Source organism: Paramagnetospirillum kuznetsovii, from assembly GCF_003284725.1.
In the GTDB taxonomy this organism is placed as follows: domain Bacteria; phylum Pseudomonadota; class Alphaproteobacteria; order Rhodospirillales; family Magnetospirillaceae; genus Phaeospirillum; species Phaeospirillum kuznetsovii.
Genome location: NZ_PGTO01000012.1, coordinates 1 through 56,958 on the forward strand (window position 1 = coordinate 1; position 56,958 = coordinate 56,958).

Here is a 56,958-nt window from a genome sequence, read left to right on the forward strand (position 1 = left end):
CGCCAGCGTCAAACTCATCATGCGGCGATTGGCTCGGGGGTAATGCAATCAGACCGATTCAGATTCAGACTCTTAGATGAACCGTATGTTGCCCCGAGAGTCCGCGTAAGGAGTAGGGGCTTGTTGTATTCGTATTAGGTTAATACTTGAAAATATGCACTCTTGTCTTTCTGCTTATGCAATGCCAAAGGCGTTATGATCGGGGTTGTAGGGTGTTTCCTCTATTTGTCGTTTGGTTTTTGTTTTGGTTTGTCATCAATCGTCACAATGGATCTGGCGGCGTTGCCGGTTGTTCATAATATCCTTGCGTCGGGCACCTTCCGGCGATCCGAGCCTGTCTCTGCGATGAGGGCATTCCAGCTTCTCGCTTGGAGGGGTTCCACGCCGGTCCTCGGAAGTGCTATGGTCCGCGCCTTTCCGGAACCTCTGGCAGATCATGACCAACGCGTCCCTGGACCTTTCCAGCCTCCCCAAAGCCGAATTGACCGATGACGGCGGTAAGCCGCTGACGGCCAGCCTGTGCGTCACCTCCCATATCGCGGCGGCGGTGGCCGCGGCGGTCGGGCAGAACTGGGCGGTGATGCCGGCGGGGGGGTTGACCAGCGCGATTTCCTCCTACGACTACAAGCCGGAGGACGTGGCTGGGTTCGTCGGCGTCGTGGCCATCCGCCCCAAGGGCGCCCTGATGGCCGAGACGGTGGACGCGGCGACTCCGTTGGAGGATTTGAAGAGCCATCAGGTCGCCATCCAGGCCGACCAAGGACTGGTTTCCGCCGGAGCCGGACTGACTTTCACCCAGGTCAATGCCGCCCTGGCCGAGGCGGTGGGGCCGACGGCGCGGGTGCTGGTGGACCTGACCAGCATCGGCTCGGCTTTCGTCGGCGGCGTCGTCGCCACCGGCGGCATGGGGCCGTTGCGGCTGCTGCCCTCGGCCACTTTGGATGCCGTCTGCCTTGCCGATGGCGGCGCGCCCAAGATATTGCGCGGCGACGACATCGCCCAGGTCGAAGGCATGCAGGGCTGGACCGGCATGGTCTGCGCCGCCCGCTTCCGCTTCTATCTGGTGCCCGCCAGCGAATTCGGGCTGGTGCTGCCGGTGCAGGGTTCCGACGTGGATACGGTGGCGGGCTTGCTGAAATATCTTCGGCCGTGGACGCAGGTGGCATTGCCCGAGCCCGGTGCCCTGATCGCGGGCGAGGGTGGCGAGACGGTGCTGAACGGCATCGAACTGGTCAGCCGCGATTCGCTGGAAACCTTTATCGCCCATGCCGAGGAACCCGCCCGTTCCAAGGCCGAGGGGCTGCTGCAATCCTGCGAATATGCCGGTGCCGACATGCTGGCCTGCCTGACCGGCTGGTCGGAATTATCCATCGACGACGTGCTGATGAGCCTGCTGGACCCCGAGACCGAGACCATCGGCGGCGTCGGCATCGATTTCGGCGTCGGATTTTCATCGGGGGCCGAGATGGAGACCTTCCGGGCCATCCGCGAAGGGGCGCCCGATCTGGCCCGCACCAAGGCCCGCGTGGTGCCGCCGGGCAAGCTGAAGCCGTGGAGCACGTCCACCGATATCAATATGGTGCTGCCCGCCGACAGTTCCGCCATCGTCTCGGTGCTGGAGGCTTATGCCGATTACCGCGGCGCCATCCGGGCCCTGCGCAAGGAGCTGGCGGGAGCGGTCGAGGTGGAACTGTCCGCCTACGGCCATCTGTCGCCCGCCGGTATCGACCCCCATCACCGCGTCACCCTGTTCGCCCCCGAGGGAGCGGACGCCGCCCTGGCCGGGGCGCGCCAAGCGGTGGCGGCCAATAAGCGCACCCTGATTCACGACCTGCTGTTCGCGGCGCGCAGCCATGATTCCCAAGTGACGGGAGGCGAGAAGGGGGCTCCCTCGCTGGTTGAGATCGCCCGGGCGGCGGGCGGCGAATCGCGCCTGCCCGAGGCGCTGAAAGCGCGCTTCCAGGCGGCCCGCGCCGCCGTGATGGCGGCGCCCGCCCAATTCAGCTTCCGTGCTCCGGCGGAACTGAGGTCGGAATGAGCCTATCGCTCAATGTCATCGAGGCGGGGACCGCGTCGGATCGACCGGCCTTGCTGATCCTGCACGGCCTGCTGGGCTCGGCGCGCAATTGGGGCGCCGTGGTCAAGAGCCTGGGTGAGTCCCGCCAGGTGCTGGCGCTGGACCTGCCCAATCACGGCGCCAGTCCGTGGACCGAGGTGATGGACTATCCCTTCATGGCCCGCGAGGTGGCCAAGGTCATCGAGTCCCTGGGCGGTCGGGCCGCCGTCATGGGCCATTCCATGGGCGGCAAGGCCGCCATGACCCTGGCGCTGACCCGCCCCGAACTTGTGGAGCGCCTGGTGGTGGTCGATATCGCCCCGGTGGCCTATACCCACACCTTCGCGCCCTATGTGAAGGCCATGCGGGCGGTGCCATTGGGCGAGGTGACGTCGCGCGGCGAGGTGGAGGCCCACATCGCCGCCCAGATCCCCGACAAGGGCGTGCGGGCCTTCCTGATGCAGAATCTGGAAGGCGGCGCGGCCGGTTATCGCTGGCGGCCCAATCTGGCGGTTCTCCAGGCCCATATGGAAGACATCCTGGCCTTCCCGCGCTTCGGCGACGATGTCCGCTACGACGGTCCCACCCTGTTCATCGACGGCGAGACCTCGGACTATATCCGTCCCCAATACGAGGACGTCATGACCGCCCTGTTCCCCGCCCACCAAGTGGTGGAAATCGCCGGGGCGGGCCATTGGGTGCATGCCGACAAACCGGCGGAGTTTCTGGCGGCGGTTTCGGCGTTTCTTTAGAGTGCGTCCACCACGTCCGGCAGATGGCTCTTCACTAAATCGGCGAACAGGCGGAATTCCGGGGCGCGCACGCTGGTGCGGCGCCAGACCAGATCAATGCAGCGACCAGGAGCGGGGGACTGGAAGGGGCGCATGACGATCTGCTCGTCGACCAGGGCCTCGGCATCCACGTAAAGGGCGGGCAGACAACTGGCGCCCAGGCCGGTGGCGACCATTTGGCGCAAGGTGTCCAGACTGGTGGCGCGGAAATCGGGATGTTCACGGCAACCGGCGGCGTGGCACAGGGCCAGGGCCGGTTCGCGCAATCCGTCTCCCTGTTCCAGCAAGATCAAGGATTCGCCAGCCAGATCAGGCGGCGTCAGGGACGTCTTGGCCCTTAACCGATGCCCAAGCGGCAAGGCGGCCCATAGCGGCTCGCGGAACAGAGGGGTCACGCTCAGATGCCGGTCGTCGCGCGGCGCCGAGGCCATTAAAACCAAATCCAACTGACCGGCCGCCAATTCGCTCAGCAGGCGATCCTCCGGCTCCTCGCGCAGATATAGGCGGAGATCGGGATACATCCTGCGCATCTCGGGCAGGAAATGCGGCAGCAGATACGGCCCCAGGGTGCGCAGCACCCCCAACCGCAGCATGCCCGACAACGGCGTCTTGGCGCCCTGGGCCAGTTCCTCCAGATCGGCGACGCTGCGCAGGATGGCGTTGGCGCGCTCGGCCAGGTCGCGCCCCAGTGGAGTCAGCAAGACCCGCCTGCGGCTGCGTTCCAGCAGCAGCGCGCCGAGGATTTCTTCCAACTGGGCGATTTGGGCCGACAGGGCGGGCTGGCTGATATGGATGCGCTCGGCCGCCTTGCGAAAGTGCAGGGTCTCGGCGACGGCGGCGAAGCATTGCAGATGGCGCAGGGTGATCATGGCAAGGATGATAGGCAATTCCTATCACACCGACAATCCATGGCGGCTGGACCTTCGCTCCAAATCTTGTCACCTTGGCGGACGCAGTGTTTTTCACGCCATCGCGGTATGCCGCGCCGTAACGCCAGGGGCTGGGCCATGAGCACTTCCGATCTGCGCTATTTCAGGGCTTCGGCCGTGTTCACCGCGGCGTGCCTGCTGGCGGCCTGGGGGCTTGGATATTACACGGGACACAGCGCTTCCGCCGCCCTGTCGGCGGTATTCATCGTCTGCGTCCTGGCGGTCCTGGAAGTCTCGCTGTCCTTCGACAACGCGGTGGTCAACGCCAAGGTGCTGATGACCATGGAGCGGGTGTGGCAGCGCCGCTTCATCACCTGGGGCATTCTGATTGCGGTGTTCGGCATGCGCATCGTGTTTCCCCTGCTGATCGTCGGCGTGATGGCGGAGATCTCCCCCTGGCAGGCCTTGGTTCTTGCCGCCACAAGGCCGGACGAATATGCAAGGGTGATGGTCGATGCCCATGTGGCCATTGCCGCTTTTGGCGGCGCCTTTCTCGCCATGGTCGGGCTGAAATACTTTTTCGACGTGAAGAAAGACGTCCACTGGGTCCGCAGCATCGAGGAGCCGCTGACCAAGCTGGGCAAGATCGAGGCGGTGGAAATCGCCTTGGTCATCATCGCCTTGTATTGCGTCTCCAAGGCGCTTCCGGCGGATGTGGTGCTGGGCTTCTTGCTGTCGGGCCTGCTGGGCATCGTCACCTTCGTGGCGGTGGAAGGCGTCGCGGCCCTGATGGGGGTCGAGGAGTGCGGGACGCGGGCGGCGGCGAAATCCGGCCTGGCCTCCTTTCTGTATCTCGAGGTTCTCGACGCCAGCTTTTCCTTCGACGGCGTCATCGGCGCCTTCGCGCTGACCAACAACCTGTTCATCATCGCCCTGGGCCTGGGGGTGGGCGCCATGTTCGTGCGCTCGCTCACCATCATGCTGGTGGAGAAGGGGACTCTGACCGAATACCTTTATCTCGAGCACGGGGCCTTTTGGGCCATCCTGGCGCTGTCGGCGCTGATGCTGGGCGGGACCATCATCGACATTCCCGAAGTGGTCACCGGACTGATCGGCGCGGTGCTGATCGGCCTGTCCTTTCTCAGCTCGGTTCGCCACAACCGTAAGCTTGATAGGCAATAACTATCAATTCAAGAAAAATCATCGATTGGACCTATTGATTGCCCGGGCTTAGGGTCGTGGACATCGGAAACAGTTCACGGGTTCGCCATGACACTCCCCAAGACGCCGTCCAGGCTTCATCCGCCCCGCGCCGATGGAATGCTGGGCGTGGAGGACGAAATCGCCCTGATCCGCGCTTGGCGCCAGACGGGCGATGAAGCGGCCAAATCCCGCCTCATCACCGCCCATCTGCCGCTGGTCCTGAAGGCGGCGACGCGCTTTCGCTTCTACGGCCTGGCCGCCGACGACCTGATCGCCGAGGGCAATCTGGGGCTGCTGCGGGCGCTGGACGGTTTCGAGCCCGAGCGGGGCTTGCGCTTCGCCACCTATGCCCAATGGTGGGTGCGGGCCTGCATGTACGAGCATGTGCTGAAATTCTCCACCCCGGTCAGCTTCTCGGTGACCGCCGGGCGCAAGCGCATCTTCTTCAAGCTGAAGGCGCTGAAGGCCAAGCTGCTGGGCGTGCGCGGCGGTCAGTTGAGCCCGACCGAGGTGGCCGATATCGCCCGCGACCTCAAGGTCAGTGCCAAGGCGGTCAGCGAGATGGACCGGCTGATGAGCCATCCCGCCCGCTCGCTGGATGCGCCGTTGGTGGCGGGCAACCCCACCAGCCTGGGCGACCTGCTGCCCTCCGAGTCTCCCGATGCGGAAACCGCGCTCGGCGAGCGCCAGGAAATGGCCCTGCGCCGCGACGCCCTGGCCCGCAGTTGGCCGAGCCTGACCGAGCGCGAGCAGCAGATTCTCACCGAACGCGCCCTGCGTGAACGACCGCTGAAGCTTGAGGAATTGGCCAAGCGCTTCGGCATCTCGCGCGAGCGGGTGCGCCAGATCGAGGCCGAGGCCATGCGCAAGCTGCGTCGTCTTATGGTGCCGACGGAGGCGGGGATGGCGGGCGCTTAGCTACTGTCGCTTGGCCCCCGCCGCCAGGGCGCGCAGGATGTCGGCGTTGGTGCGCGCCATGTCGGCGGGCAGATCCTGGCGGACCAGTTTTTCCGCCTGGGCGGAATCGCCCTTGAGCGCCAGCAACAGCGCCAGATTCTGGCGGATCTGGGCGGTGGCGGCGGGCAGGTCGGCGGCCCGCGTCATGGTGGCCAGGGCCTCGTCCAGCTTGCCCGCCAGGGCCTGGGACAGGGCCAGATTGTTCAGCACCATGGGATTGTCGGGGGAAAGCTCCAGGGCGCGGCCATAGGCGGCCAACGCCTCGGCGCCGCGCCCCTGGGCGTCCAATGCCACCGCCAGCGCCGCATGGGCGTCCCAGCGATTGGGCGCGACGCCCAGCGCCTGTTCCAGGGATTTGACGGAAAGGCCCAGCCGGTCGGCGGCGAGATAGTCCTTGCCCAGTTCCACCAATGTATCGGCATCGCGGGGAAACCGGATCAATTGGCCCTGCATGACGTCGGCGGCCTGTTGGGCCTGGCCGCCATAGCGCAGGTTGCGGGCCAGCGCGACGCCGATGTCGCGGTCGTCGTCGCGGCGCTGATACAAGGTGGTCAGGTGCTGGACGGCGCCCTTGTAGTCACGGTTGGCCTCGGCGGCGGCGGCGGCGGCGCGCAGGGAAGGCTCCACCGCCTGGGCGACGCTGCGCTGCTCGTCGCCGATATTCATGCCGGAACAGGCCGTCAGCAAAAGAATGAGGAAAAGGGCGCTGCGATTCCACATGACCGATTCAAACCCCGCGAAATTGTATAAAATTATATTCTTAATCAATATTCACTTTGACCCAGCCAAGCAAAGCCAGGATTGATTGCGGCTTCATTTGGACGTATCATTGTAGCGTTAAAGCTTATCCAAGGGAATGCCCTGAAATGTCCCGCCTGCAATTGTCGTCATCGGTGTTTCTGATCGCGTTGTCCGCCGCTTCCGTGGCCTGGGCGGCGGAAAGTCTCGAAGTGCCGTTGGGCGGGGCGACGCAGATCAAACTGCGCGGCGCCGCCCATGAGGTCATCATCGGCAATCCAGCCGTCGCCGATGTGACCATGCAGAACACCCGCACACTCACCGTATTCGGAAAATATCCGGGCGGCACCACGCTTTCTGTGGTCGATAGCGGCGGTCGGGTGGTGCTGGACGCCTCGGTGTTGGTCACCGCCGGGGGGGCGGAATCGGTGACGATCCGCTACGGCACCGGCAAGACTTGGGTGCCGGGCGGGGTGACCACGGTGGTGGATTGCTCGCCGCAGCGCTGCGCGCCCGCTATGGCCGTCCCGTCGGAATCCCCCTTCAAGGCCGGCGCCGCCGCCAAATAGCACTATTCATCTAAGATATCGAATGAAGTTCGAGATCGGGGATAAAACGATCGATCTCAATGAGTTACTGGCTTATCCTCAGATTGCTGAGCGAGACCGCGATGGCGGTGAAGGCGTTCTTCAGGTCGGTCTGGCTGGGGGCGTCGAAGAACTTGCTGTCGTCGCTGGCGCAGGATTTGTACATGGCCTTGGTGGCGGCATCCTGGGTGCCGGTGAAGACGATGGTATAAACCACGATCTTCTTGGCCTTCATGGTTTCGCACAGGGCGGCCATGCGGCTGTCGACCACCGTTTGCGCTCCGGCGATGGTGGTCGAGCCCACCCGGCCCAACTCATCCAGTCGGCCATAGCCGGTGTAATCGGAGTGAACCGCGCTGTTGACCTTGTTGGCGCCGCTGGTGCTGGTCAGCTTGTAAACCTGATTGACGCCATCGGTCATCATGATCACCGCCTTGGTCAGGTTGGGAGTGCCCCAGGGCTGCCCCTCGGTGAAGGGCGATTCCGGCGACAGCACCCGCAATCCCCAAGCCATGCCGATATCGCCCAATGTACCGCCCCGGCTCCAGGCTTGCATGGCGGTGATGGCGGTGGTCAGGGTGCTTTTGACATTGGTCAGCGGCGTGATGGGCGTCGGGCAGCCCACATTGGGGCCGGTGCTGGAATTGCCGTTGCTGGGATCGGCCTTGATGGTCGAGGCGACACCGGCGGTGTAGCTGTTGTCGATGGCGGGTGCCCAGGAATATCGGGTCCACAACGCCGTGGCGGCGGGGGTGTCGGCCAGGGTGTTGGGCGAGGCGCGCTCGACCACGCAGCCTTTCCAGCCGGTGACGTTCACCGCGTCATAGGCGGCTCCGGCCCCCACCAGCGAGGCGGCGACCGCCCCTGGATTGACGGCGGCCGAATAGGGAACCAGCGCGATCTTCAATGTGGGGTGGGTGGTATAGCTGCCGAACAGGATGGTCACCAGTTCATTGGCGGCGTCGCGCAGGCTGGCGATATTGTTGTTGGTGGTCATGGAGCCGGTATTGTCCAGAACCATGGCCAGTTCCAGGCCGGTGATCTTGCGGATCACCTCGCTGCTGGCACTGACCGTCATCTGGGTCTTGCCCAGGACTTTCATGAAAACGGTGGACAGGGTGGCGCTGGCCGTGGCGGTGATGACGTCGCCATTGACGGTGATGTGAACCGTGGGGATCGCGCCCATGATGCCGGTCGGATAGTTGGCATTGAAGAAGTTCTGCGCCACTTGATTAAGCTGGGCGGTGGTGCCGGTGGACGATCCCACCGCCAGGGCGGCGGCGTCCAGCGCGTTGGCCATGCGACTCTTGACCGCATAGGCGCGTGCCACGTCCACGCCCAGGCCGATGCTACCGATGATGGGGATCAGACTGGCGGCGAACATGATGGCGATATTGCCCCGACTGCATCGGGCGAGGCGGCAACGGGCGAGGCGGCTGGCTGGGTTCTTGAACATGGCGTTACCCCGTCACTCCGTTATAGGCGATCTTGCGGACAAGGCGCGGGCGCGAATACGAGACTTCCTTGAAGACTTTCTGCGGCACGATGTCGTGGATCAGCGGCACGCATTTGTAGGAAAGCGTCACCATGACGACGCTTTCCCCCGCCACGCCAAGGCCTTGGGCGCCTGAAAGCGCGGTCGCCTGGGTCATCCCCCAGGCGTAATGCCATAGCTGGACGGGATGATTTCCCGCATCGAATCCGATGCTGACCACGTCGATGCCGAGGGTGGTGGCGTCGCTGATCAGCGGATCGAGCACCCGCTGGGCGGCGATGACGATGGAATTCAGGTCGGTGGTGGTCAAGGACTGCGACTGACTGGTGAGATCGGCCACCGTCTGCGAGGCCGACACTGTCTTGGAGTAGGAATTCACCAGATTGGAGATTTCCACCGTTCCCAACAGGGCGATCAGCATCATGGGCATGACCACCGCGAATTCGATGGCGGCAAGACCGTCGGTATGGCGTCCCAGGCTGGAGAGGCGGCGCATCATTGGTAGGGCTCCGTCTTGAGGACGGCGGTCGCCGTGATGGGAACGCTGTTGCCGGTTCCGCCGCCCATCATGCTTCCCACCAGCGGCGTCCCGAAGGCATGGCGATGGACCACCCGCACGGTGGTCACCGTCCCGGCACCACCGGGTTGGAACACCACGTTGCTGGGAGTGCCGTTGGCGTCGTACTGCACCGCCGGAAGGGAAATGGCGGCGAAGCTGGCGAAGCTGCGGACGTCGTAGCTGAAAGTGGCGCAGTCGTAGATCTTGAAGAGGTTGGCGCAGAAGATTTGCTTGAAGGTGCCCAGCGGATCGGCGCTGGTCTGCACCGAGCCGGTACGAATCTTGCGGGCGGCTTCACGGGTGGCGCCCTCGACCACCGAGCGGTCCAGGGTCATCAATCCGATCTCGATCATCCCCAGCATCAGCATGAAGGCGGGAATGGCCACCAAGGCGAACTCGATCATGGTCGCGCCTTTGGTGTCTTTGGCCAATCTGCGGATGCGGGACATGAACATGACCTGGACCTAGGTTCGTGGGTTATTGACCCTATCCTAGGCGCTGGACCTCCCCCTTGTCGGTGGTCTAGGTCACAGATGGCGGAAGACTTACGGTGGCGGTGGTTCCTTGCCCCGGCTGCGACGCGATGGCGATGGAGCCGCCCAGCAATCCGACGATCCTGCGGCAGATGGCAAGACCGAGACCGACGCCCCTGGCCGGGTCGGCCCGCAGCGGATCGACGCGCTGGAATGGTTCGAACACATGGTCGAGCTTTTCCGGCGGAATGCCGCAGCCGCTGTCGGACACGGTCATGGTACCGCCACCCTCGGGCGATGGCGCCATGACGACGGTGATTTTGCCGCCATTCGGCGTGTATTTAACGGCATTCCCCAGCAGATTGACGGCAATCTGCCGCAGTGCCTTTTCGTCGCAGCGCAGCCGAAGCGGACCGGAATCCATCAAGGTGATGGCGATGTCCTTGGCCGCGCATTGCGGCCGTATCATGGCGACGCAATCACTGGCGACGGCGGTCATGTCCAGGTCGGCCGCAACGATACGGTAGCTGCCCAATTCGATACGGCTGATATCGAGCACCTCGTCGATGATGGACAGCAGATGACGGCCGCTGGTGGAGATGCTGTCTACATAGTCGGCATAGAGGGGGAGCAGCGGCCCGGCCACCTCGGAGCGCAGCATTTCGGCATAGCCGAGCACGGCGGTAAGCGGCGTGCGCAGCTCGTGGCTCATATGGGACAAAAAGACGGTCTTGGCGCGGTTGGCTTCCTCGGCCGCCTGCCATGCCGCGTGGATGTCGGTGTCGGCCTGCTTGCGGGCGGTGACATCCTCCTTGACCGCCAGGAAATGGATGACCTCGCCCTCGGGCGAGCGGATGGGCGAGATTGTGGCGCGTTCCCAAAACAGCTCGCCACTCTTCTTGCGGTTCTGCAATTCGCCTTCCCAGGTGCCGCCGGACGTGATGGTCCGCCACAAAGCGTCATAGGTGTCCGTCTGGACCAGACCCGATTTGAGGATGCGGGGGTTTTGCCCGCGGACCTCGTCCAGGCTGTAGCCGGTCACCTCCATGAACTTTGGATTGGCGTATTGGATGTCGCCCCGCGGGTCGGTGATCACCACCGAGACAGGGCTCTGCTCCACCGCCCGCGACAGGGTGCGCAAGGCCTCCTCGGCGCGTTTGGCCTCGGTGATGTCCGTATGGGTGGTCACGAAGCCCCCGCCCGGCAGCGGGGTTCCGACCACTTCCAGGACGCGGCCGTCGGCGCGGATGCGCTGGAAGCTGTGGGGGAGGAAGTTGCGCGCCAGGTCCAGGCGTTCAGCGACGAAGCTTTCAGGGTCGCACGGGCCATATTCGCCTCGGTCGGCATTGAAGCGGAGATAGGTTTCCAAAGAGGTTCCCGGCTGGGCCAGCCCTTCGGGCAGATCAAGCATTTCGGCGAAGCGCCGGTTGCAGGCGACCAGCCGCAGATCCCTGTCATACAGGCTGATGCCGTGATTGATATTTTCCAGGATGGTTTCCAGGGTGCTCGACTTGAATTCCAGCTCGCGGCGGCTGGCGTCCAGGTCGGCGGTGCGGTGCCGGACCCGATCCTCCAATTCGTCATGGGCGGCGGCCAGCGCCCGCTGTGATTGTTCCCAGCGGCCGGTGACGTGGTTGGCGATGGAAAAGCCAATCACGCCCATGGCCAGGAGCAAGGCGCCCACCACCAGCGAAATGCGGGTCAGTTCCGGCTTGACCTGCTCGACGAAGGTGGAACGGCCACGGGCCAGGGCCAGCGCCCAGCCGGATCGCAGTACCACGAAGGTCGCGACCACGTCGTCGTTGTTGCTCGAATCCTTGAAGATTTGCGTCGAGGTTTGATCCGCGGTCGGGTTGCCGCGTTGAAACTCATGCAGCGCGGCGGCCAGCGCCGTCAGGCTAAGTCCCGACTTTGCCGCCTGTCCGGAACTGGCGATCAATTCGCCCTGGCGATCGACCAGCAGACCGAAGTCGTAGGGATCCGAGATGGTCATGGTGAACAATTCGGTCAGGCGCGGCAGATGAATGACGCCGCCCAGATGCATGACGATGTCGCCGGAATCGCTCAGGCGGGGCACGTCGATGGCCACGGCGGGAACACCGTCGGCGCCGATGAAGGAGTCCGACAGGGTCGCTTCGCCGGTTTTGGCCGCCCGCTGGATATAGGTTCGATCCGCCAGATTGAACCGCTTCAGCGATTTCTGAACCTCGAAGGGATGGCTCAGATAGTGGTCGCCATTGGGCTGAAGGATGAACAGAACCGAAAAGGCGCCATCCTCGATGATGGTGTCCAGGATGCGGCGCTTGACCATGTCGACACCAAGCGGAATGCCATTGATCGCACGGTCGACCCGGTCTAGGTCGCCCAAGCTGCTCATGGCCGGCACGCTGGCCGCCAGCCTAAGCTCGCCGATCATCTCCTTGAGGGTACGCTCGAATCCAACCGCCAGGGTGGCGGCATCGGTGGTCCGCTCATGCTGCCATTGCCTGACCGCCGAACGCTCCAAAGCCCCGTCGAGATAGCCGACCACGGTTACGACGGCGGCAATGCCGACCGTCGCGATCGCCATGGCGATTCGCGCCCTTATGCCCAGACGTCGTACTCCCTCGGTCATGGACCCATCTTTCGGGTGGGGTCATTCCGAGGATTTGGCGCCAAGTTTTGTCGGCGCGCAAGGGAAGGTTAATTCACCTCCACCAATAGGTATATTAAAAACATATTTATCTCATAATCGATGCGGGTCAATGGGCCAAAGGGTCGTGGGACGTGGCCATCATGCGAAACAGCGGGATGTCGATTTCCCGATCATGCCGGTCCAATTCGCTGGTGAAGGTGAGGAGATTTTCTTTTGATTCGGCGCGGCTGCCCTGTTTCATGCTGAGACGCACCTTGTCCAGCAGGCCCAGCAGGCGGGCGTGATCCTCGCGCAAGATGGCGCAAGCATCGGGATCGACCTTATCGGCATTGGCCTCTTCCATGCGGAAGTGAAGCCGCATGCGTTCCAGCAAGATATCGATGGCCTCGGTGTCGAGGCCGATGCCCGAATCATTGCGCACCACCGCCGAGAGCGACATCACCATCTGATTCAGCTTCTTATGTTCGGCGTCGATATCGGGATTTTGACTCTTCCAGTCGGGATGATTCCAGATTGACATGGCGATCTCCGATTCACGGGTCAGAGATCTTACATGGGGAGTGGCGGTGATTCCGTCTAGGTCTTTTCACGTAGTCGGACCGGATCGACGTCAAGCGCTGAAGCGCTTGACGTAGCGACCGGCGATGTCGGCGGTATTGACCACCACCAGAACATCGGTGGTGTTGAACTGATGGTCGATGACGGCGCCGTCGCCCACCATTCCGCCCAGCCTCAGATAGCCCTTGAGCAAGGGCGGCAAAGAGGCAAGCACCTTGCGGGCATCCCATGCCACGTCGATGTCGTCGAAATCCACCCGGTCCTGATGGGGCAGGGCGCTGCCGCGCAGTTCCGGCGGGGCAAGGTGGTTGTCGCGCAGATAGGCCAGTTGCGGGGCCAGCAGCTCGGGCTCGGTGCCGGGCAGGCTGCCGCAGCCGAACAGAACCTGAATATCGTTTTCCACCATATAGGCGGCCAGACCCTGCCACAGCATCTGCAAGGTGCCGCGATGGCGCCAGCGGGCATCGACGCAGGACCGTCCCAGTTCCAGAATCTCGCCGGGGGTGTCGAGGAAGGCCGACAGGTCGAACTCTCCGGCGGAATAGAAGCGCCCCACATGTTGGGCGGCATGACGGCGGATCAAGCGGTATGTGCCCACCACCTCGCCCTCGGCCAGGACCAGCAGATGGTCGCAGACCTCGTCGTAATCATCGAAATCCAGTTCCAGCGCCTGCATGGCGGCACTGGGCTTGGCTCCCATTTCCTCGTAGAACACCCGGTAGCGGATGCGCTGGGCGGCGGCCACCTCGGCCCGGTTGGCGGCCAGGCGGACTTCGATGCCGTCGGCGGAAATGGGAATCAGGGCTTGCACGGCCGCTGTCTGGTGGGTCATGGCTCACCTCGAGGACTGATTTTCGGGAATAATAGAGAGGCAGAAGCAAAACCGGCCTTTACCGGCGCGACCATGAATGAAATCATGGGGGCTTCGGTATCGGGCGAACCTTCGAGAAGGTAGGTTTCGTCTCCACTCATGCAGTGTCGTATAACTTAAACACTTGTTTGAGCGGGGTGAAAAAATTATTACAGTTGAATTCAGATCTGTTCTTACAGAATTAAGACAATTCCATCGGGGGGTGAGGTAATGAGCGAGGCTCGGATCGCCTATGTCGAAGGCTATCAACTGTCATTTCATCGCCAGTCGGCCGCCAGTCCGCCGCGCAAGGTCCAGTCGCGCTGGGTGGTGCAGGACTGGGTCTGTCAGGTGGAATATGACGGCGAGTGGATGACCTTCATGCTCCACGAATTCAACGACGGCATGTTGGAGCCGTCGTCGGTCCAGGGCGTCTTCACCGATTTCGCCGGGGCGGCGGCGGTGGAGGTCACCACCAGCTGGCTGATGCGCCGCCTGGAGGAAAAAGACAGCCGCCGCAAGCGCGAGCGCCTGCTGTATCTGTGCGCGATGGCGGTGGTCGCCACCTTGGCGCTGGCGGTGTTGCTACGATGACCCCTTGCGGTGGAGGCGGTGGCGCATGAAGACGCGCCGCCTGGTTCTGACATCGTCCATCAGCGGCACGATGGCCAGCAGCACCAGCAGAAGGGCCAGGGGAATGGTCGAGGAATAGCCGATATGCTTGAAGCCGAGCGCTCCGGTTATTCCGCCCACCAGGAATGAGAACAGCAGGCGCAAAAGCAGCCTCAGCCGCTTCCGGTTGGATTTGACCGGCTGGTAATGCGCCGATTCCGGCTGGGAGTTGATGTAGAGGGCCTTGCCCAGTTCGATGCCGATATCGGTGATGATGCCGGTCATGTGGGTGGTCCTGATTTCCGCATTGGAAACCTTGGTGATGATGGCGTTTTGCAATCCCATGATGAAGCACAGCAGCATCACGGTGATGGGAACGAAGCCGCTCTGATGCAATTCGAGCGTTCCGCCCAATAAACCGAAACAGAGGAGCAGCAAGGCCTCCCAGAAGAGGGGATAGGCGTATTTGCTATGGGTGCGGTGGTGGCGGCCCCAATTGATCAGAATGGAGGAATAGGCGGAACCGGCCACGAAGGCCGCCAGCGACCCCAGCCCGATATAGGCCGCGTCCATCTTGTTGGTGACCAGATTGTCCGCCAGGGACGACACCATTCCGGTCATGTGGGAGGTGTACTGGTCAACCGCCAGAAAGCCGCCTGCATTGATGGCTCCGGCAATGAAGGTCAGGGAATATCCCAGATGCTTGTTGGCGGATGATGTGCGCCTATCGCCCGAAAGACGGCGAAGGTAGTAAATCGGCATGCTGCACCGGAACAGGGGTTCTTGTTGCGGCGCAGCATATACCTTCGCCGTCGGCGGATGATAGGGTGGAGTGACGCTGATCTATTCTTCGCCCCACCGCTTGATGGTGCCGCAGTCCAGCCCGAACAGGTCGAGCATGCGGCCGACGGTGTGTTCCACCATGTCGTCCAGGCTTTGCGGCCTCGTATAGAAGGCGGGGGCGGGGGGCGCGATCACCGCTCCCATCTCGGAGAGTTGCAGCATGGTGCGCAGGTGTCCGGTGTGCAGCGGCGTTTCGCGCACCATCAGCACCAGTCGGCGGCGTTCCTTCAAGGTGACGTCGGCCGCCCGGGTCAGCAGCGACGAGGTCACGCCGGTGGCGATCTCGCTCATGGTGCGGATGGAGCAGGGCGCCACGATCATTCCCAGGCTACGGAACGAGCCGGACGCCGGAGCGGCGCCGATATCCTCCATCTTATGCCAGTGGGTGGCCAGGGCCCGAACCTCGGCCAGCTTCATGTCGCTTTCGTGGGACAGGGTGACCTCGGCGGCCCGGCTCATGACCAGATGGGACTCTACTCCGAGGCGTTCCAGCATTTGCAGGACTCGAATGCCATGAACGACGCCGGAGGCTCCACTGATTCCTACGATGAGTCGCGTGGGGGGCGGATTCAAGGTCGATGGTCCTGCATGGAGCGCTTCCTTCTCATCATCACCGAAAAAGTTTAGACCAGGAACCATCGGCAGGGCAATTTCCCTGCTGACAACGGCGATATCGTCGGTCTAAGCTTTCAAGGTCACCCACCCAAGAGGGAGGACCTTGATGAGCCTTCATGACCGTATCGAGTCTTTGAAAGCCAAGCACGCGGATCTGGAATCGGCGATCGAATCGCAAATCCGCGCTGCCAATCCCGACACCGCCCGCATCAACGACCTGAAACGCAAGAAATTGCGCATCAAGGACGAGTTGAGCAAGATCAGCACCGTCACCCATTGACGATCTTCTGACCGGACCTGGGTTCCCAGCCCGCCGGACGGCGCGCCGTTGGCGCGTCGCCGAGGGGCGGGAACCCGACCGGCAGCACATGTTCGCGTGGGTCGTCCGCCCTACCCGTTGGGATGGGGAGGGGGCTATAACCACATTTGCTGGATCACCGGCTTAAGGCGCGAAACCACTCGTTTCCTGCGCCCGGAATCCAGCTTTGCAAAATTTGCTCTTTTGAGTCATTCTCCCCACTCACTCGGAGGGGCGGCCGCTGTGCGTTGTCACGGTCAACGCCCCCCAGCTTTTGGGCGACAACGCAGAGGAACCTGTCCGAAATGACCAATGCATATCAGCAAGCCTACGACAAGTCGCTGAAGGATCCGTCCGCTTTTTGGGGCGAAGCCGCTTCGGCCGTTCATTGGTACAAGACCTGGGACAAGGTTCTCGACGATTCCAACAAGCCATTTTATCGCTGGTTCGTCGGTGCCGAAACCAACACCTGCTACAACGCCGTCGACCGCCATGTGAAGGATGGACGCGGCAAGCAGGCGGCCATCATCTATGACAGCCCGGTCTCCAACACCAGCCGCACCATCAGCTATGACGAACTGCTCGACCAGGTGTCGCGTCTGGCTGGCGCCATGGCGGCTTTGGGCGTCGCCAAGGGCGACCGCGTCCTGCTCTACATGCCCATGATCCCCGAAGCGGTGATCGGTATGCTGGCGACGGCCCGTCTCGGCGCCATCCACTCGGTGGTGTTCGGCGGCTTCGCCCCGTCCGAGCTGGCGGTGCGCATCAACGACGCCAAGCCCAAGGTCATTCTGTCGGCCTCCTGCGGCATCGAAGGCTCCAAGGTGCTGGCCTACAAGCCCATGCTGGACGAGGCCATCAACCTGTCCGATTTCAAGCCGTCCCACACCATCATGGCCCAGCGGCCCCAGGCCAAGGCGGAACTGATCGCCGGACGCGACCTGGATTGGGCCGAGGCCTGCGCTGGCGCCAAGCCCGCCGATTGCGTGCCGGTGAAGGCCACCGATCCGCTGTATATCCTGTATACCTCCGGCACCACCGGCGCTCCCAAGGGCGTGGTGCGCGACAATGGCGGCCACATGGTGGCGCTGCTGTGGTCCATGAAATACGTCTACAACATCAAGCCGGGCGAGGTGTTCTGGGCCGCGTCCGACGTGGGCTGGGTGGTTGGCCATTCCTATATCTGCTATGGCCCGCTGCTGAACGGCTCGACCACCGTCGTCTATGAAGGCAAGCCGGTGGGCACGCCCGATGCGGGCGCCTTCTGGCGCATGATCAGCCAGTACAAGATCGCCTCGCTGTTCACCGCGCCCACCGCCTTCCGCGCCATCAAGCGCGAAGACCCCAATGCCGAGCTGCTGAAGAAGTACGACATGTCGTGCATGCGCGCCCTGTTCCTGGCGGGCGAGCGCTCGGACCCCGACACCATCAACTGGGCGGTCAGCAATCTGAAGGTTCCGGTGGTGGATCACTGGTGGCAGACCGAGACCGGTTGGGCCATCGCCGCCAATTGCCTTGGCTTGCATGAATTCCCCATCAAGCCGGGCTCGCCCACCAAGCCGGTTCCCGGCTGGGGTCTGGAAGTGCTCGACGAAGGGCATCAGCCCTGCGAAGCGGGCAAGGTCGGCTCGCTGGTGGTTCGCCTGCCGCTGCCTCCCGGCGCCCTGCTGACCCTGTGGAACGCCGATCAGCGCTGCATCGACAGCTATTATTCGGAATTCCCCGGATGCTACAAGACCGCCGACGCAGGCATGATCGACGAGGATGGCTACGCCTATGTGATGAGCCGCACCGACGACATCATCAATGTGGCCGGTCACCGCCTGTCCACCGGCGGCATGGAAGAAGTGCTGGCCAGTCATCCCGATGTGGCCGAATGCGCCGTCATCGGCGTGGCGGACCAGTTGAAGGGCCAATTGCCGCTGGGCTTCATCTGCCTCAAGGCCGGTGTCACCAAGACCGATGATCAGGTCATCGCCGAGGTGGTCAAGCTGGTGCGCGAGAAGATCGGCCCGGTGGCCGCCTTCAAGACCTGCACCGTGGTCAAGCGCCTGCCCAAGACCCGTTCGGGCAAGATCCTGCGCGGCACCATGCAAAAGATCGCCGATAACCAGGACTTCAAGATGCCTGCGACCATCGACGATCCGGCCATTCTCGAGGAAATCGAGGAGTCTTTGGAAGGCGTGGGCTACGCCAAGGCCCGCAAGGAATCCGCCGAGTAAATCTCGACGTTCTTGCGGATACAATGCAACGGCCCCCGGAGATGATCCGGGGGCCGTTGTCATTTCATCGGGGGGACAAAAAAACCGCCCACGAATCGCGGGCGGTTTGGAGGCTGCTTAGAGAGGGAGGCCGACCTCCGGGGAGGTCAACATCTGGAATAAGACTAACAAGCGCCATAAGGCGCGTCAATCCCAATTTTTGTGCGTCGCAAAAACATGGCTGGGGACTCCGCTGCCATCTGCCACGCCGACCGGACGGGCAAAATCCATACATGGTTGCGGCGAGACCTGATATCATCCGCACCGTTTAGGAGCGGGGGCTTAAGCGATGGCGTTGGAGCTTTGGCAGGCGACGGGGTTCCTGGCGGCGGCGGTGGCCGTCACCGTGTCGCCCGGTCCCGACAACATGATGATTCTCAGTCTTGGGATCGCGCGCGGCCGTCGCCAGGGGATGGCGTTCGGCCTTGGCTGCGCCTTGGGTTGCCTGTCGCATACCGCCCTTGCGGCGCTGGGCGTCAGTGCGTTGATCGCGGCCTCGGCTTGGGCGTTCATGGGCTTGAAGATCTGCGGCGGCGTCTATCTGGTCTGGCTGGGCGTCCAGGCGGTGCGCAGCCGCGGCGGCATCACTCTCTCGGCCGAGTCGGCGGTATCCCCGGAGGGGCTGTCGTCATTGTTCGCCAAGGGACTGGTGGCCAATGCGATCAATCCCAAGGTGGTGCTTTTCTTTCTGGCCTTTCTTCCGCAATTCGTGTCGGTGGAACATGGCGGGGTGGCCTGGCAGACCGCCCAGTTGGGCGCGCTGTTCACCGTCCAGGCGGTTCTGCTGTTCGGCGCCATCGGGTATTTCTCGGGCTGGGTCGGCCAGGCGTTCAATCGTTCGCCCCGGACGGGCACTTGGTTGGACCGCATCGCCGGTGGCATCTTCATCGGTCTGGGTATCAAGCTGATGGCGACTCCGTGAGCGCATCGGGCCTTCGAACGCCGAAGCTACGGCGCGGCATCGGCTGGCGCTTGTTGCTGTCCATCATGCTGTTCAGCTCGGTGGTGACGCTGGTGCTGACCGTGGCGCAACTCTATCTGGACTACCGAACCGAAGTCGGAGAGATCCGCGACCGCTTCGAGGAGATCGGCAAAAGCTATCTTGGCAGTCTGGGAGGCAGCCTGTGGAGCCTGGACGTCGACCAGATCCAGTTGCTCATCAACGGCATCAAGCATCTGCCCGACATTCAGTTCGTCGAGGTCCGCGAAATCGGCCGCGGCAATCAGCGCCAGGTGGTGGTGAGCGCCGGGGAGCGGGGGGCGGAGAGCCTCATCAGCCGTGACTACCCGATTCTGTATTCCTCCGAAAAGGATCAAGCGGAACCCGAGGCCATCGGTCAACTGCATATCGAGGCCTCCCTGAGCGGCGTCTATGGCAGGATCGCCGACCGGGCCACGGCTATCCTGGTCAGCCAGGGGGTAAAGACCTTTCTGGTGTCGTCCTTTACCCTGTTCATCGTCCATCGGCTGGTGACCCGCCACCTCGTGTTTCTCAGCGGCTTTCTGCGTGGCTATCGCCTTGGGGCGCCGGACACGTCGGTGCGATTGCCCCGTTCCGCGCCCAATCCCGCTGACGAGCTTGACGACATGACGGCGGCGCTGAACGCCATGTCGACCAGTCTGGCCGCCAGCGTGAGCGAGCGAGAACTGGCGCTGCGGCAGCTTCGACTGCAGGAAACGGCGCTCGATCGCGCCTATCGCCATTTCACCACCCAGGAAACCGCCGCCAAGCTCGCCCATGAGATCAAGCAGCCGCTGGCCTGTGTCTCGACCTATGTGCAGGGCCTTCAGGCACAGATCGGCGCCGATGCCCTGAACACCGGCGAGCTGCCTGTCCTGATGGAGCGAATCGCGCGCGAGGTGAAGCGCGTCCTGGAAATTATCGCGGCGACCCAGTCGCGCATCACCTCTCCCACCGGTGCCAGCGAACCTCTTCGAATCGCGGAGGTTCTTCTCGATGTCTTGCCGTTGCTGCGCCAGATTTGCGATGACAGCTCGGTCCGGGCGCATATGGACCTGTCTGGGGCGGCCTCGGTGGTCATGGGCAATTCGCCCTCCATTCAGCAGGTTGCGGTCAATCTGGTGCGCAATGCCTGCGAAGCCATGGTGCAGATGCCACCGCGACAAAGAAGCATGCGATTGACCCTGGCTGAAACCAATTCGAGAATAGGCTTCACCGTCCAAGATACCGGCCCGGGGTTTTCGCCGGAGATCGTCAAGACCGGACATGCCCTATTTGCGTCCCGCAAGATCAAGGGCAGCGGCTTTGGTCTTCCCATCGCCAACGCCATCATGAGCGCGCATGGCGGGAGTCTGGAAATCGCAAATGACGAAAGTGGTGGAGCCAGAGTAACATGCTGGTTGCCGAAGTCGGCGTCTGGCGGAGTAGACTGATTTGCCGTTCACCGTGGCCCTGGTCGATGATGATTCTGGTTTCCGCGAGGCGCTTCAATGGCTGCTGACATCGTCCGGCTATGACGTTCGCAGCTATGAGTCGTTGGGTCTATTTGTTCACGGCCATGATCCAACCCTGGTGGGGTGCTCGCTGATTGATTTGCGGCTGGGCGAGGACAATGGCATCGAGGCGTTGAAGGCGGCTCGCATGCAAGGCCATGACGCGCCGGCCCTGATCATTTCGGCCTATGGCGACATTCCCACCGCCGTGTTGGCGGTTCAATTGGGTGCCCATGGGTTTTTGGAAAAGCCGACCGACAACGACAAATTATTGACGGCGGTGGCGGAGGCTTGTGGACGTCACGTCGCCATTCGGCGGACGTATGGCATGGCGATTGACGCCATTCGCAAGTATCAGCGGCTCACCGAACGGGAGGCCGACGTCTATTGGCTGCTGGTCGGCGGGGCGGCGACGAAGGAGTTCGCGGCTCGGCTGCACATTAGTACACGTACAGCGGAAACACATAGGGGAAGAGTATTCGAAAAAATGGAAGCGGCAGGGCTGGATGATCTTGTCCTTTCATCCTTTCATATCAAGCTATTATTCGGGCCATCCGAGGGCGTAGTCTAGACAGGTTCGAAATTTCCCTGCTGGCGGAATCAGGCCATGCTTTCAGCTTGGACAGCGCATTCAGTTGTAATCGGATTAGACGTGACATCTGATGCTTATCCTCTATTTATAAATAGTCGGAAATAGGCGATATAACTCTTGATTGGGCCGTATGCGTAGTTTCTACGCATCTTCACCAAACTTCGCGAGTGCTACGATCCACAAGATCGCAGATTCCGGAGGTTGGGAATGATCGTCGAGCAGATTTTGACGTCCGAGGCACCGCGGAAGCGGGGGCGTAGCACGAGCGAAGGGCCCAATCCGACCGATATCCATGTGGGTGAGCGCACGCGCCTGCGGCGGCTGGAATTGGGGATGAACCAGACGGAGCTTGGTCGCGCGGTGGGACTGACCCTTCAACAGATTCAGAAATACGAGCGCGGCATCAATCGGGTGTCCAGTTCTCGGCTGTTCGATCTGTCACGGGCTCTGCATGTGTCAGTATCCTACTTCTTCGAGGGACTGGAGAACTCCCGTAGCGCTCAGTTGGACGAACTGGTGAGCGGCGAGGTGGAAGATCCGTCCCTGCGCTACGAGACCCGCGAACTGGTGCGCGCCTATTACGGCATCAGCGATCCCATTCTGCGTTCGAAGGTGTGGGATCTGGCCATGGCCCTGGCTCCATCGGCCTGACAGGCAGCGGAATAGGGCCTTGTCGCCATCGTCATTCCCGCGAAAGCGGGACTCTAATCCCCGAAATCCCGCCTTCGCGGGGCGGACACTAACTCTCCAGCGACAGCACGCCGTTCAGTAGTTCTTCCACCGCCTGGCGGCTGAGGTCGCGGGTGATGAAGACGATGCGGGTGCGGTGATCGTCGTCGGGCCAGGACGGCAGCGGCGCGGGCGGATGAAACACGTGCTGCACGCCGTGAATGGCCAGCGGCATGTCGGTTTCCTGCGCGTTGACGATTCCCTTGATGCGCAGCAGATTCTCGCCCTTGGACGAGATCATCAGCTCCAACGCGAATCCCAGCGCCGCCCAGGATACCGGCTTGGTGGCGGTGAACACGAATGACTGGATATGGGCGTCGTGGCGGTTGGGGTCGTGGTCGTGATGCTGATGGCCGAACCGTTCGGCGTCATGGGCGCGGTAGGCTTCCTCGTTGAGCCAGCGGGCCACGTCGGGAATCTTTGAGTCCTTGTTGAACAGCCCGGCATCGAGAATATCGGCGGGGTTCACCCGTCCCATGGCCGCCGGAATGATGGGGGCGGCCGGATTGAGGCGGCGCAGGCGTGCCCGCAACACTTCCACCAGGGTGGGATCGGCGAGATCGGCCTTGGTCAGGATCAGGCGGTCGGCGATGGCGGCCTGCTTGACCGCCTCGGGCTGGGCATTCAGGGTCCGCTCGCCGCAGGTGGCGTCCACGGTGGTGACGATGCCGTCCAGCTTGTAGCGGCTGGAAATCAGCGGGTCGGTCATCAGGGTGTGGATGATGGGGGCGGGGTCGGCCAGACCGGTGGTTTCGATCACCACCCTGGAAAACTCCGGGACATCGCCCTTGACCCGTTTGATGAACAGGTCGCGCATGCCTTCCACCAGATCACCGCGAATGGTGCAGCACAGGCAGCCCGATTGCAGCAGTACCACGTCCTCGGCCACTTGGCGCACCAGCAGGTGGTCCAGCCCCACCGAGCCGAATTCGTTGATCAGCACGGCGGTGTCGGCCAGTCCGGGCTGGGCCAGCAGATGGTTGAGCAAGGTGGTCTTACCGCTGCCGAGAAAGCCGGTCAGCACTGTTACCGGTATGAGGCTCATTTCTTGTAAAGCTCTTCCGGGGCGATCAAGACTTTCTCCACCTCCACCAACCCTTCGGTGCGGGCGGCGGTGTAAAAGCAGGTTCGGCGCCCGGTGTGGCAGGCGACGCCGTCCTGATCCACCTTCAGCAAGATGGTGTCGCCGTCGCAGTCGATCAGCAGCTCCTTCAGGCGCTGCTGCTGGCCCGAGGTTTCGCCCTTGCGCCACAACCCCTTGCGCGAGCGCGACCAATAGCAGACACGGCCGCTGGCCAGGGTCTCGGCCACCGCCTCGCGGTTCATCCAGGCCATCATCAGCACCTCGCCGGTGTCGAACTGCTGGGCGATGGCGGGCACCAGTCCATCGGCGTTGAAGCTGATGGATTCAAGGGCGGCGGCGGGATCGATAGGGGGCATGATGGATCCTCGGCAAAATCATTCCTCTCATATAGAGCATCGCTCAGCGGCCGGAAAGGCAATCGGCGAGGGCCGTGCCCAGTCCATTCATCAGCGCGAAATAAGCGTCGGGTCCGGGATCGAGCATGGTTCCTTCCGGGTCCAATTGACCGACGCCCACATTGGCGCTATCGGCCAAGGTTCGGGCGGCCGCCTCGCCGAAGCGGGGTTCGCGAAAGACGCAGGACGCCTTGGCCGCCTTGAGGCGATCACGCAATGCCGCCAGCCGTTTTGCCCCCAACGGGCGCTCTGGGTCGACCGTCATGGCCCCGGCGGGGGACAGGCCGTAGCGCTTCTCGAAATACTGATGGGCGTCGTGGAACACCACATAAGGCTTGGCGGCCAACGGCGCCAGCCGCGCCTTCAGATCGTCGTCGAGCTTGGCGAGGCGGCCCTTGGTATCGGCGGCGTTGCTGGCATAGGTGGCGGCACGGGACGGGTCCAAGGTCTTCAGGCGTTCGGCGACGGCATCCACCAGACGGGCGGCGTTGTCGGGGTCCAGCCACAGATGCCCATCGGTCTCGTCGTGGTCCTCCTTGGCATGCTGGCCGGGGCCGTGGTGTTCGCCGCCGTGATCATGGGCCTCCCAGACGCCGCCCTCGCGGGTTTCCAGCAGGGTCATGCCGGGAATCTCCTGCATGGACAGTCGGTCCTTATTCTTTGCCATGGCACCATTCAGCCATGTCTCGAAATCCTTGCCGACCCAGACCACCAGGGCGGCCTTTTCCATGGCTCGGCGATTGGATGGCTTCATGGCATAGCCATGGGGCGAACTGTTGCCCGAGACGATCAATCCCGGCTCGGCGACTCCTTTCATGACCGAGGCCACCAGTCCGTGCAGCGGTTTGATGCTGACCAGGACGGCGGGGGGCTCGGCCGCGAGGGCGGGAGTGGCCAGCAGCAGGCTCGTGAGGGCCATGGTCTTCAGGGACTTTCGCATTGATCGGCTCCATGGCATGATGGTGAGACCGATATGTTATAATGTAACAGGCGCTGGATTCCAAGCATGAGCTTTCCCGTTCCTCAACACGACCATGGGGCCTGCATTCGTGGCGCCATGGATGCCGCCGAAAGCGCGTGCCGGATGCAAGGCGCGCGGCTGACCCCCATTCGCCGCCGTGTTCTGGAACTGGTTTGGGAGAATCACCAGCCGGTGGGGGCCTATGCCCTGTTGGAGACCCTGGCCAAGGAAGGCTGGTCGGCGGCCCCGCCGACCGTCTACCGCGCGTTGGATTTCCTGCTCCGTCACGGTTTGGTGCACAGGATCGCCTTGCAGAATGCCTTTGTCGGCTGCTCCCATCCGGGCGAGCCCCATGCCGGGGCCTTCCTGTTGTGCTCCCACTGTGGCGCGGCAGCGGAACTGGCCGATCTTTCGGTGGACCGCGCCATCGCCGAGGCGGCGGCGCGCAATGGATTCTCCGTCACCCGCCAGACCATCGAGGTGGAAGGTCTGTGTCCGGCCTGTCGTGCCGGGGGGGCTGGCCGATGACCGCAAGCGCCCTGATTCGGGCCGAGGGATTGACGGTCTCCTTTCGGGGGCACACGGTGCTGGACGGCGTCAGACTTCAAGTCGATCCGGGACGCATCGTCACCATCGTGGGGCCGAACGGCGCGGGAAAGTCGACCTTGCTCAAGGCGGTGCTCGGCCTTGTCGCCGCCGATCGGGGGCGAGTGGAACGCTCGGCTCGGACCATCGGCTATGTGCCGCAAAAGCTCTCGGTGGACCGAATTCTTCCGTTGTCGGTGCGACGCTTCCTGGCCATGGCGGGCGTCGGCTCGACGGATAAGGCGAGTCTGGATGCCGGGCTGGAACGCGTGGGGGCCGGACATGTGCTGGGCCGTCAGGTGGCCGATCTGTCGGGTGGCGAGTTGCAGCGGGTTCTGCTCGCCCGCGCCCTGCTGCGCAGACCGGACCTGCTGGTGCTGGACGAGCCGGTCGGCGGTGTCGATATGACCGGCCAGGCGGAACTCTACGACCTCATCGCCGCCGTGGCCCATGACGAGGGCGTCGGCGTGCTGATGGTCTCCCACGATCTGCATGTGGTGATGGCCGCCACCGACGAGGTGGTTTGCCTCAATCGCCATGTCTGTTGCGCCGGACACCCCGAGACGGTCAGCCGCCACCCGGAATACCTTGCGCTGTTCGGCCCCAGGGCGGCGGGAAGCCTTGCCATCTACACCCACAGTCACGATCACGGACATTCGCCCGACGGCAGCGTGCAGCCGCTGGACGGCGGTCATCGTCATGGCCCGGAGTGCGATCATGGATGAATTCCTGTTGCGCGCCATGACGGCGGGACTGGCGCTGGCCGCCGCCGCTGGCCCACTGGGATGCTTCGTCGTCTGGCGCCGCATGGCCTATTTCGGCGATGCCCTGGCGCATACCGCTTTGCTGGGGGTGGTGGTGGGGGTTCTGCTCGGCATCTGGCCGCTGGCCGGGGTGGTGGCGGTCTGCGTCGCGGTTGCGCTGTTGCTGGCGGCGACCCGCCAGGACGGCCGCGTCGCCTCCGACAGCCTGTTGGGTATTCTGGCCCATGGCGCGCTGGCCTTGGGGCTGGTGCTGCTGTCCACCATGGACAAGGTCCGCGTCGATCTGATGGGCTGGCTGTTCGGCGATATCCTGGCCGTCTCGTGGGCGGATGCCGCCTTCGTCTGGGGCGGCGCCGTATCGGTGTTGATCTTGCTGTGGCTCAATCGCCGCAGCCTGATCGCCATGGCGGTGGACGAGGATCTGGCCCGTGTCGATGGCCACGACGTGGGCCGCGCGCGAATTGTCATGATGCTGCTGGTGGCGCTGTCGGTGGCGGCGGCCATGAAGGTGGTGGGAGTCATGCTGGTCACCGCCATGTTGGTGATGCCCGCCGCCACCGCGCGACCCTTGTCCCGCACGCCGGAGCAAATGGCCCTCTGGGCCGCCATTTTCGGTGCTGCCGCCGTGGCCATCGGCTTGGGTGCCAGTTGGCATTTCGATGCGCCTTCCGGCCCCAGCATCGTGGTGGCGGCGGCCGCTCTGTTCATGCTGTCGAGACTTGCGACGCTTCGACGCTAGGTTTTTTTTCGATGTGGTCGTTTAAACGGAGCGGCAAGGGCATTTGGTGTCGGCTGCGACTTGCCGTCAGCAACGAGCGGTGCCAATATCCACGTGAAATCGGGGATTAAGGTGCGCATTCGAAGATGACCGACGATAAGCGAAAAGCAAAATTCGAAAGTAAGGTGGCCGAACTGCTGGCGGTTACCTCGGGGCTGTCGGTCACCCATATTTTAATGCTGAGGCGCATGACCCAGGCCGATCCGGAAACCAGCTCCTGGGCCAATGAGCGCGAATTGGGCGTGGTGTTCGACACCATCTTGGACCGTGCCATCGCCAGCATGGACGTGGAGGAATTGGGCGCCGCCGCCGATCAGCAGTTCAACGCCTTGATGCCGCCGGGCGACGAGGACGTGCGCGATAAGGAGCGCTGGCAGTTATTCGACGTCAGCAAGCGCTATCTCGCCAAGCGCCGCAAGCCGGAAGTGGTGGTGGAGGTTCCCAAACCCGCCGAGATCGAGGAGATCGATGAACCGATCGCCTTCAACGGCTTCAAGGATATGTTCGACGAGACCATCGCCCGTTATACCCGGCGCTCGCTATTGTCGTTGGTGGTCAGTCCCAATCACGGCAATTTGCGTCCCCACATTCCGGTTCCTTTCATCGCCGCGCCTGGATTTGCCGACCGCTATGAGGCGATGCTGCGCAAATTCGTGCTGCCTGATCTGCGCGCCACCAAACGCATCATCGCGCTGGAGAAAAGCCGCACCTGGGACGAGACCGGCAGCAACCGGCTGATCGGCATGATCCAGGCGGGCGAAACCGGCAATCCCATTCTCGATACCTGGGATTCCCGCTGGGCCGCCTATGGCTCGGAGGGCATCGGCGCCAGGCACAAGAAGGGTGAAGACCCTTGGGAGCTCTTTATCGAAGCGGCCAAGGCGGGCGGCTATGCGCCGCCTAATGTCTCCGATATTCCGTTGCTGCATTCGGTGATCCGGTGGGAGCCGGAATCCATGACCGAGGCATGGCGCGAAGTTACCATGACCTATCAGCAGGAATTCCACCCCAAGAGCAAGCATGACCAAGCCCGCGAAGGCGCGGTGCGCGATTGCATCGTCCGCCGCATCCGCGATCTGCCCAAGCGGGCTGGCGACATGTTGGCCATGAAAGCCTTTTTCGAACTGCCGAAATGCGACCGCATGTTCTTGCGCAAGCTGATGCATTCGGTCGGCGGCACCGACATCGAACGCAATCGGGTCGCGCCCGGTCTGGTGCATTTCTATAATAATCTTCCGCCGTGATTCGGAATGCTGCCCGGGTGGGAGGGGTGGTCATGGGACGGAGGACGCACCCGGTCGTCCCTTACGTGGCCGCGGCACTGGTTGCAGTTCTGTCCACGCTGGCCCTGCTTGAAGTTCATCGGCTGGAGGTTGATCGACGCGACGAGGCCGTCCGGGCGGAGTTGGTGACCCAACTGGGTGCCATCCGGGCACGTCTGGAAAGCGCGCTCACCGAGCCGCTTCTCATCAGCAGAGGCCTGGTGGCGAATATCGTTCAACACGACGGTATCGCCGACCGCGAGTTTTCCGGCCTGACCTCCATCATGTTGGCCGATTATCCGGTGATCCGGAACCTCACCCTGGCGCGCGGAACCGTGATCGAGACTGTCTATCCGGAAGCCGCCAACCAGGCGGTGATCGGCGTCGATTACCGCGATCGCCCAGATCAATGGCCGATGGTGGAACGCGCCATCCAGACTCGGCGACCGGTCCTGGCGGGGCCGGTAAAACTGATCCAGGGGGGCACCGCCCTGATCGGGCGTGTCCCCATTTACCTGTCGGCCAACGCGGCGGGAACACAGCGCTTTTACGGACTGATCAGCGTCGTCATCGATATTCCCAGGGTGTTCGCCGGTGCGGGCATCGAAGCGGAGCGCTTGCCCATTCGGCTGGCGATCCGCGGCCAAGACGGCCTGGGCGGCGTCGGCGGCATGGTCTGGGGGGACGAGGCGACCTTCGCCGATCACCCGGTGGAGATGGACGTGCACCTGCCGGGTGGCAGTTGGCGACTTGCTGGTCTGCCCAAGGCGGGATACGACACCGATTTACGCCTGACGCATTTTCTCGGCGTCTTTATCGCGGTGCTGCTGGCCTTGATATGGTTCGGCATCGCGCACTATATCGTTTCGCTGCGCACGGCCCGCTGGCGCGCCAGCGAAAGCGAGGGGCGCTATCGTGCCCTGGTGGAGACGGCGCCCATGGCGGTCTGCGCCCATCGCGACGGCGAAATATTCTTCGTCAACGAAGCGGCCGTGCAGACCCTGGGCGCATCGGATGCCGACCAATTGATCGGAACCAATATCGCGGATGTAGTCCATCCCGACTACCGCGACTTGGCGCGCAACCGAGTCGATGCGGTCTTGGGCGGCGGGGGGCGGGTTCCGGTCGTGGAACAGCGCTTCAATACCCTGGACGGCCGCTGTATCGACGTGGATGTGGTGGCGGCATGGGTGATGATGGACGGCGAACCGGCCGTCCTATCGGTGTTCACGGACATCAGCCAGCGTCGGAGCGCCGAGATCGAGCGCGAAAGCCTGGTGGAAAACCTGCGCCGCTCGAACGAGGATCTTCTGCAATTCGCCTATATCGCCAGCCATGACCTGCAAGAGCCGCTGCGCAATGTGGCCAGCTATGTTCAGCTTTTGGGGCGCCGCTATCGGGGAAAGCTGGATCAGGATGCCGACCAATTCATCGATTATGCGGTGGCCGGTACCAAGCGCATGCAGGAGATGATCTCCGACCTGTTGGATTACTCCAGACTCAGCAGCGAGTCGGAAGGGGCGCAACCGACCGACTCCTACGCGGTGGTGACTCGCGTCCTGGCCGATATGGCGGAGACCGTCAGGGCAAGCGGGGCGATTGTCGATGTGGGACGCTTGCCGGTGGTGCAGGTTCGTCCCCACGAACTGGCGCGGATATTCCAAAATCTGATCGGAAACGCCATCAAATACGCCAAGCCTGGGCGCCCCTCGCAGGTTCGTATCAATGCCCGGCGGGATGAACGCGAATGGATGTTCTCCGTGTCCGACAACGGCATTGGCATAAGCGAGGATTACCGCGACAAGATATTCGCCATGTTTCAACGCCTTCATGCCCGCGACGTCTATGAGGGCACGGGAATCGGCCTCGCCATCTGCCGCAAGCTGGTTCAAAACATCGGTGGGCGCATATGGTTCGAATCGACGGAAGGCGAGGGCAGCACCTTCTTCTTCACCATTCCGTCGGCGGATTGAAACTAGTTGGCGTCGGTGTAATAAGACGCCGCCGGAGTGAGAACAGGCGGTGAGGGCTGTGCTTCGACGGCCGCCCTTGGGGTGTCCTCGGCCACGGCCGGGACGACCCGAGACTCGGCCTCGACCGGAGCTACGGCCTTGGCGGGTTCGGTGGCGTTTGGCGGGACCGTTTCGACAGGGGACGCCGATGCGGCCTTTGGCTGTTCCTCGGCTGCGGGTTCTTCCGGGCGTTCCATGCCGCCGCCCAGGGCCTTGTACAACGCGACGACGGCGCTCATGCGGCCGAAGCGGGACTGCACCTTGGCGTCCTCCGCCTGGAATCGGGTGCGCTGGGTTTCCAGCACGTTGAGGTAATCCACCATGCCGAGGCGGAACGCCTCGGAGCTGAGGCGGTAGGCGTCCAGCGAGGCCAGCAGAACCTCCTTCTGCGCCACTTCCAACTCGCCTTCCAGGCGGATGGAGGCAAGGGCGTCTTCCACATCGCGCAGGCTGGCCAGGATTGCCTGCTGATAGGTTTCCAGCAGTTCTTCGAACCGGGCCTTGGCATAAGCGATATCGGCCTCGGTCTTGCCGTTGTCGAAGACCGTCGCCGCCAGGCTTCCCGCCACGGTCCAATAGATACTGGCCGGCGAGGCGATATAGTCGAGAACCTGGCTGGCCCAGCCGCGTCCACCGGTCAGCGTGAAGGATGGCAGCATCTTGGCGCGGGCCACGCCGACATTGGCATTGGCGGCGATCAGATTGGCCTCGGCCTTCTTGATGTCGGGGCGCCGCAGAAGCAGGTCCGAGGGCAGGCCGGGCACAACCTCGGGAATCTTCAGATCGTTTAGCGTCTTTCCGGTCAGCGTCAGTCTGGACGGCGCGCGGCCCAACAGGGTGGCGATCTTGTTGAAGGCACGCTCCCGCTGGAGCGAGAGGGGCGGAATGGTGGCCTCGCCCTGGGCCAGGACGTTGCGCTGCTGCGCCAGTTCCAGTTCCGAGCTTTCACCGAGGCGAACCCGTTCGCGCACGGCGGCATGCATGGTCTTCATATTGGCGATGTTCTGGCGGGCCACCGCCTCGCGGTCGAGACTTTCCAGATATTGCAGATAGGTGCTCACCAGATCGGACACCATGGTGATGGCCAGGGTCTCGCGGTCATGAACATTGGCAAGGGCGGTGGCCAGGGACGATGCCTCGGCGGACGCCAGCTTGCCCCACAGATCAAGCTCGTAGCTGGCCGCCATGCCGATGGTCTGGAGGCGATGGGTGCGGTTGGTGTTGCCGGTGATGGTGGTGCCTTGGCCGCCCTGGGGCGAATCGGTGCTCTTCGAGGCGCTGAAGGTGATGGAGGGCAGGAACGACGACGCCGAGGATCCCGCCTGGGCCTCCGCCTGGATGATTCTCTGGGTGGCGGCCTTGATGTCGCGGTTGTTGGCCAGGGCCTCGTCCACCAGCGCGTCAAGCTCCGGCGAGCCAAAGGTCTTCCACCATTCCGACAAGGGACGGGGCAGATCCGGCGAGGGATCGGGCAATGGATTACGGTAAGTCCCCGGCATATCCTGCTGCGGACGCTTGTAATCCGGCGTCATGTTGCAGGCCGTCGGCAGCAGCGCCACCGTCGCCAGCAGCGCTAATCGTCCGACCGATCCGAAATATGTCCTGCGGCCCATCCTATCCCCTGGTCTCAGGCGTGTGAGACGTTCCTACCACACCATTGGACTTGCCGAAAGGGGGCAAGGCCAATATGGACAAAACGGATAGGCGCGGAAGGTTCAGGCAAGGTCGAACAAAAGAAACTCCGAATTCGTCCCCGCGATGATCCTGAGTTCGGATTCATCCTCGACGGCAAGTCCGTCGCCGCGCTTCAGTCTTGTTCCGTTGACAGTCAAATCACCATCGACGACTTGAATCCAAACACCCCGTCCGGGCTTGATTCCGTGCCGAAGGCTGGCGCCCGCATCCATCAAACAGGCATAGATTCCGACGTCTTGATGCATGGCAAGGGCGTTGCCCTCGGGCTGGGCTCCCGCGATCAGGCGCAGTTGGTTATGCTTGTCGGCATCGCTGAATATTCCCTGGGCGTAAGACGGCGGCAAGCCCGGCCGGGGCGGCACGATCCATATTTGCAGCAAGCGCAGGGGCTCGCGATCCGAGGCGTTGAATTCGCTGTGGCGTAGGCCGGTGCCAGCCGACATGTACTGAACTTGCCCGCGGGGGATGATGCCCTTGCCGCCAGTGGTGTCTTGATGGGCCACCGCGCCGTCGACCACATAGGTGACGATCTCCATGTCCCGGTGACCATGGGTGTCGAAGCCGCCGCCACCCTGGATGACATCGTCGTTGATGACGCGGAGCGAGCGGAACCCCATATGGGCGGCATCGAAATAGTCGGCGAAGGAGAAGCTGTGAAAGCTGTCCAGCCATCCGTGATTGGCATGGCCGCGCTGGTCGGCGGGACGCAGGGTCAGCGTCATGGCGGTTGCTCCAAAGGAAAGACTTAACGGCCGCCAGTATGCCGTTCGACCTAAAGGGCAACAATTAGCCATTTGCGAACATGATTGTTGCTAATTGGTGGACGGTTTCCTGCGGGTAACCGGCTTGCAGCGGGCCTTGAGCACGCCGGACACCAAGCATTCCGTGGTGTTATCCCAGACCCGGATGACCAGATATGTTCCCTTGTCCCGGTATTGGAGAATCAGGTTCTGAAACGACATGGTCTCGAGGACCGGTTTGGCGGCGATGTCTCGGAACACCAGCAGGGGACACCCCTTGGCGCGTTCGCAGACGGCGACGGATTCAAAACTGATCATGGTCGTCGCGTCGTTGCGGGCGACGCTGATGGTCACCGGACGTCCGGCGGCCTCGCCCTTGGCGAACCATTTGGCGCCGAAGCGTTCGGCCGCGACCAGTTCCGGGGCGGACGGGTTGGCCAGGAATTCCACGAAGATATTGCGGCTCTCGATGGTTTCTGCCCCGACCGGCCCCGCCAGGACGACGAGGACGGCAAGGGCCAGGAGGGATGGGAGACGTGTCACGCGGCTTGACCTCTGGGTGGAACGGGTGATGATCGCATGTTCGGCCAGGGGCTGCCCCATTGTCGAGGTGCCATTTGTTTCGAGTTCTCGCCCGCGTCGGCATCGACGCCTTTCTGATCGGCCTGATTTCCATGGTGGCGCTATCCTGGCTGGCGCCGCAACTGGGGCGCAGCGAAGGCATTTTGCATGTGGAGCTCATCACCACCTATGGGGTGGCGTTGGTCTTCCTGCTGTACGGTCTGACATTGCCGCCGGAACGCCTCAAGGCGGGCATGATGAATTGGAAGCTGCATCTGCTGGTGCAAAGCTCCACCTTCATCATGTTTCCCCTGGTCATGTGGAGCGTGGCGCTGGCGCTGGGGAGCAGGGTTCATCCCGATCTGATGCTGGGCTTTTTCTTCCTGGCGGCCTTGCCGTCCACCATCTCGTCCTCGGTGGCCATGACCTCCATCGCGGGCGGCAATGTGGCGGGCGCCATCTTCAACGCCAGCCTGTCCAGCCTGATCGGGGTGGTGCTGACGCCGCTTTGGGTCAACTGGTATCTGGCCAGCAGCGGCGGTTCCATGGATCTGGGCCGCGTCTTGCTCAAGATCGTGCTGCTGGTGCTGATGCCCATCGTCATCGGTCAGGTTCTGCGGCCCTGGCTGCACGGCTGGATCAGCCGCAACATGGGCTGGCTGAAGACGCTGGACCGCATCATGATCCTGCTGATCGTGTTCAACTCGTTCAGCGATTCCGTGGCGGGCGGTGTCTGGGATCAGCATGGAAGCGACACCCTGGCCCTGGTGGCGGCCGGTTCGCTGGTGCTGTTCTTCGCGGTGTTCGGGCTGCTGAGCCTGATCTGCCGTTTGCTGGGTTTTTCCCGCGAGGATTCCATCACCGGCGTGTTCTGCGGCACCAAGAAATCCCTGGCCACCGGCGTGCCCATGGCCAAGATCATGTTCGGCGCCAGCCCCATCCTGGGCATGGTGATCGCGCCCACCATCCTTTACCACCTGATCCAACTGATCGCCGCCAGCGTGATCGCCCGGAGATACCAGGACCATGATTGAGGTCGAGGGGCCTCGGATTCTGGAATAAGGTCGGTTGCTTCCGACGCGGGAGGGTTAATGCCTCTGCGGGGCGGGCAGGAAGGCGGCGCCCACCACCGCCAGGGCCGCCACCGCCATCGCCATGGCGAAGCTGCCGGAAAAGCTGCCCCAGACGTCGGCCATGCGCCCGGCCAGGGCCGGTCCGATGATCTGGCCCAAGGCGAAGGCGACCGTGATGGTGCCGAAGGCCGAAGCGGCTTGCTCCGGTCCCAGATAATCGCCCACCGCCGCCGCCATGATGGAGGGGACCGCCCACAGCGCGAGGCCGAACAGCACGGTGGAGGCGTAAAGGAACGGCTGCGGCAGCGGCAGCGCCACCATGCCGTAGGCCAGGGCCTGGAAGGCGAAGACGATCATCAGCCCCTTACCCCGCCCGATGCGGTCGGACAGGCTGCCGAAGACCGGTCCCGAGGCCAGCGACAGCAAGCCGATCCACGACCAGAAATAGCCGGCGGTGCTTTCGGGAAAGCCGCGTTCCTGCACCAGGGCGGTGACGATGAAGGTGGCATAGATGACATAGGTGAAGCCGAAGGCGGCATACAATGCGCCGAGATGGATCAGGATGCGCTTGCGCGACACCTGCGGCACCGCCGCTTGGCAAGGGGCCGATGGCGGAGCGGCGGCGTTGGGCGCCGCGCCTGCGACCGGCTCCAATCCCAGATCCGATGGATGATTTCGCAAGGCGAGATAGTCGACGGCGGCGGACAGCAGGACGATGGCGCCGATCACCAGCCAAGACAGCCGCCAGCCCTCGGCGCCTCGGGCGGCATTGATGGCCGGGACCATGAAGCCGGACGCCATGATGGCAACGCCGGAGCCGATCACCACGAATCCGGCGGCCCGGCCCCGGACGCGGCGGCCGAACCAATGGGCGATCAAACCCATGACCGGCACATTGGCGGCGCCGCTGCCCAATCCGGTGAGGAGATAGAGCGCCGCGACCTGGATGAATCCCTCGGCCCTGGAGACCAGCATCATGGACAGCCCGACCAGCGACAGACCGGCCGCCACGGCATGGCGGGCGCCCATCAGGCGGACCAACTGGCCGCCCAGGGAGACCGCGATCATATAGCCGATGAAATTCCCGGTGGAAATCCAGCCCATTTCGCTGCGGGTCAGCGGCAGCGCCTGGCCCATGGAGGGCAACAGCATGCCGAGCGCGAAGCGCCCCATGCCCAGGCAGGCAAAGGTGGTTACCGCACCGGCCGCCACCACGATCCAGCCGTAATGGAAGGGCAGGCGCGCGGCGAACCCACGGGACATTGTTGATCCTCGAAACAATTTTCCCAAGCTTGGCACGCGGGGCTGGGTGCTGCCAAGCGCCATTGAGCTTCTCGCGGCCGCTCCCACTTGCTAGGTTGGGCAAAGTTGTGCCGAGAGGACCATTCATGACCGCCTACGACTACGACTTGATCACCCTGGGGGCTGGCTCTGGCGGCGTGCGCGCCAGCCGCCTCGCCGCCCAATTGGGCCTGAAAGTCGCGGTGATCGAGGAAAGCCGGGTCGGCGGCACCTGCGTCATGCGCGGCTGCGTGCCCAAGAAGCTGTTGGTCTATGGATCGCGCTTCGCCGATGACTTGGCCGATTCCCTCGGTTTCGGCTGGAGCATCGAGGGTGCCGATTTCGACTGGGCGCGGCTGGTGGCGGCCAAGAATGCCGAACTCAACCGGTTGGAAACCGTCTATGGCCGCATTCTGCGCGATAGCGGCGTCCAGGTGGTGGAAGGGCGTGGCACCCTTGCCGACGCCCATACGGTCTTGGTGGGCGAGCGCCGTCTGAGTGCCGCGACCATCTTGATCGCCACCGGCGGGCGGCCGTCGCTGCCCAAAATCCCCGGCATCCAGTTCGCCGTGACGTCCAACGAGGCGCTGGACCTGATGCAATTGCCCGAACGCATGGTCATTGTCGGCGGCGGCTATATCGCGGTGGAGTTCGCGGGCATCTTCAATAGTCTTGGCGTCGCGGTGACCCTGATCCTGCGTGGCGACGCCATTTTGCGCGGCTTCGACCATGATGCGCGGATGGCGCTCGGCGAGGAGATGGCCAAGCGCGGGGTCGATATCCGCGCCAAGACCCAGGTTCAATCCATCGAGCGGAGCAAGTCCGGCTACGACGTGCATCTGGACGACGACGAGGTGGTCGAGGCCGACCTGGTTCTCTATGCCACCGGACGAGCCCCCAATTCCGCCGGTCTGGGACTAGAGCGGGTCGGTGTGGCGGTGAATGCCCACGGCGCGGTGGAAGTCGACGCCTATTCGCGCACCAATGTGGAGAATATCTGGGCGGTGGGCGATGTCACCGACCGCATGAATCTGACGCCCGTCGCCATCAACGAGGCCATGGCCTTCGTGCGCACCGCCTTCCAGGGCCAACCCACCGCCATGGATTATGACAACGTCCCCTCGGCGGTGTTCAGCCAGCCGCCGCTGGCCAGTGTCGGACTGACCGAGGACGCGGCGCGCAAGCGCCACGGCGCCGTCGATGTCTATGTGTCGCGCTTTCGGCCCATGCGCAACACCCTGGCCGAGCGCGACGAGCGCACGCTGATGAAGCTGATCGTCGATCCCGCCAGCGACCGGGTGCTGGGGGTTCACATGGTGGGGCCGGACGGGCCGGAAATCATGCAGGGCTTCGCGGTGGCGCTGAAATGCGGCGCCACCAAGGCCCAGTTCGACGCGACGGTGGGCATCCATCCCACCGCGGCCGAGGAACTGGTCACCATGCGGGACAAGCGGCTGTGATCGATTATGATTTCCCGCTTTGGCGTCCGCCGTCGGAAGGCGAGAACCTGATCATTCAGGCGACGCTGGGCTGCCGTTATAACCAGTGCGGCTTCTGCTCCATGTATAAGAGCAAGACCTATCGCGAGCGGCCGCTGGACGAGGTCTTCGCCGACATGGACACGGCCGCCGCCGAATGGCCCGATGCCCATCGGGTTTTCCTGGCCGACGGCGACGCCTATTGCCTGCCCACCGACAAGCTGGTCGCCCTGTGCGACGGGCTGGCGGCGCGCTTTCCCCGGCTGCAACGGGTGTCGGCCTATGCCACTCCGTTCGATATCCTGAAAAAGTCTCCCGACGAGATCGCCCTGCTGAAGTCCAAGCGTCTGGGCCTGGTCTATCTCGGCATCGAATCCGGCTCGGACGAGATGCTGAGGCGCATCGCCAAAGGCTCCGCCAGGCAGATGGCGGCGGCCCTGACCCTGGCCCGCGAATGCGGCCTCAAGGTCTCGGCCACGGTGATCCTGGGGCTCGGCGGCCAAGGCCATTGGCAGGACCACATCGACGCCACCGCCGATCTGGTCAACCGGGCGCCACCGGTCTATCTGTCCACCCTGCAACTGGGCTTGGAGAATTCGGTGGCGCCGCGCTTCTTCGAGCGCTGGGGCGAGGACTTCCAGTGGCAGGACGATCAGGCGGTGATGGTGGAACTGCGCCGCCTGGTGGAGCGCCTGGAGCCGCCCAGTCCGGTGATCTTCCGTTCCAACCACGCCAGCAACACTCTCGCCCTGGCGGGAACCTTGCCCAAGGACAAGCCGAAGCTGTTGGCGCAATTGGATGCCGCCTTGGCGGGCAATGTCCGCCTGCGGCCCCAGTGGATCAGGGGACTATAGAGGTGTGTGTAAACGTCAATTCCCCTTCCGTCATTCCCGCGAAAGCGGGAATCCATGCGGCGGGCAAAATCGACTTTAACTCCCAGCATGGACCCCCGCCTTCGCGGGGGTGACGATTTAAGGGAAGGCCGGAGGAGCTTTTAAATCTTCCCGATACGCTTGGCGGCGGCCAGCAGCAGGGCGTCGCCGCCGCGCGGGCCGATCAGCGACAGGCCGACCGGCAGGCCGTCGGCGGTGCACAGCGGCAGGCTGATTTGCGGGCAGCCCGCCATGGCGGCGATGGTGGTCAGGCTGACGATGCGGCCGCGAATCTCCCACATGACCGAGCGGGGGCTGTGAACCGGCGGGGCGGTGACCGGCGTGGTGGGCAGTACCAGCACCGTGTTACCGGCCAGGGCCGCGTCGACCCAACGCTTGGCGCGCAGGCGGAAGCCGCGCGCGGCCGACAGGGTGCGGTTGGCCACCTTGGCGCCGCGCAGGAAATTGTCGGCGACCTCGAATCCCAGGCGGGGATTGGACAGGTTGATCCATTCGCCGAAGGTCTCCCAGGCCTCACGGCCCTGAATGGCGTTCTGGTGCTCGATCCATTCGCTCAAGGGGACCGGCGAAACCCTGGTGCCGCGAACGACCGGCGCCACCGCCTGGGCGATGCGGGGCAGGGCGGCCTCGAAGGCGGCGGCGACGGCGGGATCGCAGGCTTCCAGCGCGTCTTCCAGCACCACCGCCTTGGCGGGGGCGGCGTCCTTGATCTTGGTGCGCAGCAGGACTTCGCCCATGCGGGCCAGCAGGTCGGGGTCATCGGCCATCAGGCCGACGGTGTCGAAGGTATTGGACTGACTGAGCACGCCATCCATGGAAATGGCGCCCAGGGTGGGGCGCAGGCCGTAGATGCCGCAAAACGAGGCGGGCACCCGGGTGGAGCCTGCGGTATCGGTGCCCAGCGCCAGATTGCACAGCCCGCCCGCCACGGCGGCGGCGGAACCGCTGCTGGAACCGCCCGGCACATGGCCGGGGGCGCGGGGATTGTCGGGGGTGCCGTAATGGGCGTTGTCGCCGAAAATGCCGCGGGTGAATTCGTCGGTATGGGTCTTGCCCACCAGTCGGGCGCCGGATTCCAGCAAGGTTCCCACCGCCCAGGCGGTGTGCTTGGCCGGTTCGGCCAGTCGTCGCCAATCCGGGTTGCCCGCGCCGGTCACATAGCCCTGCACGTCGAACACATCCTTGGCGGCGAAGGTCAGCCCGGCCAGCGGACCGGTCTTGGCGCCGTCGATATAGACGTCGCCGCCCAGGGCGAAAGCATTCAACGGATCATGCATGGCGAGCAGCCCTCACAATGGACGCGGCCGGTCTCGACCTCCGGGTGGGCGGCCGCGACCGGTCGTCAACGATGGATGGCAAAATACCCAGATCGGGGGAACGGGTCCAGCGGAACCCTACTCGGCGGCGGAGGGATGTTCCGCGACTTTGAGGTGGTCCTTGAAATACTTGATCCGCTTGGCGCCGTCGATGGCGGGCGGCGCGAAGAAGAAGCCCTGGGCGTATTCGATGCCCACATCGTGCAGGATGGACAGCATCTGGCTGTCCTCGACGCATTCGGCGATGGCGGTCATGCCCAGGTCGTGAGTGAGGCTGGTCAGAGCGCGCAAGACCGAGCGGCCGCGTTTTTCGCGGGCCTCGAAAACATACGAGGAATCGATCTTGACCATGTCCACCGGCAGGATCTTCAAAATATCGAAGGCCGATCCGCCCGAACCGAAATCGTCCAGCGACAGCCGCACCCCCAAACGCTTGATGCGGGCCAGCAGGCGGCGGGCCTCGTCCAGGTTATAGATGCGTGACGCATCGGTGATTTCCAAAATGAGCCGCGCCAGCAGCGTCTTGTTCTGCTCGAGGATCTTGAGGAGCGCGTGATAGAAGGCCGGGTTGCCCAGTGACGTCCCCGACACATTGACGGCGATGCTGGCCAGCGACGAGATGTCCTCGGCCGCCTTCATGGTGGCCAGCGCCTTCTTGACGGCGATCAGATCGAATTCACCGATGACGCCCACATCGGTGGCGAAGGGAATGATCTGCGACGGGTTGAAATAGCCGTTTCCGTGGGCGATGCGCCCGAAGGCCTCATAGGCGATGACCGCGCCGCTGCCCACATTGACCATGGGCTGATACAAGAAGACCAGCTTCTCGCCCTTGATCATCTTGCGGAAATTGCGCACCCGCGCCAGGGTGTCTTCCACCGCCACCTTGGCGCCATCGGCCAGCGATTTGATGCAGAATTGGGCGCTGTCGCGGATGAATCCGTTGACGATATAGTTCAACGCCTTGCCGATATCTTCCTCCGACAAGGACTTGTCGTTCATGTCCAGCGAGGCGGAGTGCATCTTGAGTTGGGCGCCCTTGACCTTGCCGTCGAACTGTCTGACCACCTCGGACAGCTTTTCCTGAACCGCGCCCGCCGAGACGCTGGTGTCGTGGAGAAGGCCGAAGGCGCGGTCATGCAATGGTCCCGCCGAGCTTTGGCGCACCGAACATTCCGTCAAGGTGTGATGGAGGGTGGTGAAGAAGCTTTGCAGCGTCGCGGGCTCGCAGGTTCCGAATTTGGACGCCGACAGGTCGAGCAGGGTCAAGGTGTAGTCCTCGCCCAGTCGGTTGGCTTCGTTCAGGCGCTGCCGCACCATCTCCACGAAGCGGACTTTCGGATCCGTCGCCATGGTCTGGATGGTGTCGTCGGCCACCGGCGAGACACGCGACATCACCAGATGATAGCCCTTGGGGAATTGGGGGAGCTTGATGCCGCCCATGCGCATGCGCGAGATGGCGCCGTTCGACCCCACCATGGTTAGCGGCGTGTGGTCCAGGCGGCCGGTGTTCTTGAGCCGCAGCAAGGCTTCGGCGAATTTCTTCTGGTCGCGGGGGAAGATGAAGTCGGCCAGCGGACGGTCCATCAATTCGCTGTCGGAGATGCCATAGAGCGCTTCTCCGGCCCCGGCCGAATAGGTGACCACGTCATGGTCGTCGAGTTCGAGAAGCAGGTCTGCGCCCGCGAAGGCGAAGGCGATGAAACGATCGCGTTGCTGCTTCAGCTTTTCGACGAGGGAGTCCTGTTCGTTTTTCATGAACCCCAGAATCCTTTCGGCTTCCGCCCCCTGATCGCGAATGCACATCCCCAGCCCTCACGCTACAAAAAGTCACGCGCCGACGCAAGTTGTTTAAACTTGTCACAAGTCGCGCCATACCTTTGCCCTGCTCATTGCGCAAATCGGTACCCAATTGCGTATTTTTTTGTGGCGTTGCCCGTTGCTCTCGGGTTAAATACGCACTTAGATATGCTACGCGGCGCCATAAGCCGTGAGCTGCTTCTGGGAGGAAATAGAATGCGTGACCTCGTCAAATGGGGCGTGGTGGCTGTTGTCGCCACCGGAGTATGTTCGTCCGCTGGCACCGCCAGTGCGGCGGAGCCCATCAAGATCGGTGCTTTTTTGTCGGCTACCGGTCCGGCCTCGTTTCTCGGCGAGCCCGAGAAGAAGACCCTCGAAATGTATGTGGAAAAGGTCAATAAGGCCGGCGGCGTGCTGGGTCGCAAGATCGAGCTGGTCGTCTATGACGACGGCGGCGCGGGCGACAAGGCCTCGACCTTCACCAAGCGCTTGATCGAAAGCGACAAGGTCGATCTGCTGATCGGCGGTTCCACCACCGGAACCACCATGGCCGCGGTTCCCCTGGTGGAGCGGGCGCAGCTTCCGTTCATCTCGCTGGCGGGCGGCGTCAACATCGTCGAGCCGGTGAAGAAGTGGGTCTTCAAGACTCCTCATACCGACCGCATGGCCGCCGAGAAAGTATTCGCCGACATGAAGAAGAAGGGCTTCACCAAGGTCGCCCTGATCTCCGAGGATGCCGGTTTCGGCAAGTCCGGGCATGACCAGTCGTTGATGGTGGTGAAGAATTACGGCATCGAAATCGTCGCCGACGAGGTCTATTCCCCCAAGGATCCCGATGTCACCGCCCAGTTGACCAAGATTAAGAATAGCCCCGGCGTCCAGGCGGTCTTCAATTTCGGTTTCGGCCAGGGTCCGGCCATCGTGACCAAGAACTTCAAGCAGCTGGGCATGGGCGTGCCGCTGTTCCAGTCCCACGGCGTTGCCTCCAAGGACTATATCAAGCTGGCGGGAGACGCCACCGACGGCGTCCGCTTGCCAGCCGCCGGTCTGGTGGTGCCCGAGCAGCTGGCCGCCACCGACCCGCAGAAGCCGGTGGTGAGCGCGTTCAAGAAGGAATACGAGACGGCGTTCAAGTCCGACGTTTCCACCTTCGCCGGTCATGCCTATGACGGCCTCCAGATCGCTCTGGCCGCCATCGCCCGCGCCGGTTCCGTCGACAAGGAGAAGGTCCGCGACGAGATCGAGAAGACCTCTGGCTATGTGGGCACCGGCGGCATGGTCTCCATGACCCCGACCGACCACATGGGCTTGTCGCTTTCGGCCTTCCACATGGTGGAAATCCGCAAGGGCGAGTGGGTACTGAGCGACTGATTCGACAGTGTTGCGGCGGCGCTCCCATCCGGGGGCGTCGCCCGTCGATCACCCAACCGAAGGGCCGGGGGAATTATGTTCGCCGCATTCCTGCAATACCTGTTTTCCGGGCTGACGTCTGGCGCCATCTACGCGCTGGCGGGGCTTGGTTTCGCGATCATCTATAACGCCAGCCATGTGATCAACTTCGCCCAGGGCGAGTTCATCATGATCGGTGGCATGGCGTCGGCGACGCTGGTGGCGGCGGGCGTTCCCATGCCGCTGGCCATTACCCTGGCCATGATCATTTCCATGGCGGTGGGCGTGGCGCTGGAGAAGTTCGCCATCGAGCCCGCCCGCAACGCCGACGTGGTGACCATCATCATCATCACCATCGGCGCCTCCATTTTCATGCGCGGCGCCGCCCAGATCATCTGGGACAAGGAATTCCATTCTCTGCCCGCGTTCTCGGGCGAGATTCCCATCGCCGTCCTGGGCGCCACCCTGATGCCGCAAAGCCTGTGGGTGTTCGGCGTCGCGGCGGTGGTCATCGTGGCGTTGTGGTGGTTCTTCAACCGCACCATGTTCGGCAAGGCCATGCTGGCCACCTCGCACAACCGCCTCGCCGCCCAATTGGTGGGTGTCGGGGTCAAGAAGGTGCTGCTGGCCAGCTTCGCGCTGTCGGCCCTGCTGGGCGCCGTGGGCGGCATCGTGGTGACGCCCATCACCTTCACCAATTACGAAGCGGGCATCATGCTCGGCCTCAAGGGCTTCAGCGCGGCGGTCCTCGGCGGGTTGGGCAATGGCGGCGGCGCCATTGTCGGCGGTCTGATCGTCGGTATCGCCGAGGCCTTGGCTTCGGGCTACTTGTCCTCGGCCTATAAGGACGCCATCGCCTTCGTGATCATTCTCTTCGTGCTGTTCTTCATGCCCAACGGCCTTTTCGGCAAGCGCGGCACGGATCGGGTGTAATGCAATGAATTTCAAGACAGCAAGAACCGGGGGGCTGGCGCTTTTGGCGATAGTCATCGCCGCCGCTCCGATCGGCTTCTCCAACAGCTACTATTACGACGTCGGCGTGAACGCCATGTTCAATGCCATCGTCTGCGTCGGCCTCAATCTGCTGATCGGCTATGCCGGCCAGATCAGTCTGGGCCACGCCGGTTTCTTCGCCCTGGGAGCCTATGGCTCGGCGTTGATGACCACCAATTACGGAATTCCGCCCATCGGCGCCATGGTGCTGTCGGCGGCGGTGGTCGGGCTGCTGGCCTTCCTGGTGGGGCGCCCGATCCTGAAGCTGAAGGGCCACTATCTCGCCATGGCGACTTTGGGCATCGGCATCATCATCCATATCGTGCTGAAGACCGAATCCAAGATCACCGGCGGTCCCGACGGCATGTCGGTGGATAATTTCAGCCTGCTCGGCGTCACCGTCATGGGCGACCGCATGTGGTATTGGGTGGCGGGCGGCTTGTTGGTCCTGACGGTATGGCTGGCGCTGAACCTGATCGACAGCCCGGTGGGCCGGGCATTGCGCGCCGTGCACGGTTCCGAGGTGGGCGCCGAGGTGGTGGGCGTCGATACCTCCAGCTACAAGGTGCTGGTCTTCGTGGTCTCGGCCATGTTCGCCTCGGTGGTGGGCTCGCTGTTCGCCCATAAGAACGGCTTCATCACGCCCGATATCGGCAGCTTCTTCCATTCGGTGGAACTGGTGACCATGGTGGTGCTGGGGGGCATGGCCTCGGTGTTCGGCGCCCTGATCGGCGCCGTGATCCTGACCCTGCTGCCCCAGGTGCTGGCGGCGGTGGAACAGTACGAAGCCATGATCCTGGGCGCCATCATGATGGGAACCATGATCTTCATGCCCAAGGGTTTGCTGCCCAGCATCGTCGCCAGTCTCAAGCGTCGGGGGGCCGGGAAATGAGCGAGGCAAAGCCGAAGCGCGGGCGCATTGAGCGCCCCGGAGCGGAGCGGAGGAGCCAAGTGAGCGGAGCGAATGCCCGGCGTTTGAGGGGCATGCAATCATGAGCCTTCTGAAAGTAGAGAACCTCTCCAAGGAATTCGGCGGCGTCCATGCCGTCGAGGATCTGACCTTCTCGGTGGAGCCGGGGCACATTCATTCCATCATCGGCCCCAACGGCGCCGGAAAGACGACGCTGTTCAACCTGATCACCGGCGTCTACACCCCCAGCTCGGGCCGGGTTCTGTTCAAGGATCGTCTGGTCTCGGGGCTCAAGCCCTACGAACTGGCCGCCATGGGCATGAGCCGCACCTTCCAGAACCTGCAGATCTTCTTCAACATGCAGGCCATCGAGAATGTCATGGTGGGCAGCCATCTGCATCTCAACCGCGGTTTCCTGGCCTCGTTCCTGCGGCTGCCCAATGTCAGCCGCGGCGACCGGGAATGCCGCAAGACCTGCACCGAGCTGATGGAGTTCGTCGGTCTCGCCAAGTATCTCGACGCCGACGCTGCTTCCATGCCCTATGGCGCATTGAAGCGGCTGGAAATCGCCCGCGCCTTGGCGGCCAAGCCGGAGATCCTGCTGCTGGACGAACCGGCGGCCGGTCTCAACGCCACCGAATCGCGCGAGATCGACGAGGTGATCAAGCGGGTCGCCGCCTCGGGCATCACGGTGGTTTTGGTGGAACACGACATGAAGATGGTGATGGGCATTTCCGACCATATCACCGCGCTGGATTACGGCCGCAAGCTGGCCGAGGGCACGCCCGCCGAGGTGCGCGCCAATCCGGATGTGGTCAAAGCCTATCTGGGAGCACACGCGTAATGGGCACGCTTCTCGAAATCAAGGGGCTTACCAGCCATTATGGCCGCATCCAGGCCTTGAAGGGCATCGACGTTACGGTGGGCGAGGGGGAGCTGGTCGCCCTGGTCGGCGCCAACGGCGCGGGCAAGACCTCCTTGCTGCGCTGCATTTCGGGCGTTCAGCCGATCTCTGGGGGCACAATCTCCTTCGACGGCAAGGACATCACCGGTCTGGCGGGCGAGAAGCGGGTGCCGCTCGGCATCAGCCAGTCGCCGGAGGGCCGCCAGGTGTTCGGCCCCATGTCGGTTGAGGACAATCTTCGCCTGGGCGCTTATATCCGCAAGGGGCCGACCATCGCCGAAGACATGCAGCGCATGTATGAGATGTTCCCCATTCTGTACAAGAAGCGGGAACTTCCGGCCGGGACACTGTCGGGCGGTCAGCAGCAGATGCTGGCCATCGCCCGCGCCCTGATGGCGCGTCCGCGCGTCTTGTTGCTGGACGAGCCCAGCATGGGGCTGGCGCCCTTGCTGGTGGAAGAGATCTTCCAGACCATCGTCACCTTGAAGCAGGCCGGAACCACCATCTTCCTGGTGGAGCAGAACGCCTATGCCGCGCTGGCCATCGCTGATCGCGGCTATGTGCTGGAAACCGGTTCCGTCGTCCTGTCCGATTCCGGTCAGGCGTTGCTGTCCAACGAAAAGGTCAAGGAAGCCTATCTCGGACTTTGAGGGATGACGGTCTGTCGCGTGTTCCTGGCTGAGGTATGGACTGTACATGGTCGGCCAAACCGGGTAGTAATTGCGACTGCGTCGCATTACCGTTTCGAGGGCCAGCATGCTCGCCGCCACCGTTATCGTCTTTCGTGAAGTGCTTGAAGCAGCCTTGATCGTCGGGATCATTCTTGCCGCCACCAAGGGAGTCGAAGGCAGCCGCCGCTGGATCGCCATGGGCATTGCCGCCGGTTTGATGGGCTCGGCATTGGTGGCCGGGTCGGCGGATGCGCTGAACGAAGCCTTGGCCGGTGTCGGTCAGGAGCTGTTCAACGCCTCGATCCTGGTGGTCGCGGTGGTCATGTTGGGCTGGCATACCGTGTGGATGAGCAGCCATGGCCGCGAAATGGCCATGGAAATGCAGCGTGTCGGCCATGCGGTCTCGGTGGGCAATCGGCCGTTGTCGGTGCTGGCGGTGGTCGTCGGTGTCGCCGTGCTGCGCGAGGGTGCCGAGACGGTTCTGTTCATTTACGGTGTTTCCGCCTCGGGGGAGGAAAGCCGAATGGCCACCGCCATCGGATGCGGTCTGGGTCTTTTGGCGGGCGTGGCCATCGGCACCTTGCTTTATGTTGGGCTGGTGAGAATTCCGACTCGCTCGCTTTTCACGGTGACCACTTGGCTGGTTACCCTGCTGGCCGCCGGAATGGCGGCCCAGGCGGTGAATTATCTCGCCGCCGCCGGTATTCTCGACGTGGAGACCCAGCCGGTGTGGGATACCTCGCCGCTGTTGGAGGAGACCAGCATACCCGGTCGGCTGGCCCATACCCTGATTGGCTATGTGGATCGGCCCACCGTCAGCCAACTGGCCGCCTATGGCGCCACCTTGCTGGCCATCACCGGTCTGGCCCGGATGACATCTAAATCCGCTTGACCGCGGGAAGCGGGCGGGACGCCCGCGCTCCGGTGTGGTTGGAAGCGCGGGCGTCCCGCCCGCATTAATTCCTAGCGATTTCCCGACGCAGCGAGGTCTGAGAGGTTTCGCCTCCGGCCGGAGTGGAGGATCCGGCCGGAGGCCTATGCGCGGCCGGTGGCGCAGGCGAATTCGCCGACATCACCTTCAGCAGCGCAACCTGCTCGTCCACCTTGGCCTGAATGTGGTCGAGCTGGTCTTGCGACAGATGCTTGTACTTGCCGATCATCTTCACATAGGCGCTGACCGGCAGGGCATTGTCGGGCGAGCGGGTGAAGCGCAGCCCGGATTGCGGGGTGTATTCCCACAAGGTGACGAAATTGCTCTCCACGCTCATGCGGCAGGCCTCGATGACCTTGGACGACGGGATGCGCCAGCCGGTGGGGCAGGGCGAGTAGATGTGGAGATAGGAAAATCCCTCGAACGACGCCTCGATGGCGCGGTCCAGCTTGTCGTACAGGTCTTCCATGTAGCCGGTGGACGCGGTGGCCACATAGCGGCATTTATGGGCCGCCATGATCATGGGCAGATTCTTGGCGTCCTGGGTCTTGCCCTTCATATGCTCGCCCACCGGCGTGGTGGAGGTCCACGAACCGTAAGGCGTGGTTCCGGAACGCTGCATGCCGGTGTTCATATAGCCTTCGTTGTCGACGCAGACATAAAGAACTTTCTCGCCCCGCTCGGCGGCGCCCGAGACGGCATGGAAGCCGCAATCGGCGGTGCCGCCGTCGCCCGCCAGCGCCATGACGACGATGTCCTTGCGGCCGATCTTGTCGTAGTAGCGCCGGATGCCCGCCAGCATGGAGGCGGTGTTGGTCAGCAGCGGGTGGAACACCGGAACCTTGGTTCCGGTCTTGCCATTATAGCCCACCGACCCCATGCCGGGGATGCAGCCCGGCGGGGTGGCGAGGACGGAATTGCGACCGATCTTGCGCATGGCGTGACGCATGATCAGCTCGGAATTACAACCCAGGCAGCCCGACAGGCCGGGAACGAACAGGTCTTCCCGCTCGCCGTATTCCATATAGAGGCTGCCCGCCTTGCGGAACTCCAGGGCGCCGGTGGGGCAGACCTTGACGCAGGCGGGATCGCCGTCGCACTGGTCGCATTTGGCGACGCGGCCCACCGACAGGTCAACGGCGATGCCGCCATAGGCGCAGCCCGCGGTGCACAACAGGCAGTCGATGCATTTGTCGGAATCCCAGCCGATGACGCCGGAACCGTTGTCCTTGCCAAGCGCGCCCGAGGGACAGACCATGGCGCATTTGGGATCGCCGCATTGGCGGCAGATGGCCAGTTCGAACGCCTTTTCGGTGGCGCCGGGCACGATGGAGATCCGGCTGGCGCCCTTCTTCTCGGAGGCGCAGGCGGTCATGCAGTCGCCGCAGCCGTCGCAAAGGGAGGCCTTGAAGGCGATGGTGTCGAAAGCGGCGCCCATTCTCGTTACCTCCATTGCTCGCTCATCAACCGGCGTCCGGTTTCCACCGGCTTGGCGATGAACGAATCCTTGCACTGGCCGAGATCCACCTTGCGGCGGATCAGCTCGCCCATGATTCCCACGTCGAACGGCTCGTCCACGCTGGCATAGCCGATCAGACGATTGTCGCAGAGCACCAGTCGGCGATAGCCGTCGGTCTCGTTGATGGCCACCTCGACGCCTTCGGTGGCGGCGGCTTGGCCGATGGACAGGGCGACATGGCCGAAGAAGCGATAGGTGTTGACCGGGATGCCGCCGGGATAGGCGCGCGGATAGGGATCGCTCGCCATGGCGCTGCCCGCGATGCGGCCCTGGTCCACGGCGGTGGGGATGATGCCGATCAGGGCGCGCTTGCCGCTATGGAAGTCCATGGCCTGGGCCACGTCGCCCGCCGCCCAGACATCCTCGACGGTGGTGCGCATGGTCTCGTCCACCAGGACGCCGCGATCGACGCCGACGCCGGAGCCGTCCAGCCAGGAAGTGACCGGCTTGACGCCGGTCGCCACCAGCAGCAGATCGGCCTTCAGGGCGCGGCCGTCTTCCAGATGGACGGTGCAGGAATGGCCGCCGTCGTCGGTTTCCACCGCCACTACCTTGGCTTGGAGGAACAGCTTCACCCCGTGACCGGCGAACGCCGTCTCGATGCGCTCGGAGGCCTTGGCGTCGAAATAGCCGGGCAGCACATGGCTTTGCATTTCCACCACCGAGACCGACAGACCGGCCTCGGCCATGTTCTCGGCGGCGTGCAGGCCGACCAGACCGGCGCCCAGCACCACCGCATGGCGGGCGCCGCCCATGGCGGAACGCAGGCCCTTGGCGTCGTCCAGGGTACGGAGCACGTGATACTTCACCGTCTCGATTCCCTTGACCGGCGGAATGGCGGGGGCGGCGCCCGTGGCGATCAGCAGCTTGTCATAGCGCCAGGACTCGCCGGTGGACAGGCTGAGGGTGCGGGCCTTGGCGTTCAATCCCGTCGCGCAGGCATTGGGCACGAAGGTGCAGGAATTGGCCTCGAAGAACGCCTGATCGCGCAGCAGAACCGAGTCCGGCTTGGAACGCCCCGACACCACATAGGGCAGGATGGTTGGCGAGTAGGGGAGATAGGCATCCCGGGTGATCATGGCCATGGAGCCATCGGCGTCGAAATGACGGATGGAGCGCAGCGCTTCCAGGGCGGCGTGGGAGGAGCCCACCAGGAGGTATTTCACGTCAGGCATGATGGTGCTCCTTAAACCCCTCGCCCGCTTGCGGGAGAGGGAGGGGCCCGCCGCAACGCGGTGGGAGGGTGAGGGCCCTAATCATTCTCGTTCAGCCAGACCGGCTGGCTGGCCATCTCGCCCGCGGCAAGACGATTGGTGCGGAGGATGGCGGTGGTAAAGTGCTCGACGGTGATGTCGGCCCCCGCCAGGCCGCCGATGAAGCTCATGGCCGGAATGCGCACCGGCAGGTGATAGAGCGCGCCCAGCACTTCCTGGAACACCGGGCCGCAGTTCCAGCCGAAATTGACGGCGCGGTCCACAACGCCGATGGCCTTGACCTTGGACAGCGCCTTGGCGATGCGGGCGATGGGGAAGGGGCGGAAGGTCTTGATCTTGACCAGACCGACCTTGTTTCCGTCCAGGCGGGCCTCGTCCACCGCGTCCTTGGCGGCGCCGGTCATGGAGCCGATGGTGACCAGGGCGGTCTCGGCATCCTCCATGCGGTATTCCTCGATCAGCGGCGACCAATAGCGGCCGGTGCGGCGCCCCCAATCCTCGTGGGCCTCCTCGATCACCCTGAGCGCTTCCTGCATGCCGTTGCACAGACCCTTGCGGTAGCGCACGAAGGTGGACGGTCCGACGCCGCCCGCACCGCCGGTCAGCGGGTCCACCGCCATGGGCCGCTCGGGATCCAGGCAGGCGTGCCAGTTGACGTTCTTCTCGCCCAGGAAGGAATCGACGATCTCCTGATCGGGCAATTCCACCCGCGCCACGCCGTAGGACAGATAATTGCCGTCGTGATTGACGTTGACCGGCAGCATGACATCCGGGTTCTCGGCCACCTTATAGGCGATGGGAATGGTGTCGCAGATTTCCTGCTGGGTCTCGCAATACATATGAATCCAGCCCACTTCCTTGACGGTCATGGCGTCCTGCTGGCCGCCCCACACGCAGGTGGGCGAGACCGAATCGCGGGTGACCAGCGAGACCACCATGGGAAGGCGCAAGCCCGGCGTGCGGAAATAGGGCTCGAACATATAGGCCAGGCCCTGGGCCGAGGTGGCGGAATAGGTCCGCGCCCCGGCGAGGCAGGCCCCGTGCAGGACGGACAGCACCGAATGCTCGCCCTCCACATCCATCAGATCGGCGGTCATCTTGCCTTCGGCGATGAACTTGGCGAGATACTCGACAAGCGAGCTTTGCGGCGTGATGGGATAGACCGCCACCATGTCGGGCCGCGACAGGCAGGCACCCCAGGCGGCCGCTTCGTTGCCGTCGCAGACGATGACCTTGCTCATGTGCTTAGTTCCTCAATCGCCCTGTCGTCCCGAGTGTCAGCGAGGGATCTTTCAGGCAATATTCGCCCACTTCTGTCCGGCTCAATTTGATGCGCTGACCTTGAGTGCCTGGGTGGCCTTGCGTTCCACGGCATCCTGGCGTCATTGGGCGGATTCACCACCAAGGCGCCAAGGACACCAAGAGGGTTTTCAAAATTCGTCATCACCGGGCTTGTCCCGGTGATCCACGCGGTTCCGCCTGAAAGCCTCGTCAGGCAATGGGTTTGGCTGATCGGCGTGGATACGACGCGGGACACGCCCGCGCATGACGGTAGGTAAGAAACCGTGTCGGCCTCTTGGTGTTCTTGGTGTCTTGGTGGTGAAGCATCGCCTCGGCCCGGGATGACTAAAGTGAAATCAATCGGGTGCGCGGATGATGGATTGCTCATCTCAGCCCTCCGCCTCTTCGACCATGGCGATGGCGCGGTGGGGGCATTCCTCGGCGCAGATGCCGCAGCCCTTGCAGGTGTCGTAGTTGAAATCGAACCAGGCGGGGCGTTCCACCACGCATTGGACCGGGCAGTACAGCCAGCAGGTGGCGCATTTGACGCAGCGATCACGATCGACCACCGGCCGCAGCGCCCGCCAGTCGCCGGTCAGCATGGTGGTGTATTCGGTGGCGATGGGACACATATTGTCCGGCGCGTTGCGGATAGTTGGGGAGGAGGTCATGCCGCCGCTTCCTTGCCAAGGTTGATCACGGTGGTCTCCTCATAGCCGCGCCGTACCGCGTCGATGTTCTGGCGCAGTCCGGCATCGCGGAAGTCGGTCTCTTCCAACGCCCGTTCCAGCGAGGCCACCGACACCAGTCCGGTGGCCTTGGCGAAGGCTCCCAGCATGATGGTGTTAGTGATCTGACGCTTAAAAATGTCGAGCGCGATATGAATCGCATTACAAACTGCGACCTTGCCCAGCGTGGCGGGCAGTTCCAGTTCGGCGGCTTGCTTGCTGGTGGCCATGACCAGGGTTCCACCGCGAGGCATGCCCGCATAGACATCGACGGCGCGAACCACGGTGGGATCGATCACCACCACGATGTCCGGAGTGTAGATATTGGTCACACGGCGGATTTCCGTATCGGAAAGGCGCAGAAAGGCAACCACCGGGGCGCCGCGCCGTTCGAATCCGAAAGCCGGAATGGCCATGACGTGCCGACCTTCTTCCACCAAGGCGGCGGCAAGAATGGCCGAAGCCAGGACAGCACCTTGGCCGCCCCGCCCGTGAAGGCGTACCTCGTGCATGCCTTCGTATCCTCCCTCTGGCCGGGTCATTGGCGCCCTGGCTAATTGCGCATTACAGTACCTAATTCAGAATATTCTGTCAAAGAATAAAAAATGTATCATATTGTGAATTTGTCCCTGTCCGTTCTTATGGTTTGGGAAACAATCTCCTGGCATAATCGTCGCTCTTGGGCTTTTTGGCGTATATAAGTAGGAATGCGCGGCCGGATGGGCGGGAACCTAACTGGCGAGTTCAAAAAAACTGCCGTGCGGGGAGGGGCGATTGCCACTGCTGCGTAAAATCGAGGTGACCACCGGTGTTTGGTGGATAGAGGCGCCCCAGGCGGGCTTATATGTTCTGTGCGGCTGTCCGGCTGATTCCGTCAAGCATCTGATGAAGCGTGGACTAATCGTCTCGGCGGAGTCCAACGGCATTCCGTTCGAAACCGGCCCCAACGCCATCTTGCTGTCCGACGCCATGGTGCAGAATGGGAATTTCTCCAATCTGGCGGAATTCCCTGTTCTTCAAATGCTCTATCGCCAAGGCATGATCGTGCCCAACCATCCCGGCAATACCGGGGTGAACCCCTTGCTGATCGGCAGCAATGATCAGGTCCAGGCCCAGATGCAGTACATCTACCGGGGCAATTACGGGCTGGTGACCGAGGAAGAAATCGTCGAGGCGGGCGAGACGCCCGAACGTGCCCGCGACCTGATGCGCATGAAGCTGAAATTCGCCTTCGGCAAGATCCGCCATCCCGGCGAATTGATTGATACGCTAGCGGTTGACACCGATCCGGTGGAGATCCGAAACGGGGTGTTCGTGCGGCGCATGCTGTTCAACGTCTTCGAATTTTCCTACCAGGGGGAGACGGCGGTCGTCGATCTGAACCTGCCGTCCTACGAAACCTACGAGGCGCCCTATCCGCTGGGTTTCTACCAGTTGAAACGGGAATATTTCGCCGTCATTCATTGCGGCGAGGGCGACGGCTGGGATATCAACCGCCCCAGCATGGCCTCCATCGTCATGTTCCAGGGCAAGGTCTATCTGGTGGATGCGGGGCCGAATATTCTTTATTCGCTGAATTCCCTGGGCATCGGCGTCAACGAGATCGAGGGCATCTTCCACACCCATTCCCACGATGATCATTTCGCGGGATTGACCACGCTGATCCGATCGGATCACAAGCTGAAATATTACGCGACGCCGCTGGTCAAGGCGTCGGTGGCCAAGAAGGTCGCAGCCCTGTTGGCCATCGACGAGGAAGCCTTCGACGAATATTTCGATGTCTGCCCCCTGGTGGAGGGGGAGTGGAACCATATCGAGGGCCTGGAAGTGATGCCGGTGTTCTCGCCCCATCCGGTGGAGACCACCAATATGCGGTTCCGCGCCATGTGGGAGGGCGGCTATCGCAGCTATAATCACCTCGCGGACATTTGCCGACTGTCTGTGCTGCAAAGCTTCATCACCGAGGACGCGGCGGCGCCGGGCATCTCGCAGGCCCTCTATGATCAGGTCGCGGCCGATTATCTGGCGCCCGCCGACGTGAAGAAGATCGATGTGGGCGGCGGCATGATTCATGGCGACGCCTATGATTTCCGCAATGATTCCTCGGGCAAGATCATCCTGGCCCATACCTCCCAGCGCAATACCCGCGCCCAAAAGGCCATCGGGTCATCGGCTTCGTTCGGCACCATCGACGTGCTGATTCCGTCCAATCACGATTTCATCTGGCCCTATGCCTATGAAGCGCTGGACGCCTATTTCCCCGGCATTCCGCGCCACCAGATGCGGGTCTTGCTGAACAACCCGGTGGTGACGTTCAATCCGGGCACCATCCTGGTCAAGGAACGCCTCGTCAACGATCAGATCTATCTGCTGCTGTCGGGCAGCGTCGAGATGATTCCCATCGAGGTGGATATGCGCTCGGTGCTGTCGGCGGGCGCCCTGATCGGCGAGTTGTCGGGCCTGTTCGGCGCCGCCGCCTCCGAGACCTACCGCGCCGCCAGTTTCGTCCAGGCCCTGGCCATTCCGGCCTCGCTGTATTCCGAGTTCGTGCGCCGCAACGAGGTCTTCCCAGATGTTTCGCGACTGGTGGAACATCGGGAGTTCCTGCTTCGGACCACCTTGTTCGGCGAGGTCGTGTCGTCCAAGTCACTCAACCGCATCGCCCAAAGCATCACCAGCCGGGCGGTAAAGGAAGGCGTCTATATCGATCTCGGCCATGATGTCGTCGGCATGATCAAGGCGGGCAGCGCCGGGCGCTTCCTCGGCGATCATATGTTCGAGACGCTGAAGGGCGGCGACTTCTTCGGCGAGGACTACGCCATCTTCAACACTCCCAGCCTGTTGCGGGTCAAGGCGTTGGAGCCGTGCGAGGTCTTCCTGGTTCCCGCCCATACCCTGCGCGATATCCCCTCGGTGCGCTGGAAGCTGTTCGAGGCCAGCACCAAGCGGACCCGTTCCATGGTCGAGGCGGGCGAGCACGCCCGCGTGCTGATCAAGTGGCATGACGAATATTCCGTGGGCGTCCAGCGCATCGACGCCCATCACCGCCGCCTGTTCGAAATCGCCAATTCGGTGCTCGATCTCATGGAGAGGGCCGCCCCCAATGGAGAGGTCGCCGAGACCATGGGGCTGCTGCGCGAATACGCCCGCTTCCATTTCGGCGAGGAAGAGGGCCTCCTGGCTCGCTACAAATATCCCGATCTGGTCGGTCATAAGGCGCGTCACGCCAGATTGATGGTTCAGTTGACCGAGATGCAGGCCACCGTCGCCGAAGGCGGCGCCTACAAGGAGGTCGAGGTCTTGACCTTCCTCCAGGAATGGATCGTCGGCCACACCCTGTCCGACGACCACCGCGCCGCCGTCTACCTCAATTCCAAGGGCGTGTATTAGAGTCATTCATCGGCGGCGTGGAAGGCTACGGTGGATTCACCACCAAGGCACCAAGGACACCAAGGGGTCTTTTCCTTGTTTTTGTCATGCGCGGGCTTGTCCCGCGTATCCACGCGGCGCCGCCTGAACCTCCCATGACACACCGAATTCGGCTGATCGGCGTGGATACCCGTGACAAGCACGGGCATGACGGAGGGTAAGAAACCGCGTCGGCCCCTTGGTGCCTTGGTGGTGAATCATCGGCACCAACCACCAAGCTGTCCGCCAGGAATTGAACCGGACACCTGTGGGCAACCTCCTGAGACTTCACATCGAGTCGTCCGACCGCAGCCCGCCGAAGCGGGTGTAGTAGCTGGGCTGGGCTTCCGGCACCGGGCCCTCGGCGGTTTCCAGCAGGCTCATGACATGGGTCTCGGCGGCCGCCTGGACCAGACGGTACAGATTGCGGCACAAGGCCCGCGCCGCCGTTCCCGGCCAATTGGCGGGCAGCAGCTCGTCGGGCAGCATGGGGTCGCGCAGCAAGGCCCGGCGATAGCCATGCATCAAAAGGGTGCGGACCACGAAGCACTGTTCGGGGTCCAGGTCGCCATTGCCGGACAGCGCTTGCCACAGCGGCCGGAACATGTCGAGGAACTCGTCGTAATCCTCGGCGAGGCGTTTCAGATCCCAACAGCCCTGGATCATGGTTTCCAGGGCGTTGGTGGGAAATCCCGCCTCCAATCCGCCGGTCATCACCACCGCTTGCTCGGTGACGCCTATATCGGCAATGACTTGGCGCATGACGCCGGTGTCGGGGGCGGGATGCAGCATGACGCCGTTGGCCAACTGACCAAAGCCGATCCAGCCCAGATTTCGCCGCAGCAAGTCGCGGCGTTCGGCATCCAACTCGGCAGTATTGGTGATCACCAGGGTCCAGCGCCCGTCCCAGGGCTGATTGACGTGGAAGTAGATGCGGCTGTTGGCCGCCTCGAAGCGGCGGCGTCCCTGATCGGTCAGGCGGTAATAGCTGCGCCGCCCGATCTGGCTGGATGCCAGCCAGTCCTCCTTGGACAGGCGAAACACCGAGGTCCGCACGATACGCTCGTTCAGCCCCAGCGAATCCACCAGATTGATGACGCTGCCCAGCCAGGCGGAGCCGCCGTGATGCAAGATGGCGTCGCCATAGACCGTGATGATCAGCGACTTCGCCTTGGGGCGCAGCCGCTCGAAAAGCTGGGAGACGTTATCGCCGATGCGGCGGTTCATGCCGGTTGCCGGTGGTGTTGATCCTGGGGCCACATCCTAATGATGAAATGGCACGGGGCAACCGGGATTTTGTATCACTTATGTTAGCCTCGGTGATCAGAAGCGATCACCGAGGCCCTCAATCGCCGGGCGGGTTTCTCCGAAACCCTGGGCTCCCGCCGCACGAGCGGCGCGGCCCCTTGGGCCTAACCAAGTCTCGATGAGAGACTTGGTAATAATGCATAGCGGCCCGTCACTGGGGGCGGGGCTGCTCGCGCTTCAGGGCGACCCGGCCGGCGATGGCCATGGCGACGGCGACGACCGTCACCACCAGGGTGGCCAGGGCGTTTATTTCCGGGCTGACGCCCAGGCGGACCTTGGAAAAGATCACGATGGGCAGCGGCGTGGCGCCCGGCCCCGATACGAAAGCGGAGATCACCACGTCGTCGATGGACAGGGTGAAGGCCAGCAGCCAGCCCGCCAACAGGGCGGGGGCGATCAGCGGCAGGGTGATGGCGAGGAAGACCTTCAGCGGCCTTGCCCCCAGGTCCATGGCGGCCTCTTCCAGCGAGGCATCCATTTGGGACAGGCGCGAGCGCACCACCACGGTGACGAAGGATAGGCTGAAGGTGGTATGGGCGATGACGATGGTGGTGAAGGACCGCCCTGACGGCCAGCCGACCACCGCCTCCATGGCGACGAACAGCAGCAGCAGGGCAAGGCCGGTGATCACCTCCGGCATGACCAGCGGGGCGGTGACCATGCCGGTGAACAAGGTGCGGCCGAAAAAGCGGGTGAAGCGCACCAGCACCACGGCGGCCAGGGTGCCCAGCACGGTGGAGACGGTGGCGCTGGTCATGGCGACCTTGAGGCTGAGCCAGGCGGCGTCGAGCACCTTTTCGTCATGCAGCAACTCGCCGTACCACTTGGTGGAAAAGCCCCCCCAAACGG

At 63.2% G+C, this 56,958-nt stretch carries 53 protein-coding genes (1 of these 53 only partly in view); 27 read left to right on the top strand and 26 right to left on the bottom strand.

The features are described from left to right. Positions 1 to 436: 436 nt before the first annotated feature. Both CU669_RS14360 and CU669_RS14365 read left to right on the top strand, forming a co-directional pair. Complete coding sequence (locus tag CU669_RS14360) at positions 437 to 2,038, top strand: FAD-binding oxidoreductase (protein ID WP_112145902.1); 1,602 nt, start codon at positions 437 to 439, stop codon at positions 2,036 to 2,038. Continuing rightward, positions 2,035 to 2,808, top strand: a complete 774-nt coding sequence (locus CU669_RS14365) for an alpha/beta fold hydrolase (RefSeq protein ID WP_112145904.1) — start codon at positions 2,035 to 2,037, stop codon at positions 2,806 to 2,808. Before CU669_RS14360 ends, CU669_RS14365 begins: the two co-directional genes overlap by 4 nt. Here the strand turns inward: CU669_RS14365 and CU669_RS14370 are convergent. Further along, positions 2,805 to 3,734 carry a hydrogen peroxide-inducible genes activator gene (locus CU669_RS14370; protein ID WP_239988721.1) on the bottom strand — a complete coding sequence of 310 codons (930 nt, stop codon included), beginning with the start codon at positions 3,732 to 3,734 and terminating at the stop codon, positions 2,805 to 2,807. The genes CU669_RS14365 and CU669_RS14370 overlap by 4 nt on opposite strands. A gap of 120 nt (positions 3,735 to 3,854) precedes the next feature. Between CU669_RS14370 and CU669_RS14375 the strand changes: the two genes are divergently transcribed. Both CU669_RS14375 and CU669_RS14380 read left to right on the top strand, forming a co-directional pair. Continuing rightward, a complete protein-coding gene (locus CU669_RS14375) occupies positions 3,855 to 4,898 on the top strand; it encodes a DUF475 domain-containing protein (protein WP_112145908.1) in 1,044 nt (347 codons plus the stop codon). Positions 4,899 to 4,985: 87 nt separating this feature from the next. Beyond that, entirely contained in the window at positions 4,986 to 5,837 is an 852-nt protein-coding gene (locus tag CU669_RS14380) for a sigma-70 family RNA polymerase sigma factor (RefSeq protein ID WP_112145910.1), read from the top strand. On the opposite strand, the gene CU669_RS22050 is transcribed toward CU669_RS14380, so the two are convergent. After that, on the bottom strand, positions 5,838 to 6,596 hold the full coding sequence (locus CU669_RS22050) for a tetratricopeptide repeat protein (RefSeq protein ID WP_112145912.1): 759 nt from the start codon (positions 6,594 to 6,596) through the stop codon (positions 5,838 to 5,840). Positions 6,597 to 6,742: 146 nt separating this feature from the next. Here CU669_RS22050 and CU669_RS14390 point away from each other — a divergent pair, with 146 nt between their 5' ends. After that, entirely contained in the window at positions 6,743 to 7,183 is a 441-nt protein-coding gene (locus tag CU669_RS14390) for a pilus assembly protein N-terminal domain-containing protein (protein ID WP_112145914.1), read from the top strand. Positions 7,184 to 7,247: 64 nt separating this feature from the next. On the opposite strand, the gene CU669_RS14395 is transcribed toward CU669_RS14390, so the two are convergent. The 6 genes from CU669_RS14395 to CU669_RS14420 all read right to left on the bottom strand — a co-directional run bounded on the left by CU669_RS14395 (position 7,248) and on the right by CU669_RS14420 (position 13,753). Continuing rightward, entirely contained in the window at positions 7,248 to 8,657 is a 1,410-nt protein-coding gene (locus CU669_RS14395) for a TadE/TadG family type IV pilus assembly protein (RefSeq protein ID WP_112145916.1), read from the bottom strand. Positions 8,658 to 8,661: 4 nt separating this feature from the next. Then, positions 8,662 to 9,195: a TadE/TadG family type IV pilus assembly protein gene (locus CU669_RS14400; RefSeq protein WP_112145918.1), complete on the bottom strand. Its 534-nt coding sequence runs from the start codon at positions 9,193 to 9,195 to the stop codon at positions 8,662 to 8,664. Continuing rightward, on the bottom strand, positions 9,192 to 9,659 hold the full coding sequence (locus tag CU669_RS14405; protein ID WP_239988722.1) for a TadE family protein: 468 nt from the start codon (positions 9,657 to 9,659) through the stop codon (positions 9,192 to 9,194). The genes CU669_RS14400 and CU669_RS14405 overlap by 4 nt, the downstream gene beginning before the upstream one ends. A 118-nt stretch (positions 9,660 to 9,777) precedes the next feature. Then, positions 9,778 to 12,297 carry a PAS-domain containing protein gene (locus tag CU669_RS14410; RefSeq protein WP_239988723.1) on the bottom strand — a complete coding sequence of 840 codons (2,520 nt, stop codon included), beginning with the start codon at positions 12,295 to 12,297 and terminating at the stop codon, positions 9,778 to 9,780. A gap of 172 nt (positions 12,298 to 12,469) precedes the next feature. Then, positions 12,470 to 12,883, bottom strand: a complete 414-nt coding sequence (locus tag CU669_RS14415; protein ID WP_112145922.1) for a hemerythrin domain-containing protein — start codon at positions 12,881 to 12,883, stop codon at positions 12,470 to 12,472. 90 nt (positions 12,884 to 12,973) lie between these two features. Next, entirely contained in the window at positions 12,974 to 13,753 is a 780-nt protein-coding gene (locus CU669_RS14420) for a GNAT family N-acetyltransferase (RefSeq protein WP_112145924.1), read from the bottom strand. A gap of 249 nt (positions 13,754 to 14,002) precedes the next feature. On the opposite strand from CU669_RS14420, the gene CU669_RS14425 reads away from it, so the two are divergent. Beyond that, positions 14,003 to 14,365, top strand: a complete 363-nt coding sequence (locus tag CU669_RS14425) for a hypothetical protein (RefSeq protein ID WP_112145926.1) — start codon at positions 14,003 to 14,005, stop codon at positions 14,363 to 14,365. On the opposite strand, the gene CU669_RS14430 is transcribed toward CU669_RS14425, so the two are convergent. Then, entirely contained in the window at positions 14,357 to 15,145 is a 789-nt protein-coding gene (locus CU669_RS14430) for a YoaK family protein (protein ID WP_112145928.1), read from the bottom strand. The genes CU669_RS14425 and CU669_RS14430 overlap by 9 nt on opposite strands. A gap of 81 nt (positions 15,146 to 15,226) precedes the next feature. Beyond that, positions 15,227 to 15,799 (bottom strand): UbiX family flavin prenyltransferase, encoded by a 573-nt coding sequence (locus CU669_RS14435; RefSeq protein ID WP_239988724.1) that lies wholly within the window; start codon positions 15,797 to 15,799, stop codon positions 15,227 to 15,229. A 148-nt stretch (positions 15,800 to 15,947) separates the two neighbouring features. Between CU669_RS14435 and CU669_RS14440 the strand changes: the two genes are divergently transcribed. The 6 genes from CU669_RS14440 to CU669_RS14465 all read left to right on the top strand — a co-directional run bounded on the left by CU669_RS14440 (position 15,948) and on the right by CU669_RS14465 (position 22,097). Then, positions 15,948 to 16,121: a YdcH family protein gene (locus CU669_RS14440; protein ID WP_112145932.1), complete on the top strand. Its 174-nt coding sequence runs from the start codon at positions 15,948 to 15,950 to the stop codon at positions 16,119 to 16,121. A gap of 314 nt (positions 16,122 to 16,435) precedes the next feature. Continuing rightward, a complete protein-coding gene (locus CU669_RS14445) occupies positions 16,436 to 18,361 on the top strand; it encodes a propionyl-CoA synthetase (protein ID WP_275667817.1) in 1,926 nt (641 codons plus the stop codon). Between the two features lie 328 nt (positions 18,362 to 18,689). Then, a complete protein-coding gene (locus CU669_RS14450) occupies positions 18,690 to 19,322 on the top strand; it encodes a LysE family translocator (protein ID WP_112145936.1) in 633 nt (210 codons plus the stop codon). Further along, entirely contained in the window at positions 19,319 to 20,794 is a 1,476-nt protein-coding gene (locus CU669_RS14455; protein WP_112145938.1) for a sensor histidine kinase, read from the top strand. Before CU669_RS14450 ends, CU669_RS14455 begins: the two co-directional genes overlap by 4 nt. 1 nt (position 20,795) lies before the next feature. Further along, positions 20,796 to 21,425 (top strand): response regulator transcription factor, encoded by a 630-nt coding sequence (locus CU669_RS14460; protein ID WP_112145940.1) that lies wholly within the window; start codon positions 20,796 to 20,798, stop codon positions 21,423 to 21,425. Between the two features lie 315 nt (positions 21,426 to 21,740). After that, complete coding sequence (locus tag CU669_RS14465) at positions 21,741 to 22,097, top strand: helix-turn-helix domain-containing protein (protein ID WP_322096911.1); 357 nt, start codon at positions 21,741 to 21,743, stop codon at positions 22,095 to 22,097. Between the two features lie 88 nt (positions 22,098 to 22,185). Here the strand turns inward: CU669_RS14465 and CU669_RS14470 are convergent, their stop codons facing one another. Genes CU669_RS14470 through CU669_RS14480 form a run of 3 tightly spaced genes read right to left on the bottom strand, consistent with a single transcriptional unit; the run spans position 22,186 to position 24,594 of the window. Beyond that, positions 22,186 to 23,220 (bottom strand): CobW family GTP-binding protein, encoded by a 1,035-nt coding sequence (locus CU669_RS14470; protein ID WP_112145944.1) that lies wholly within the window; start codon positions 23,218 to 23,220, stop codon positions 22,186 to 22,188. Beyond that, complete coding sequence (hisI, locus tag CU669_RS14475; RefSeq protein WP_112145946.1) at positions 23,217 to 23,615, bottom strand: phosphoribosyl-AMP cyclohydrolase; 399 nt, start codon at positions 23,613 to 23,615, stop codon at positions 23,217 to 23,219. The genes CU669_RS14470 and hisI overlap by 4 nt, the downstream gene beginning before the upstream one ends. A gap of 43 nt (positions 23,616 to 23,658) precedes the next feature. Next, positions 23,659 to 24,594, bottom strand: coding sequence for a zinc ABC transporter substrate-binding protein (locus CU669_RS14480; protein WP_112145948.1), 936 nt, complete (start codon positions 24,592 to 24,594; stop codon positions 23,659 to 23,661). A 66-nt stretch (positions 24,595 to 24,660) separates the two neighbouring features. Between CU669_RS14480 and CU669_RS14485 the strand changes: the two genes are divergently transcribed. From CU669_RS14485 to CU669_RS14505, 5 genes are all read left to right on the top strand, one after another. Further along, entirely contained in the window at positions 24,661 to 25,143 is a 483-nt protein-coding gene (locus CU669_RS14485; protein ID WP_112145950.1) for a Fur family transcriptional regulator, read from the top strand. Further along, entirely contained in the window at positions 25,140 to 25,925 is a 786-nt protein-coding gene (locus CU669_RS14490; RefSeq protein WP_112146077.1) for an ATP-binding cassette domain-containing protein, read from the top strand. Before CU669_RS14485 ends, CU669_RS14490 begins: the two co-directional genes overlap by 4 nt. Beyond that, the gene (locus CU669_RS14495) at positions 25,918 to 26,703 is read left to right on the top strand and encodes a metal ABC transporter permease (RefSeq protein ID WP_112145952.1); all 786 of its coding nucleotides are present in this window, start codon (positions 25,918 to 25,920) and stop codon (positions 26,701 to 26,703) included. Before CU669_RS14490 ends, CU669_RS14495 begins: the two co-directional genes overlap by 8 nt. A 125-nt stretch (positions 26,704 to 26,828) precedes the next feature. Then, entirely contained in the window at positions 26,829 to 27,986 is a 1,158-nt protein-coding gene (locus tag CU669_RS14500; RefSeq protein ID WP_112145954.1) for a hypothetical protein, read from the top strand. A 32-nt stretch (positions 27,987 to 28,018) separates the two neighbouring features. Next, the gene (locus CU669_RS14505; RefSeq protein ID WP_239988725.1) at positions 28,019 to 29,977 is read left to right on the top strand and encodes an ATP-binding protein; all 1,959 of its coding nucleotides are present in this window, start codon (positions 28,019 to 28,021) and stop codon (positions 29,975 to 29,977) included. Positions 29,978 to 29,979: 2 nt separating this feature from the next. On the opposite strand, the gene CU669_RS14510 is transcribed toward CU669_RS14505, so the two are convergent. The 3 genes from CU669_RS14510 to CU669_RS14520 form a co-directional block, all read right to left on the bottom strand. Further along, entirely contained in the window at positions 29,980 to 31,629 is a 1,650-nt protein-coding gene (locus tag CU669_RS14510) for an efflux transporter outer membrane subunit (RefSeq protein ID WP_112145958.1), read from the bottom strand. A 102-nt stretch (positions 31,630 to 31,731) separates the two neighbouring features. Next, positions 31,732 to 32,433 (bottom strand): pirin family protein, encoded by a 702-nt coding sequence (locus tag CU669_RS14515; RefSeq protein ID WP_112145960.1) that lies wholly within the window; start codon positions 32,431 to 32,433, stop codon positions 31,732 to 31,734. Between the two features lie 90 nt (positions 32,434 to 32,523). Then, the gene (locus CU669_RS14520) at positions 32,524 to 32,994 is read right to left on the bottom strand and encodes a hypothetical protein (protein WP_112146079.1); all 471 of its coding nucleotides are present in this window, start codon (positions 32,992 to 32,994) and stop codon (positions 32,524 to 32,526) included. A gap of 74 nt (positions 32,995 to 33,068) precedes the next feature. On the opposite strand from CU669_RS14520, the gene CU669_RS14525 reads away from it, so the two are divergent. Beyond that, positions 33,069 to 34,046 carry a bile acid:sodium symporter family protein gene (locus tag CU669_RS14525; RefSeq protein WP_112145962.1) on the top strand — a complete coding sequence of 326 codons (978 nt, stop codon included), beginning with the start codon at positions 33,069 to 33,071 and terminating at the stop codon, positions 34,044 to 34,046. A 54-nt stretch (positions 34,047 to 34,100) separates the two neighbouring features. Here CU669_RS14525 and CU669_RS14530 read toward each other — a convergent pair whose 3' ends face one another. Further along, positions 34,101 to 35,348, bottom strand: a complete 1,248-nt coding sequence (locus tag CU669_RS14530) for an MFS transporter (protein ID WP_112145964.1) — start codon at positions 35,346 to 35,348, stop codon at positions 34,101 to 34,103. Positions 35,349 to 35,473: 125 nt separating this feature from the next. Here CU669_RS14530 and gor point away from each other — a divergent pair, with 125 nt between their 5' ends. Both gor and CU669_RS14540 read left to right on the top strand, forming a co-directional pair. Further along, positions 35,474 to 36,826: a glutathione-disulfide reductase gene (gene gor / locus CU669_RS14535; protein ID WP_112145966.1), complete on the top strand. Its 1,353-nt coding sequence runs from the start codon at positions 35,474 to 35,476 to the stop codon at positions 36,824 to 36,826. Next, positions 36,823 to 37,698, top strand: coding sequence for a radical SAM protein (locus tag CU669_RS14540; RefSeq protein WP_112145968.1), 876 nt, complete (start codon positions 36,823 to 36,825; stop codon positions 37,696 to 37,698). Before gor ends, CU669_RS14540 begins: the two co-directional genes overlap by 4 nt. Before the next feature lie 140 nt (positions 37,699 to 37,838). Here CU669_RS14540 and CU669_RS14545 read toward each other — a convergent pair whose 3' ends face one another. Continuing rightward, on the bottom strand, positions 37,839 to 39,014 hold the full coding sequence (locus CU669_RS14545) for an amidase (RefSeq protein WP_112145970.1): 1,176 nt from the start codon (positions 39,012 to 39,014) through the stop codon (positions 37,839 to 37,841). A gap of 117 nt (positions 39,015 to 39,131) precedes the next feature. Beyond that, the gene (locus tag CU669_RS14550; RefSeq protein ID WP_112146081.1) at positions 39,132 to 40,811 is read right to left on the bottom strand and encodes a sensor domain-containing phosphodiesterase; all 1,680 of its coding nucleotides are present in this window, start codon (positions 40,809 to 40,811) and stop codon (positions 39,132 to 39,134) included. 258 nt (positions 40,812 to 41,069) lie between these two features. Here CU669_RS14550 and CU669_RS14555 point away from each other — a divergent pair, with 258 nt between their 5' ends. From CU669_RS14555 to CU669_RS14580, 6 genes are all read left to right on the top strand, one after another. Further along, a complete protein-coding gene (locus tag CU669_RS14555; protein WP_112145972.1) occupies positions 41,070 to 42,224 on the top strand; it encodes an ABC transporter substrate-binding protein in 1,155 nt (384 codons plus the stop codon). Positions 42,225 to 42,299: 75 nt separating this feature from the next. Beyond that, positions 42,300 to 43,175: a branched-chain amino acid ABC transporter permease gene (locus tag CU669_RS14560; RefSeq protein ID WP_112145974.1), complete on the top strand. Its 876-nt coding sequence runs from the start codon at positions 42,300 to 42,302 to the stop codon at positions 43,173 to 43,175. A gap of 4 nt (positions 43,176 to 43,179) precedes the next feature. Continuing rightward, the gene (locus CU669_RS14565) at positions 43,180 to 44,127 is read left to right on the top strand and encodes a branched-chain amino acid ABC transporter permease (RefSeq protein WP_112145976.1); all 948 of its coding nucleotides are present in this window, start codon (positions 43,180 to 43,182) and stop codon (positions 44,125 to 44,127) included. Positions 44,128 to 44,227: 100 nt separating this feature from the next. After that, a complete protein-coding gene (locus CU669_RS14570) occupies positions 44,228 to 44,989 on the top strand; it encodes an ABC transporter ATP-binding protein (RefSeq protein ID WP_112145978.1) in 762 nt (253 codons plus the stop codon). Then, positions 44,989 to 45,699, top strand: coding sequence for an ABC transporter ATP-binding protein (locus CU669_RS14575; protein ID WP_112145980.1), 711 nt, complete (start codon positions 44,989 to 44,991; stop codon positions 45,697 to 45,699). Before CU669_RS14570 ends, CU669_RS14575 begins: the two co-directional genes overlap by 1 nt. 106 nt (positions 45,700 to 45,805) lie before the next feature. After that, entirely contained in the window at positions 45,806 to 46,612 is an 807-nt protein-coding gene (locus tag CU669_RS14580) for an FTR1 family iron permease (protein WP_112145982.1), read from the top strand. Between the two features lie 64 nt (positions 46,613 to 46,676). Here CU669_RS14580 and padI read toward each other — a convergent pair whose 3' ends face one another. The 5 genes from padI to padE form a co-directional block, all read right to left on the bottom strand. Further along, complete coding sequence (gene padI / locus CU669_RS14585) at positions 46,677 to 48,089, bottom strand: NADH-dependent phenylglyoxylate dehydrogenase subunit beta (RefSeq protein ID WP_112145984.1); 1,413 nt, start codon at positions 48,087 to 48,089, stop codon at positions 46,677 to 46,679. 5 nt (positions 48,090 to 48,094) lie between these two features. After that, positions 48,095 to 49,345 (bottom strand): NADH-dependent phenylglyoxylate dehydrogenase subunit epsilon, encoded by a 1,251-nt coding sequence (gene padH / locus CU669_RS14590; RefSeq protein ID WP_112145986.1) that lies wholly within the window; start codon positions 49,343 to 49,345, stop codon positions 48,095 to 48,097. A gap of 77 nt (positions 49,346 to 49,422) precedes the next feature. Then, positions 49,423 to 50,625 carry an NADH-dependent phenylglyoxylate dehydrogenase subunit alpha gene (gene padG / locus CU669_RS14595; RefSeq protein ID WP_112145988.1) on the bottom strand — a complete coding sequence of 401 codons (1,203 nt, stop codon included), beginning with the start codon at positions 50,623 to 50,625 and terminating at the stop codon, positions 49,423 to 49,425. Positions 50,626 to 51,054: 429 nt separating this feature from the next. Further along, entirely contained in the window at positions 51,055 to 51,336 is a 282-nt protein-coding gene (gene padF / locus CU669_RS14600) for an NADH-dependent phenylglyoxylate dehydrogenase subunit delta (RefSeq protein WP_112145990.1), read from the bottom strand. Next, positions 51,333 to 51,905 carry an NADH-dependent phenylglyoxylate dehydrogenase subunit gamma gene (gene padE / locus CU669_RS14605; RefSeq protein WP_112145992.1) on the bottom strand — a complete coding sequence of 191 codons (573 nt, stop codon included), beginning with the start codon at positions 51,903 to 51,905 and terminating at the stop codon, positions 51,333 to 51,335. The genes padF and padE overlap by 4 nt, the downstream gene beginning before the upstream one ends. Positions 51,906 to 52,167: 262 nt before the next feature. Here padE and CU669_RS14610 point away from each other — a divergent pair, with 262 nt between their 5' ends. Continuing rightward, positions 52,168 to 54,783 (top strand): bacteriohemerythrin, encoded by a 2,616-nt coding sequence (locus CU669_RS14610; RefSeq protein WP_112145994.1) that lies wholly within the window; start codon positions 52,168 to 52,170, stop codon positions 54,781 to 54,783. A 306-nt stretch (positions 54,784 to 55,089) separates the two neighbouring features. On the opposite strand, the gene paaX is transcribed toward CU669_RS14610, so the two are convergent. Beyond that, positions 55,090 to 56,028, bottom strand: coding sequence for a phenylacetic acid degradation operon negative regulatory protein PaaX (gene paaX / locus CU669_RS14615; RefSeq protein WP_112145996.1), 939 nt, complete (start codon positions 56,026 to 56,028; stop codon positions 55,090 to 55,092). A 232-nt stretch (positions 56,029 to 56,260) separates the two neighbouring features. Further along, positions 56,261 to 56,958, bottom strand: partial view of an ABC transporter permease subunit gene (locus CU669_RS14620; protein WP_112145998.1) — the 3' portion only. The gene runs 97 nt beyond the window's last position; 698 of the gene's 795 nt are visible here — the last part of the coding sequence; its start codon lies beyond the right edge, outside the window; the stop codon is at positions 56,261 to 56,263.

Bases quoted from the DNA above. Each gene is read 5' to 3' on its own strand.
- CU669_RS14360 (WP_112145902.1), top strand. From the start codon at position 437: ATGACCAACGCGTCCCTGGACCTTTCCAGCCTCCCCAAAGCCGAATTG.
- CU669_RS14365 (WP_112145904.1), top strand. From the start codon at position 2,035: ATGAGCCTATCGCTCAATGTCATCGAGGCGGGGACCGCGTCGGATCGA.
- CU669_RS14375 (WP_112145908.1), top strand. From the start codon at position 3,855: ATGAGCACTTCCGATCTGCGCTATTTCAGGGCTTCGGCCGTGTTCACC.
- CU669_RS14380 (WP_112145910.1), top strand. From the start codon at position 4,986: ATGACACTCCCCAAGACGCCGTCCAGGCTTCATCCGCCCCGCGCCGAT.
- CU669_RS22050 (WP_112145912.1), bottom strand. From the start codon at position 6,596: ATGTGGAATCGCAGCGCCCTTTTCCTCATTCTTTTGCTGACGGCCTGT.
- CU669_RS14390 (WP_112145914.1), top strand. From the start codon at position 6,743: ATGTCCCGCCTGCAATTGTCGTCATCGGTGTTTCTGATCGCGTTGTCC.
- CU669_RS14395 (WP_112145916.1), bottom strand. From the start codon at position 8,657: ATGTTCAAGAACCCAGCCAGCCGCCTCGCCCGTTGCCGCCTCGCCCGA.
- CU669_RS14400 (WP_112145918.1), bottom strand. From the start codon at position 9,195: ATGATGCGCCGCCTCTCCAGCCTGGGACGCCATACCGACGGTCTTGCC.
- CU669_RS14405 (WP_239988722.1), bottom strand. From the start codon at position 9,659: ATGATCGAGTTCGCCTTGGTGGCCATTCCCGCCTTCATGCTGATGCTG.
- CU669_RS14410 (WP_239988723.1), bottom strand. From the start codon at position 12,297: ATGGCGATCGCGACGGTCGGCATTGCCGCCGTCGTAACCGTGGTCGGC.
- CU669_RS14415 (WP_112145922.1), bottom strand. From the start codon at position 12,883: ATGTCAATCTGGAATCATCCCGACTGGAAGAGTCAAAATCCCGATATC.
- CU669_RS14420 (WP_112145924.1), bottom strand. From the start codon at position 13,753: ATGACCCACCAGACAGCGGCCGTGCAAGCCCTGATTCCCATTTCCGCC.
- CU669_RS14425 (WP_112145926.1), top strand. From the start codon at position 14,003: ATGAGCGAGGCTCGGATCGCCTATGTCGAAGGCTATCAACTGTCATTT.
- CU669_RS14430 (WP_112145928.1), bottom strand. From the start codon at position 15,145: ATGCCGATTTACTACCTTCGCCGTCTTTCGGGCGATAGGCGCACATCA.
- CU669_RS14440 (WP_112145932.1), top strand. From the start codon at position 15,948: ATGAGCCTTCATGACCGTATCGAGTCTTTGAAAGCCAAGCACGCGGAT.
- CU669_RS14450 (WP_112145936.1), top strand. From the start codon at position 18,690: ATGGCGTTGGAGCTTTGGCAGGCGACGGGGTTCCTGGCGGCGGCGGTG.
- CU669_RS14470 (WP_112145944.1), bottom strand. From the start codon at position 23,220: ATGAGCCTCATACCGGTAACAGTGCTGACCGGCTTTCTCGGCAGCGGT.
- hisI (WP_112145946.1), bottom strand. From the start codon at position 23,615: ATGCCCCCTATCGATCCCGCCGCCGCCCTTGAATCCATCAGCTTCAAC.
- CU669_RS14480 (WP_112145948.1), bottom strand. From the start codon at position 24,594: ATGCGAAAGTCCCTGAAGACCATGGCCCTCACGAGCCTGCTGCTGGCC.
- CU669_RS14485 (WP_112145950.1), top strand. From the start codon at position 24,661: ATGAGCTTTCCCGTTCCTCAACACGACCATGGGGCCTGCATTCGTGGC.
- CU669_RS14490 (WP_112146077.1), top strand. From the start codon at position 25,140: ATGACCGCAAGCGCCCTGATTCGGGCCGAGGGATTGACGGTCTCCTTT.
- CU669_RS14495 (WP_112145952.1), top strand. From the start codon at position 25,918: ATGGATGAATTCCTGTTGCGCGCCATGACGGCGGGACTGGCGCTGGCC.
- CU669_RS14500 (WP_112145954.1), top strand. From the start codon at position 26,829: ATGACCGACGATAAGCGAAAAGCAAAATTCGAAAGTAAGGTGGCCGAA.
- CU669_RS14505 (WP_239988725.1), top strand. From the start codon at position 28,019: ATGGGACGGAGGACGCACCCGGTCGTCCCTTACGTGGCCGCGGCACTG.
- CU669_RS14510 (WP_112145958.1), bottom strand. From the start codon at position 31,629: ATGGGCCGCAGGACATATTTCGGATCGGTCGGACGATTAGCGCTGCTG.
- CU669_RS14515 (WP_112145960.1), bottom strand. From the start codon at position 32,433: ATGACGCTGACCCTGCGTCCCGCCGACCAGCGCGGCCATGCCAATCAC.
- CU669_RS14530 (WP_112145964.1), bottom strand. From the start codon at position 35,348: ATGTCCCGTGGGTTCGCCGCGCGCCTGCCCTTCCATTACGGCTGGATC.
- gor (WP_112145966.1), top strand. From the start codon at position 35,474: ATGACCGCCTACGACTACGACTTGATCACCCTGGGGGCTGGCTCTGGC.
- CU669_RS14545 (WP_112145970.1), bottom strand. From the start codon at position 39,014: ATGCATGATCCGTTGAATGCTTTCGCCCTGGGCGGCGACGTCTATATC.
- CU669_RS14550 (WP_112146081.1), bottom strand. From the start codon at position 40,811: ATGAAAAACGAACAGGACTCCCTCGTCGAAAAGCTGAAGCAGCAACGC.
- CU669_RS14555 (WP_112145972.1), top strand. From the start codon at position 41,070: ATGCGTGACCTCGTCAAATGGGGCGTGGTGGCTGTTGTCGCCACCGGA.
- CU669_RS14560 (WP_112145974.1), top strand. From the start codon at position 42,300: ATGTTCGCCGCATTCCTGCAATACCTGTTTTCCGGGCTGACGTCTGGC.
- CU669_RS14565 (WP_112145976.1), top strand. From the start codon at position 43,180: ATGAATTTCAAGACAGCAAGAACCGGGGGGCTGGCGCTTTTGGCGATA.
- CU669_RS14570 (WP_112145978.1), top strand. From the start codon at position 44,228: ATGAGCCTTCTGAAAGTAGAGAACCTCTCCAAGGAATTCGGCGGCGTC.
- CU669_RS14575 (WP_112145980.1), top strand. From the start codon at position 44,989: ATGGGCACGCTTCTCGAAATCAAGGGGCTTACCAGCCATTATGGCCGC.
- CU669_RS14580 (WP_112145982.1), top strand. From the start codon at position 45,806: ATGCTCGCCGCCACCGTTATCGTCTTTCGTGAAGTGCTTGAAGCAGCC.
- padI (WP_112145984.1), bottom strand. From the start codon at position 48,089: ATGGGCGCCGCTTTCGACACCATCGCCTTCAAGGCCTCCCTTTGCGAC.
- padH (WP_112145986.1), bottom strand. From the start codon at position 49,345: ATGCCTGACGTGAAATACCTCCTGGTGGGCTCCTCCCACGCCGCCCTG.
- padG (WP_112145988.1), bottom strand. From the start codon at position 50,625: ATGAGCAAGGTCATCGTCTGCGACGGCAACGAAGCGGCCGCCTGGGGT.
- padF (WP_112145990.1), bottom strand. From the start codon at position 51,336: ATGACCTCCTCCCCAACTATCCGCAACGCGCCGGACAATATGTGTCCC.
- padE (WP_112145992.1), bottom strand. From the start codon at position 51,905: ATGCACGAGGTACGCCTTCACGGGCGGGGCGGCCAAGGTGCTGTCCTG.
- paaX (WP_112145996.1), bottom strand. From the start codon at position 56,028: ATGAACCGCCGCATCGGCGATAACGTCTCCCAGCTTTTCGAGCGGCTG.